Origin of the sequence: Rhizobacter sp. Root1221 (assembly GCF_001425785.1) — a bacterium.
Classification (GTDB): domain Bacteria; phylum Pseudomonadota; class Gammaproteobacteria; order Burkholderiales; family Burkholderiaceae_C; genus Rhizobacter.
In genome coordinates, this window is sequence record NZ_LMDI01000003.1 from 1 (window position 1) to 55,322 (window position 55,322).

At 64.6% G+C, this 55,322-nt stretch carries 61 protein-coding genes and 1 tRNA gene (1 of these 62 running past the window's edge); 10 read left to right on the top strand and 52 right to left on the bottom strand.

What is annotated here, in order from left to right:
* Positions 1-783: 783 nt before the first annotated feature.
* Positions 784-1,263, bottom strand: a complete 480-nt coding sequence (locus ASC87_RS31520; RefSeq protein ID WP_157603805.1) for a hypothetical protein — start codon at positions 1,261-1,263, stop codon at positions 784-786.
* A gap of 195 nt (positions 1,264-1,458) precedes the next feature.
* On the opposite strand from ASC87_RS31520, the gene ASC87_RS02990 reads away from it, so the two are divergent.
* Positions 1,459-1,866, top strand: a complete 408-nt coding sequence (locus tag ASC87_RS02990; RefSeq protein WP_157603806.1) for a hypothetical protein — start codon at positions 1,459-1,461, stop codon at positions 1,864-1,866.
* A 229-nt stretch (positions 1,867-2,095) separates the two neighbouring features.
* Here ASC87_RS02990 and ASC87_RS31525 read toward each other — a convergent pair whose 3' ends face one another.
* The 8 genes from ASC87_RS31525 to ASC87_RS03020 form a co-directional block, all read right to left on the bottom strand.
* The gene (locus tag ASC87_RS31525; RefSeq protein ID WP_157603807.1) at positions 2,096-2,329 is read right to left on the bottom strand and encodes a hypothetical protein; all 234 of its coding nucleotides are present in this window, start codon (positions 2,327-2,329) and stop codon (positions 2,096-2,098) included.
* A gap of 12 nt (positions 2,330-2,341) precedes the next feature.
* Positions 2,342-3,508: a site-specific integrase gene (locus ASC87_RS02995; RefSeq protein ID WP_082568347.1), complete on the bottom strand. Its 1,167-nt coding sequence runs from the start codon at positions 3,506-3,508 to the stop codon at positions 2,342-2,344.
* Positions 3,477-3,854: a MarR family winged helix-turn-helix transcriptional regulator gene (locus ASC87_RS03000; RefSeq protein ID WP_162255124.1), complete on the bottom strand. Its 378-nt coding sequence runs from the start codon at positions 3,852-3,854 to the stop codon at positions 3,477-3,479. The genes ASC87_RS02995 and ASC87_RS03000 overlap by 32 nt, the downstream gene beginning before the upstream one ends.
* 117 nt (positions 3,855-3,971) lie before the next feature.
* Entirely contained in the window at positions 3,972-4,331 is a 360-nt protein-coding gene (locus ASC87_RS03005; protein ID WP_056656466.1) for a hypothetical protein, read from the bottom strand.
* Between the two features lie 119 nt (positions 4,332-4,450).
* Positions 4,451-4,633, bottom strand: coding sequence for a hypothetical protein (locus ASC87_RS03010; RefSeq protein ID WP_056656469.1), 183 nt, complete (start codon positions 4,631-4,633; stop codon positions 4,451-4,453).
* A gap of 100 nt (positions 4,634-4,733) precedes the next feature.
* Positions 4,734-4,925 (bottom strand): hypothetical protein, encoded by a 192-nt coding sequence (locus ASC87_RS03015; protein WP_056656473.1) that lies wholly within the window; start codon positions 4,923-4,925, stop codon positions 4,734-4,736.
* Complete coding sequence (locus ASC87_RS33490) at positions 4,922-5,056, bottom strand: hypothetical protein (RefSeq protein WP_255358875.1); 135 nt, start codon at positions 5,054-5,056, stop codon at positions 4,922-4,924. The genes ASC87_RS03015 and ASC87_RS33490 overlap by 4 nt, the downstream gene beginning before the upstream one ends.
* Positions 5,057-5,179: 123 nt before the next feature.
* Positions 5,180-5,938, bottom strand: coding sequence for a hypothetical protein (locus tag ASC87_RS03020; protein WP_056656476.1), 759 nt, complete (start codon positions 5,936-5,938; stop codon positions 5,180-5,182).
* A gap of 233 nt (positions 5,939-6,171) precedes the next feature.
* Here ASC87_RS03020 and ASC87_RS03025 point away from each other — a divergent pair, with 233 nt between their 5' ends.
* Positions 6,172-6,876, top strand: a complete 705-nt coding sequence (locus ASC87_RS03025; RefSeq protein ID WP_056656479.1) for a hypothetical protein — start codon at positions 6,172-6,174, stop codon at positions 6,874-6,876.
* Positions 6,877-7,269: 393 nt separating this feature from the next.
* On the top strand, positions 7,270-7,548 hold the full coding sequence (locus ASC87_RS03030; protein WP_157603809.1) for a hypothetical protein: 279 nt from the start codon (positions 7,270-7,272) through the stop codon (positions 7,546-7,548).
* Between the two features lie 878 nt (positions 7,549-8,426).
* Here the strand turns inward: ASC87_RS03030 and terL are convergent.
* A complete protein-coding gene (gene terL, locus ASC87_RS03045) occupies positions 8,427-10,214 on the bottom strand; it encodes a phage terminase large subunit (protein WP_200954286.1) in 1,788 nt (595 codons plus the stop codon).
* 218 nt (positions 10,215-10,432) lie between these two features.
* Here terL and ASC87_RS31530 point away from each other — a divergent pair, with 218 nt between their 5' ends.
* Entirely contained in the window at positions 10,433-10,762 is a 330-nt protein-coding gene (locus tag ASC87_RS31530) for a hypothetical protein (RefSeq protein WP_157603810.1), read from the top strand.
* A gap of 41 nt (positions 10,763-10,803) precedes the next feature.
* Here ASC87_RS31530 and ASC87_RS03050 read toward each other — a convergent pair whose 3' ends face one another.
* From ASC87_RS03050 to ASC87_RS03125, 17 genes are all read right to left on the bottom strand, one after another.
* Complete coding sequence (locus ASC87_RS03050; RefSeq protein WP_056656490.1) at positions 10,804-11,046, bottom strand: hypothetical protein; 243 nt, start codon at positions 11,044-11,046, stop codon at positions 10,804-10,806.
* Positions 11,043-11,327: a hypothetical protein gene (locus ASC87_RS03055; RefSeq protein ID WP_056656493.1), complete on the bottom strand. Its 285-nt coding sequence runs from the start codon at positions 11,325-11,327 to the stop codon at positions 11,043-11,045. The genes ASC87_RS03050 and ASC87_RS03055 overlap by 4 nt, the downstream gene beginning before the upstream one ends.
* Positions 11,324-11,659, bottom strand: coding sequence for a hypothetical protein (locus ASC87_RS03060; RefSeq protein WP_235582032.1), 336 nt, complete (start codon positions 11,657-11,659; stop codon positions 11,324-11,326). The genes ASC87_RS03055 and ASC87_RS03060 overlap by 4 nt, the downstream gene beginning before the upstream one ends.
* Positions 11,656-12,072, bottom strand: coding sequence for a hypothetical protein (locus ASC87_RS03065; protein ID WP_056656498.1), 417 nt, complete (start codon positions 12,070-12,072; stop codon positions 11,656-11,658). Before ASC87_RS03065 ends, ASC87_RS03060 begins: the two co-directional genes overlap by 4 nt.
* A gap of 8 nt (positions 12,073-12,080) precedes the next feature.
* Positions 12,081-12,746, bottom strand: coding sequence for a hypothetical protein (locus ASC87_RS03070; protein WP_056656501.1), 666 nt, complete (start codon positions 12,744-12,746; stop codon positions 12,081-12,083).
* Positions 12,743-13,042: a hypothetical protein gene (locus tag ASC87_RS31535; RefSeq protein ID WP_157603812.1), complete on the bottom strand. Its 300-nt coding sequence runs from the start codon at positions 13,040-13,042 to the stop codon at positions 12,743-12,745. Before ASC87_RS31535 ends, ASC87_RS03070 begins: the two co-directional genes overlap by 4 nt.
* Before the next feature lie 7 nt (positions 13,043-13,049).
* The gene (locus ASC87_RS03075; protein WP_157603813.1) at positions 13,050-15,917 is read right to left on the bottom strand and encodes a phage tail fiber protein; all 2,868 of its coding nucleotides are present in this window, start codon (positions 15,915-15,917) and stop codon (positions 13,050-13,052) included.
* Between the two features lie 56 nt (positions 15,918-15,973).
* Positions 15,974-20,269, bottom strand: coding sequence for a hypothetical protein (locus tag ASC87_RS03080; protein WP_056656507.1), 4,296 nt, complete (start codon positions 20,267-20,269; stop codon positions 15,974-15,976).
* Between the two features lie 6 nt (positions 20,270-20,275).
* Complete coding sequence (locus tag ASC87_RS03085) at positions 20,276-23,233, bottom strand: hypothetical protein (protein ID WP_056656510.1); 2,958 nt, start codon at positions 23,231-23,233, stop codon at positions 20,276-20,278.
* A 3-nt stretch (positions 23,234-23,236) separates the two neighbouring features.
* A complete protein-coding gene (locus ASC87_RS03090; RefSeq protein WP_157603814.1) occupies positions 23,237-23,785 on the bottom strand; it encodes a hypothetical protein in 549 nt (182 codons plus the stop codon).
* Positions 23,751-24,173, bottom strand: coding sequence for a hypothetical protein (locus tag ASC87_RS03095; protein WP_056656517.1), 423 nt, complete (start codon positions 24,171-24,173; stop codon positions 23,751-23,753). Before ASC87_RS03095 ends, ASC87_RS03090 begins: the two co-directional genes overlap by 35 nt.
* Complete coding sequence (locus tag ASC87_RS03100) at positions 24,170-26,545, bottom strand: hypothetical protein (RefSeq protein WP_056656520.1); 2,376 nt, start codon at positions 26,543-26,545, stop codon at positions 24,170-24,172. Before ASC87_RS03100 ends, ASC87_RS03095 begins: the two co-directional genes overlap by 4 nt.
* Positions 26,542-27,135: a hypothetical protein gene (locus ASC87_RS03105; protein ID WP_056656523.1), complete on the bottom strand. Its 594-nt coding sequence runs from the start codon at positions 27,133-27,135 to the stop codon at positions 26,542-26,544. The genes ASC87_RS03100 and ASC87_RS03105 overlap by 4 nt, the downstream gene beginning before the upstream one ends.
* Positions 27,136-27,210: 75 nt before the next feature.
* A complete protein-coding gene (locus ASC87_RS03110) occupies positions 27,211-28,152 on the bottom strand; it encodes a hypothetical protein (protein WP_056656526.1) in 942 nt (313 codons plus the stop codon).
* Between the two features lie 263 nt (positions 28,153-28,415).
* Complete coding sequence (locus tag ASC87_RS03115) at positions 28,416-29,189, bottom strand: hypothetical protein (protein WP_162255125.1); 774 nt, start codon at positions 29,187-29,189, stop codon at positions 28,416-28,418.
* Positions 29,190-29,242: 53 nt separating this feature from the next.
* Positions 29,243-29,464, bottom strand: coding sequence for a hypothetical protein (locus tag ASC87_RS03120; RefSeq protein WP_056656532.1), 222 nt, complete (start codon positions 29,462-29,464; stop codon positions 29,243-29,245).
* Complete coding sequence (locus tag ASC87_RS03125; RefSeq protein WP_056656535.1) at positions 29,461-31,020, bottom strand: portal protein; 1,560 nt, start codon at positions 31,018-31,020, stop codon at positions 29,461-29,463. The genes ASC87_RS03120 and ASC87_RS03125 overlap by 4 nt, the downstream gene beginning before the upstream one ends.
* Positions 31,021-31,384: 364 nt before the next feature.
* Here ASC87_RS03125 and ASC87_RS30525 point away from each other — a divergent pair, with 364 nt between their 5' ends.
* Positions 31,385-32,110: a DUF4145 domain-containing protein gene (locus ASC87_RS30525; protein WP_082568348.1), complete on the top strand. Its 726-nt coding sequence runs from the start codon at positions 31,385-31,387 to the stop codon at positions 32,108-32,110.
* On the opposite strand, the gene ASC87_RS03135 is transcribed toward ASC87_RS30525, so the two are convergent.
* The 25 genes from ASC87_RS03135 to ASC87_RS03255 form a co-directional block, all read right to left on the bottom strand.
* Positions 32,107-32,529 carry a dATP/dGTP diphosphohydrolase domain-containing protein gene (locus ASC87_RS03135; RefSeq protein ID WP_056656540.1) on the bottom strand — a complete coding sequence of 141 codons (423 nt, stop codon included), beginning with the start codon at positions 32,527-32,529 and terminating at the stop codon, positions 32,107-32,109. The two genes, ASC87_RS30525 and ASC87_RS03135, sit on opposite strands and share 4 nt — an antisense overlap.
* Before the next feature lie 163 nt (positions 32,530-32,692).
* Positions 32,693-32,998 (bottom strand): hypothetical protein, encoded by a 306-nt coding sequence (locus tag ASC87_RS03140; RefSeq protein WP_056656543.1) that lies wholly within the window; start codon positions 32,996-32,998, stop codon positions 32,693-32,695.
* On the bottom strand, positions 32,986-33,789 hold the full coding sequence (locus tag ASC87_RS03145) for a hypothetical protein (protein ID WP_056656546.1): 804 nt from the start codon (positions 33,787-33,789) through the stop codon (positions 32,986-32,988). Before ASC87_RS03145 ends, ASC87_RS03140 begins: the two co-directional genes overlap by 13 nt.
* The gene (locus tag ASC87_RS03150) at positions 33,786-34,316 is read right to left on the bottom strand and encodes a hypothetical protein (protein ID WP_056656549.1); all 531 of its coding nucleotides are present in this window, start codon (positions 34,314-34,316) and stop codon (positions 33,786-33,788) included. Before ASC87_RS03150 ends, ASC87_RS03145 begins: the two co-directional genes overlap by 4 nt.
* A complete protein-coding gene (locus ASC87_RS03155) occupies positions 34,313-34,825 on the bottom strand; it encodes a hypothetical protein (protein WP_056656552.1) in 513 nt (170 codons plus the stop codon). The genes ASC87_RS03150 and ASC87_RS03155 overlap by 4 nt, the downstream gene beginning before the upstream one ends.
* On the bottom strand, positions 34,822-35,016 hold the full coding sequence (locus ASC87_RS03160; protein ID WP_200954287.1) for a hypothetical protein: 195 nt from the start codon (positions 35,014-35,016) through the stop codon (positions 34,822-34,824). The genes ASC87_RS03155 and ASC87_RS03160 overlap by 4 nt, the downstream gene beginning before the upstream one ends.
* 13 nt (positions 35,017-35,029) lie before the next feature.
* On the bottom strand, positions 35,030-37,009 hold the full coding sequence (locus ASC87_RS03165; RefSeq protein ID WP_056656558.1) for a DNA polymerase: 1,980 nt from the start codon (positions 37,007-37,009) through the stop codon (positions 35,030-35,032).
* Between the two features lie 50 nt (positions 37,010-37,059).
* Positions 37,060-37,266 (bottom strand): hypothetical protein, encoded by a 207-nt coding sequence (locus tag ASC87_RS03170; RefSeq protein WP_056656561.1) that lies wholly within the window; start codon positions 37,264-37,266, stop codon positions 37,060-37,062.
* Complete coding sequence (locus ASC87_RS03175; protein ID WP_056656564.1) at positions 37,266-37,463, bottom strand: hypothetical protein; 198 nt, start codon at positions 37,461-37,463, stop codon at positions 37,266-37,268. Before ASC87_RS03175 ends, ASC87_RS03170 begins: the two co-directional genes overlap by 1 nt.
* 1 nt (position 37,464) lies before the next feature.
* Entirely contained in the window at positions 37,465-38,955 is a 1,491-nt protein-coding gene (locus ASC87_RS03180) for a toprim domain-containing protein (protein WP_200954289.1), read from the bottom strand.
* A 152-nt stretch (positions 38,956-39,107) separates the two neighbouring features.
* Entirely contained in the window at positions 39,108-39,287 is a 180-nt protein-coding gene (locus ASC87_RS03185; protein ID WP_056656568.1) for a hypothetical protein, read from the bottom strand.
* Positions 39,287-39,484 (bottom strand): hypothetical protein, encoded by a 198-nt coding sequence (locus tag ASC87_RS03190; RefSeq protein ID WP_056656571.1) that lies wholly within the window; start codon positions 39,482-39,484, stop codon positions 39,287-39,289. The genes ASC87_RS03185 and ASC87_RS03190 overlap by 1 nt, the downstream gene beginning before the upstream one ends.
* A 13-nt stretch (positions 39,485-39,497) precedes the next feature.
* A complete protein-coding gene (locus ASC87_RS03195) occupies positions 39,498-39,884 on the bottom strand; it encodes a helix-turn-helix domain-containing protein (RefSeq protein WP_056656574.1) in 387 nt (128 codons plus the stop codon).
* Between the two features lie 112 nt (positions 39,885-39,996).
* Entirely contained in the window at positions 39,997-40,230 is a 234-nt protein-coding gene (locus ASC87_RS03200) for a hypothetical protein (protein ID WP_056656578.1), read from the bottom strand.
* A complete protein-coding gene (locus ASC87_RS03205; RefSeq protein WP_056656581.1) occupies positions 40,227-40,670 on the bottom strand; it encodes an N-acetylmuramoyl-L-alanine amidase in 444 nt (147 codons plus the stop codon). The genes ASC87_RS03200 and ASC87_RS03205 overlap by 4 nt, the downstream gene beginning before the upstream one ends.
* Positions 40,670-41,101 carry a hypothetical protein gene (locus ASC87_RS03210; protein ID WP_056656584.1) on the bottom strand — a complete coding sequence of 144 codons (432 nt, stop codon included), beginning with the start codon at positions 41,099-41,101 and terminating at the stop codon, positions 40,670-40,672. The genes ASC87_RS03205 and ASC87_RS03210 overlap by 1 nt, the downstream gene beginning before the upstream one ends.
* Positions 41,076-41,795 carry a hypothetical protein gene (locus ASC87_RS03215; RefSeq protein ID WP_056656587.1) on the bottom strand — a complete coding sequence of 240 codons (720 nt, stop codon included), beginning with the start codon at positions 41,793-41,795 and terminating at the stop codon, positions 41,076-41,078. The genes ASC87_RS03210 and ASC87_RS03215 overlap by 26 nt, the downstream gene beginning before the upstream one ends.
* The gene (locus tag ASC87_RS03220; protein WP_056656590.1) at positions 41,792-42,055 is read right to left on the bottom strand and encodes a hypothetical protein; all 264 of its coding nucleotides are present in this window, start codon (positions 42,053-42,055) and stop codon (positions 41,792-41,794) included. The genes ASC87_RS03215 and ASC87_RS03220 overlap by 4 nt, the downstream gene beginning before the upstream one ends.
* A gap of 99 nt (positions 42,056-42,154) precedes the next feature.
* Complete coding sequence (locus ASC87_RS03225) at positions 42,155-44,581, bottom strand: DNA-directed RNA polymerase (protein WP_056656595.1); 2,427 nt, start codon at positions 44,579-44,581, stop codon at positions 42,155-42,157.
* A 551-nt stretch (positions 44,582-45,132) separates the two neighbouring features.
* Positions 45,133-45,208 (bottom strand) — tRNA-Lys (locus ASC87_RS03230).
* Between the two features lie 37 nt (positions 45,209-45,245).
* Positions 45,246-46,007 carry a ThiF family adenylyltransferase gene (locus ASC87_RS03235; protein ID WP_056656598.1) on the bottom strand — a complete coding sequence of 254 codons (762 nt, stop codon included), beginning with the start codon at positions 46,005-46,007 and terminating at the stop codon, positions 45,246-45,248.
* An 18-nt stretch (positions 46,008-46,025) separates the two neighbouring features.
* Positions 46,026-46,802, bottom strand: a complete 777-nt coding sequence (gene ybgF / locus ASC87_RS03240) for a tol-pal system protein YbgF (RefSeq protein WP_200954290.1) — start codon at positions 46,800-46,802, stop codon at positions 46,026-46,028.
* Positions 46,803-46,832: 30 nt separating this feature from the next.
* Positions 46,833-47,363 (bottom strand): peptidoglycan-associated lipoprotein Pal, encoded by a 531-nt coding sequence (gene pal / locus ASC87_RS03245; RefSeq protein ID WP_056656601.1) that lies wholly within the window; start codon positions 47,361-47,363, stop codon positions 46,833-46,835.
* A 40-nt stretch (positions 47,364-47,403) separates the two neighbouring features.
* Positions 47,404-48,687 carry a Tol-Pal system beta propeller repeat protein TolB gene (gene tolB / locus ASC87_RS03250; protein WP_056656604.1) on the bottom strand — a complete coding sequence of 428 codons (1,284 nt, stop codon included), beginning with the start codon at positions 48,685-48,687 and terminating at the stop codon, positions 47,404-47,406.
* Positions 48,688-48,709: 22 nt separating this feature from the next.
* Positions 48,710-49,483, bottom strand: a complete 774-nt coding sequence (locus tag ASC87_RS03255) for a glycosyltransferase family 2 protein (protein WP_056656951.1) — start codon at positions 49,481-49,483, stop codon at positions 48,710-48,712.
* 117 nt (positions 49,484-49,600) lie between these two features.
* On the opposite strand from ASC87_RS03255, the gene msbA reads away from it, so the two are divergent.
* From msbA to ASC87_RS03280, 5 genes are all read left to right on the top strand, one after another.
* Positions 49,601-51,337: a lipid A export permease/ATP-binding protein MsbA gene (msbA, locus tag ASC87_RS03260; protein ID WP_056656607.1), complete on the top strand. Its 1,737-nt coding sequence runs from the start codon at positions 49,601-49,603 to the stop codon at positions 51,335-51,337.
* Positions 51,338-51,351: 14 nt separating this feature from the next.
* Positions 51,352-52,242: a glycosyltransferase family 2 protein gene (locus tag ASC87_RS03265; RefSeq protein WP_056656610.1), complete on the top strand. Its 891-nt coding sequence runs from the start codon at positions 51,352-51,354 to the stop codon at positions 52,240-52,242.
* 2 nt (positions 52,243-52,244) lie between these two features.
* A complete protein-coding gene (locus ASC87_RS03270) occupies positions 52,245-53,237 on the top strand; it encodes a glycosyltransferase family 2 protein (RefSeq protein ID WP_056656613.1) in 993 nt (330 codons plus the stop codon).
* A 210-nt stretch (positions 53,238-53,447) separates the two neighbouring features.
* The gene (locus ASC87_RS03275; RefSeq protein WP_157603815.1) at positions 53,448-54,458 is read left to right on the top strand and encodes a hypothetical protein; all 1,011 of its coding nucleotides are present in this window, start codon (positions 53,448-53,450) and stop codon (positions 54,456-54,458) included.
* Positions 54,455-55,322, top strand: the 5' portion of a protein-coding gene (locus tag ASC87_RS03280) for a glycosyltransferase (RefSeq protein WP_056656619.1). It continues 560 nt past the right edge of the window; the window shows 868 of its 1,428 coding nt (coding positions 1-868); its start codon is at positions 54,455-54,457; its stop codon lies beyond the right edge, outside the window. Before ASC87_RS03275 ends, ASC87_RS03280 begins: the two co-directional genes overlap by 4 nt.

Genomic DNA, 55,322 nt, shown 5'->3' on the forward strand with positions numbered 1-55,322 from the left:
CACCGACCTCACGACGCACTGGGCGGGCTGCCACCGCGCAAGTTCCTGCCCAGGCTGACCACCGTCGCAGACTCCAGGAATGGGCTGTCTACTTGACGGGGGAGCTTACGTTCACACCTAACGCTTGACATGAGCGGCGACTGTGGGCGGGCGAAGCCCGCCCGAAGCTGTCCGCTCGATGGATGAGGTAGGCGTCGCGTTCAACGGACGAACCCTATGGCTTGGTCGAGGCAAATAGCCCGCCAACGGTCAGAGGTTCCATGCTCTCTTGCCAGTACAGCTTTCCGCCCCGAGAGACAAAGTCTTCCAACATTCTTGAGATGAACTGAAACGCCAGCTGCACAGCTTGCCATGAGTCCATTCCATAGATGGCACGGGCTGGTTCGAACATGCCCGTAACCCGAACTTCGCATCCCCATTGATGCAAGCCTTTCTGGATTGGCACCCCGACTTCGAGCTCCATATCGAATTCGTTCCCGGTCGCATCTTTCGCTCTTACCGTCCTACGGGCCATGTATTGCATCGCTTGCTCTCAGTCGAACACCCACCATCAACGCACGATCCGGCGCTGGCACGTGCACCGATCCCCAGCTGCCCGTCCGCTGACCGCCGAGGACGGGCAGCCGACACGAGTTCGCCAAACTTTTGTTGACGTCCGCTCGGTGGATGGGTTCGGCAGCCCACTAGACATACCGGAAATCATTACGCTGGAGGACCATTCAAAGACGATCTTCCAGAAATCGCTGATAGCCACCGGACACACGCCTGACCAATAAACTTCCCTCAGTTTGGCATCGCCCTTGTGTCGAGCGCAAGAAACAATCTGACAAGCAGGCGATTCAGAACGCAATATAGGACTAAGCCATTGAGTGCACCGAATCCGGCGCCAAGCCCGACGAAGAAGGCTGTGCCCATTAGAAGAAAGCTCGATGGGAGTATCGGTATTTGGTCGCCAGAAGCTCCCATGGCGGTGAAATCAAAGAGGGGGTAGAAGAGCCAAACGGAGACTAGGAAGTAAAAAATTGCACCCAGAGCAGCCCCCTCCAACAATGCGCACCGAATCGGCACGGCCTTGGGCTGATGGCGCAGCAAAACAACTGTGCCGCGCCAACCGACAAAACCGGAGGCCGCCCCCAGTAGAACGATATCGTCAAACAAGTCGGACCAGGGTTCAGATGCGGAAGCTGCGAGGACTGAGAGCCAAAGTACAAGAAATACGACGGCATCGATGCAGCCGAGCTTTCTAGCAGCAGATGCTTTCATGAACGCTTTAGGAATTCCGGCCGGGGACGGGCTCGACGCCTCTCGCACTCTCGATCCTAGACATGATGGCTTCGCGAACAGGGGTGGCCCGACTCCAGCGATGCCGTAGGTTGCGGACCGGAGGCCCACCGAGCTACACCAAGGCACCCGGCAGACGGGCTGCCGGGGCGTTGCAGATTTGCGAGGAGACGGGCCATGGATAAATCTAGCACTTTGTTTGTCGGGCTGGACGTCCACAAGGACAGCATCGATCTTGCCACCGCCGATGCACCTCGAGACGGGGAGATTCGGCACGTCGGGACGACCGCGGGCGACCTGGCCTCGCTCGACAAGGCCGTGCGCCGCCTGGTCAGCCGGGGCCACCCGCTGCACATCGTCTACGAGGCCGGCCCCTGCGGCTTCGTCATCTGGCGCCGCCTCACCGCACAGGGCCTGCACTGCGAGGTCGTGGCGCCGTCGTCCATCGCACGGCCCTCGGACAGCAGCGTCGGCCGCCGAGCCGATGCGAGCTGCGCCGATCGTGCGCCGGACTTCCGATCCGACGTGGGTGCGGGCATCCCAACGAATGGTCCTGGCCTGCTTCTTCATCGAAGCGCATCTTGAACGTCAATGCTGGCACCGGAGGCACCAGCGGCATCGCCAGTAGGGGCGTCACTTTGGGCGTATTTAATGCAGCGCCTCACAGCGCGACGTGGCACCAAATGTGGCACCAGAAACGAGAAAGCCGGTAGCAACTTAGTGGTCGCTACCGGCTTATCGTCGAGATTTTATGGTGGGCCCTGAGTGACTCGAACACTCGACTCCGCCTTGGCAACCGTCCGAGTTCAGAAAATCACGGAATGATGCGGCCGTGGACCACTGCACCTCGCGGCATGCTGATGGTTTCCAGCGGCAATGCGCGCGGGTTCTTCGGCTCGGGACACCACACCGGTTTGACCCGAAAGGCTGGGTTGACACAGGAATCGGAGCGCATCGCCAGGGCATGCTCCTCCGGAGTCAGCTGGACGGTGGAACAAGCGCCGAGGGTCAGCGAGGCAAGAACGCGGGTGATGTGAGGGACTTTCATGGGGGTCCTGTATCAGTTGGCGGAAACGCTGTCGGCGGGCGGTGCAGCCCCCACAGCTCGACGCAGGGCACCCATGGACGCCTTGACATACACCTGGGTGGTGCTGATGTCGGCGTGCCCCATGAGGACCATGATGGTGAAGGCGCTCTCGCCCTTGTCGGACAGCCGCGAGCCGAACTCGTGTCGCAGCGCGTGGAAGACGAACTCCGTGTCGTCCTGGAGGCCGATGCCACGGCGGGCTTCGTCCCAGAGGGCCGTCACCCGGTCCTGATCGAGGTCCGAGAAAGGTGCCGTGAGGCTCCTGCGGGCCTCCAGAACCGCGTGGGCGACTGGACTGAGGGGAACGGTGCGTGTCTCCCCGTTCTTGGTCTCCCGAAAGGTCACCTCATCGCCCCGCACGTCGCGCCAGTCGAGGTCAAGCAGCTCGGACTGCCGGGCGCCGACCTCCAGGCCCAGGGTGATGAGTGCGCACATTGACTCGGCGCCCTTCTTCTTCGAGCCACGCAGCCAGCCCTGCATCGCACCCACCTCGGCATCGCTCACGCGGCGTTTGCGGTTGCGGCCCTTGGTGGACAGGTGCTTGACGGTATGTGGTGGAAGGTCGCAGACCTCCAGCAGGGCCGACAGCAGTGACAGACGGTGGTTGATGGTCGAGTGCGACAGCGTGGTGCCCTGGCGCTTGCCCGGCGCCTTCAGCCAGACCGCCCGCAGCTCGCGTACGAAGTCCCGCGTGAGGATGCCGCAGGGGCTCTCCATGGTGAGCTTGTCCGTGCTGGCAACGATGGCCTCGAAGGTCTGCCCGATGGTCTTCTTGTCCTTCGACGCGATCCACTGCTCGCGGACCTTCATGCCGAGCTTGAAGGCGTCCTTGAGGGACGGACCTTCGTGCATTACGGCAACCGTCCGAGATGAGGGACCATTGGACAATGCAGCGGCTCGACTGGTGCCTTCCTGCTGCTCCTGCATGGCCTTGGCGATGAGCCTTGGCATCGCTGCCTCGGCCCCCTTCTGGTCGCCCCAAGGGGCGCCCGTGTCCATGCGCTTGCGGTCGCCGTTGATGCGGAAGTCGGCCCAGGTGTTGCCGCGCTTCTCGAAATACCGGACTTTCATGCGGTGGTGGTCTCCAGAACGATGTGGATTGAACGTGTTACTGCGGTGCGGCGAACAAGTGGCCGACATCCGCCGCGACCTTCTCCAGCAGCTTGCGCCCGGTGGGCGTCAGGCGGACGAGCTTGGTGCGGCGGTTCTCGGGGTCCTCGAAGGACTCCACCCAACCCGGGCCGCGCTTGATGGTGGGCTTCTCGCCGTCCCCCAGGCGCGCAATGTTGCGGCTGTTGGAGGACTTCTTGACGCCCGTGTAGCGCTCCAGGTCGAGCTGGTTCAGTTCGCCGTGGATGTAGAGGGACAAGAGCAGGCGCATCTGCTGCGATTCAAAGTCGGTGATTCCTGTGTGTTTGGTCAGCGCCTCAATGAACGCCATCGAGGCGCCAAGAACGCGGATAGGGCTAACTTCACTCTTTGCCATGCTGGTCTCTCTAGGGTTAGCAGATGCGGATGAGTGCAATTGTCCATGATGCGGGATAGATGCCGAAGCGGTGGTGCAAATTGGGGCCATTCACCCTGGCCCCCTACCCCCGCCTCATCACATCGGACGGAAGCGGACGGTGATTCCCGCAACTGAGTCGAGGCATACGCGGCGGTGGACCGTCCTGCCGGACTCCTCAGACAGGTCCAGGTCCTGGACAGTCACGTAGCGTGCCGTCCCATCGGCACCCGGAGTCGGCAAGCAGCGCATGTAGCGCAGCGAACCGTCGCCCTTAAGGAACGCTACGCGGACTTCCGCTCCGGTGAATCCGGCGCCCTCCAGCAGGAGGCGCATGCGGGCCCGATGCGGGCTGTCCGTGAAAGCGCAATGGATCGAATGCTCTGCGGCCACACGCGAGGCATTGATGATGTCGAAAGTAGAAACTGCGAGGTCGGATTTGATTTCGTGGAGTTGCATGTGGCTTTCGTGGGGTTGTTGGTGACGATTGTCGGCTGGTGGGTGGCTCAAAAGGTGAGCCAGCCGGTGGCACGAATGCACACCAGCTGGAGGTTTTTGAGCGACTCGGGGGCTGCCGCTCAGGGCGCTCCAAGGCGGCGCGAACGGGTCTCCCTGAGGGCTTGCCGGTAGCCGTCCTCGCTCATCGCCGAGGCGTGCCGGGTCCGGCGCTGGCTGAAGCGCATGCGGTCGATTGCAGCGCGGTCCAGGGCACGCATGCGGGCCTCTTGGGCATCCTGCGGGGTGGGCTTGTCGGCGGTCACTTGAGGTCCTTAACGGACGACGCGACTGAGGCGGCGAGGAGAACCACGGCCACGGCACATAGCAGCAAGCAGCCGCCGCCAAAAGTTGCAGCGGCGGGGCTCATGACCGTGCCATTTTCAGCAGAGTCAGCAAGGCGAGGCAGTCGTTCGCGAGTTGGGCGCGCGTTGCTTCCGTCTCGACATCGTCCTCCCCCGCCCACTCGACCACTCTGTATTCGTGCTCGTCCAGAGCGAACTCGACGTGCCGAAGGAGCGAAGTGAACTGGGCTTCCGTGAGTTCCAGGCGGATCATTGCGCGCACTCCTTCGCGTGCTGCTGGGCCTCTGCGAGGGCGTACGCGGTGTCGTCGTACGGGTGCAGAACGTCAGGCTCGAACAAGGCCACAGCATCAGCAGCGGCGTTCAGGAACTCGATGAGGGACATGATGGTTCTCCGTGGGGTGGGCCCAAAGGTGGGCGGTGGTGGTCGCGGGATGCGCACCCGGGAAGCTCTGGGCCTCTCGGCTGAGCACCATCGCTTTGCGGGACGGTTGCCGATATGGGACAGTTAGGTCGCACGTTGGGCTTCAAAGCGGCGAGCCTTGGAGCCGTGGACGACGATGACGGGCGATGCCTGGGCCTCTCGCTGGGTGCCGTTGCAAGCTCCACAGCTGGCGCAATCGGTGCGCTTGCCTGCCTCCTCGCTCGCTGGGCACACGAACTCCCGGGCCTGCAGCGGTTCGGTGGCGAGGCGAATGCGGAAGTACCGCATGCCCTTTGCGCGTGCCTCCTGGGCCTCTTCAAGGTTGTCCGCCGAGGCCATCACGAGGGCCCGCAGCGCGTCCCGATGGGCCACCGGCAGTGCCTCATTGCGCCACTGGTGCGTGTAGCCGGTGCGACCGACAGCACGAGACACCAAGGACTGCCACACCCACGCGGGCACCGCTGCCGGGTCACCGTAGGTCCCGAGGCGCACCATGCGCCCGTCACCAAGGGCCGCGATGGATTCGGCATCCTGGGCAACCGGATAGATGCCCCGCTGGTGCCCCTTGAAGACCGAAAGCGGGCCATGCATCAAGGTGACGTAGCAGGCGCCACCGTTCGCGGGCCGCTGCTTGCAGTCACCGCACACGCTCACGTCCTGCCCCGTCTTCGCGGCCTCAGTGGGCGCCACATCGGCCCGGATGATGTAGGTCTGGACCATGTCCCCGGTCTTCGCGTTGCTGGAGCGTCGAGCAAAGCCAGTAGCGATTGCCACGATGGGCGCACCGTCGAGCATGCTGGGCCCTTGGTACAGAACGAAGCCGGTGGGTTGTTTGTTGCTCATGATGGATCGTTGCCGAAACGGGACTTTAGAACGTACGAAGGGTGCGGATGACGGGCACAGAGAGGGCCGAGCCGGTGACGATGCAGGCGAGGAGAATGAGGGTCATTGCAGTTCCTTGGTGGTTCGTTGTCGCGGCGGGTTGCTGCGATGGGTTGAACTGTGCCATGATCTGCGACCGTTGTCAATACGGGATGGTTGTCGATTCGGGTCGAATCATGCGTTAGCCTCTCCGCATGAACGACATCACCACCACCATTGAGCTGGTCTTAAAGTCCGCGCAGGTCATTGGAGTTTGCTATGCAGCCTTGAAGGTTGCAGGCGGTGTCGAAGCATGGCGGAGCGAGTACGTTGGCAAACGTCGCACCGATCTAGCCGAATCCGTGCTCGTCAAGTTCTTCCACGTCCGCGAGGTTCTCCACGAAATCCGACCAACAGAGAAGGCTGCAAGTGATTTTGCAGGCGTCGTGGGTACCCGCCTGGGTGCCATGAGTACCGCCTCGATGCTCATGAAGCGTGTCGACGACAACACCGGATTGCTTTCAGAGTTCTATGCCCTAAAGCCCAGCTTTCTGGCACATTTTCCTGGGTCGGCAGACGACCCCTTCCACCTAGTGCGCCGCGCTGTCGCGAAGATTCGAAGCACTGCCTCCGAAATCGAATTCTGCACGGACCAGAATCAATCCCCGAATCAGGATTGGTCGCCACACAGCTATCTGGCAGGCCTTGAGGCGAAGCTTGTTCGAGGAGGCAAAGAGGACGAAATCACTGAACTGTTCGAGCGCGCGGAACGCTTGCTCACAGGCATGTTGGTGCCACACATTGCGCCTTCTCGGTCGCCTGCGAGGTTCGTCCGCGATGAGTGTGTGAGGGTCTGGGGCGTAGTGCGCCGCTTCAGAGAAAAAACAGGTGCGGTCAAACAGACGGAAGAGCAGGGTTAGCCTGCATTCGGGCCACCACACGGCAGCAGTAGGCAACCCGATGCGCCTCGCTGTGCACCCCGACCACATACCTATCTCTGGTGCCCTGTTCTACGGATCGGTGATCCGCTGGTGTCCGTTATGAATCAAGCACTTGGCGCGTGTGGTGCCACGGTGGTGCCAGTGTGGTGCCCACCCTGTGCCCATGTGGTGGCCCGAGAGGTGCCCGCGCCCGGCGTCATGCGCTTAGGAAAGGCACCCGGCACGGGGGAAGCGCGGCGCCTGTGCTCATCAGATGAGGCCTCGAATTTTTGTGGTGAACTATGCGCACTTCAGCCAGCACGTCACATGGAACCTACGAAACCAAAAAGATCGACCTGGAGCCAGATTCACGACGAAGCGTTTGTGAAGCTCATGTTCGACTACTACCGGAACACGGGCATTTCCGCTGTGTTCTTCGGCGTTGCAAGGTGGGCGTGGACGAGATCCGGTCCTGTCCCCATCTGGTTCACCTACGCCTCTGTGGTGCTCGCGGCAGGCATGGGCTTCTTTCTGGTGGCTATCAACGAAGCGCACTTCCGGACGCGAGAGCGTGAGTTCCGCCTGAACTCGTGGTTCGCCGTCACCCTTGCCGGGGTTCGCATCGGAACTTGGGGCATGGTGCTCGCCTACCTGCTTCGAGGAGTTAAGTAACCTTCAGGGCCCTTTCACCCGCACCCACCAAGCCTGCTTCGAGCGCACTGCCGGGAGTCCTAGGCGCGGATGAACCTCGAACCCTGAGATGAGCATGTTGGGGCCCTTGATCGCTCGTACCGTGGCCCCGTAGAGCGCAGGGATGAGGTCCATGGCACCAGGGGAGTCGCCACCCCGGAGGGTTGCGGCGTATCGGACGTCTGGCACTCCGTCGAGGCGGTAGCCACTTAGGCTCAGGACACCTTCCGAAGGCTTGGTGGATTCCACCTGCTCCTTGGTCAGCTTCTTACCGTCTGCCCGCAGCCGTAGCACCGTCGCCCTCATGGCCGCCAGTCTACCTATCGGTAGCAGAGAAGCCCTCCAGGCGCCCCTTTAGGTACACCTTAAGGGGAGAAGGAGGACTCCCTCGGCGAGGGGTGGGGTTTAGCCCACCACCGAGTCGAGGGAGTCGCGCAAGTCGTTGATCCTGCGAGCGATTTGGTCGACGCACTTCGGGCAAAATGAACCTGCGCACAAACATCCGGAGCGACCAATGGGTAACGTCACGAAGCACGTCGAACTCGAAGACCGAGTTGACAACGGTTATGGATCACTCCTGCTCTGCCCAAGGTGTGGTGGGCCCAATCTGCATCACGGTCCTGTTGACGTTTACGAGTGCCGCGAGGACCGGCCTGGGTTGCATGCCAGCATTGGCGGCGGGAAAGTCGCTGTTGACGAAAACATGAGCGGGAATCCCAGCTCTCGGCGTCATGGACTCACCATCGGCGTCGAGTGTGAGCACTGTGGGGCCGAGAGCCTTCTCGGGCTTGAGCAGCACAAAGGAGAGACCTTCCTCAACTGGCTTTCCATCGGACAAGAAAAGCCGCGCACGTGAGAGCCTAAGCAGCTACACCGCCCAGGAACGAGTCCACGATACCGCAGCTATTCCCGCCCTGCCCGCTGGCCTCGATGAACCGCTCAATCTCGGCCATGCGGAGCGCCTCCCGGTGCTCCTCCTGGACCCTGGTCACATCCTTGTCCATGACCTCCACCCAATACTTCACGGCCATCGCCAAGGCATCCAGGCGGTCGTCCTTGGCGAGCGAGCCCTTGTCCTTGGTGATCCGGGTTAGCTGGTAGAGCAGTTGGTAGCGGGGTGCCAGTTCGTCCGAGTAGTGGTTGTAGTTCTCGTGGTCGTCCTTCACGAGCTTGGAGTCGATGACCAGGCGGTGCTGGTTGAGGACCGGCTCCAGCGTGTCGATGATCCGCAGCTCCTTCTGCTTCGAGCTATTGACCTCCTCGACGTGACACGGGTGGATGCGGGTGAGGAACGGTAGGAGCAGCTTCGTGAACATGCCGTCACCGAAGTTGGACTCCACTACGATGTCGTTCACCCCGAAGCGCTTGGCCTCATGGGCCAGCAGTTCCAGGTTCTCGTCCGTGTAGCCCCCGGTGAGGCCCTTCACGCGGAGCACGAACAGGTAGCCGTTGAGCATCGCGACGATGGCATAGGCCAGCTCGTCGCTGCCCCGCCCTGCCGGGTCGATGGACATGACCACGCCCGTGTAGGGCAGGTAGTGATCCTTGGCGATGAACATGGGGCGGTGCAGGCGGTCCCCTGTCATGCCCACCTGAGGAAGGTCCGAGCGGACCAGCTCCGGGCTATTGGCCCACACGCACTGAATGGGGGCCAGCTTCGGGTCGCAGTCGAGGACCATCATGTCCGCCATCTTCAGCGGGTAGCGGTCCATGTCGGCCAAGCTGGGATTCAACATGAACTGCAGCGCGAAGCCAGAGCGCCCGTAGGACAGCTCACGCTCCACCAGGTCCAGGTCAGGGAACCGGCGAGGCTCCGTTGAAGCGCCCCGTTTGGCGCCCTCGATCCCGTGCTTGTAGGCCAGCGTGGAGTCGGCCTTCAGGTGCTCGACCAGCGAGGGCGCGAGGCGGTCCCCGTAGAGCACCTGCATCTTCTCGTCGGGGTAGCGCGCCGGCCAGATTCGTGTCACGTAGCCACGCTGCTCCAGCGCCCGGTAGATGGTCGCCTCGGTCTGTGGCGTGCCCAGGAAGACCACCTCGCCCGCCCCGAGGCCCAGCTGCGCCAGGTCGTCCTCGGACATCATGATGGCGTCGAACTCCTTCACGGCCTCGGACAGCCGGTCACGCATGGTCTGCGTTAGGGAGTTCTTCGGGACCTCCACGTCGTCAGGGACGATGAGAGAAGCTCGACCGCCAGTGATTTGGCCGGTGATGCCAGCGGCCCGCAGCGACGGTGACTGGTGGGCCATCGAGCCGGACACGTCGAAGGCCAGTGCTGAGTCACGGGTGCCCTTCTTCGGGGCCAGGTGGCGCAGGAACGGAGCCTCCTCGATGAGTCGGCGACAGAACGTGGTGAACTGGGTAGCGCGGTCCTCGTTGGCCGAGACGACCAGGATGCGCTCATTGGGGTTCCTGCAGAGTCGCCACAGGACGAACGCGGCGGTGATCCACGACTTTCCGATGCCTCGGAACGCCTGGATGATGCGACGGCGGGGGCCGTGCTGAAGGAACGATGCGATGTCGTACTGGATGCCCGTTGGCTCTTTCAGCCTCAGGTGCTTCCACAGCACGAACACGAAGTTTCGGAAGTCGTTCAGGATCGGGTTCAGCTGCTGCTGGACCGCTTGAGCGACCGGTGTAAGTTGGGTCAAATGAGACACGCAGGAGTAGCCCTCGCAGGCCCGTGGAGGGCCCAGCGAAGCGGGGTGCAGGGGTAGGCGCTCCAGGCCCCTACAGGGGCTCAGAGCGTTCGTGTGAGCGGTGATGCGCGCGGGTTTGGCGCTATGCTCTCGGCGTCTTGCCTAGTGGTAAGGACGCCGATTCCAAATACACATAGGGGAACGATATGGATCGACCTACCGAAAGGCCGATGAATCAACTTGAGAGCCTTGTCTTCGGTGCTACAGCTCTTATTCACTTAGCTCTTGCAGCCGCCTACGCCGGACATTCACTGGAACTGGTTCGCTCCGGCAGCGTCAACATACCGGCCGCGTTCGTATGGCTTGTCGGAATACTGTCCCTGTACATCGCTGCGGTCCGAATGTTGGTGCGACGCAGAAGGGCATCCACCTTGCTGGCAATCGCTGCGATTGCTCTAGCCTTCGCATCGTTCAAGCTCGGTTGGCCGTACCCGCCTGCGGTAATCGCTGGTTTGGGCAGCGTGTTGGCGGCTCTTGGGTGGGTGCTGATTCGCCCCTGACCATCGTTGCTGCTGCGCCGTACTGTGACGCAGCAGCAGCGTCAATGCGAGGGGCCGTCAGTGCCAGCGAAGGGCAGACCCTCAGTGATGGCAACGCCGAGCTGGCCGAGCGGGTTGTCAGGCATCACTTGGGCCTCGATGCCGTTGTCCTTCAAGAACTTGATGGCGGCGCTGAAGTCGGCCGATGTCGCCTCGCCTGCCTTGATCTTGCGGGCAAGCTCGCGGGCCACGAGGGCATGGAGGTCGTTCAGCTCGTGGCTGCTGGCCTTCTTGCCGGTGCTCACTCACCACCCCCAAGCTTCTTCTTCAGGAGCATCTCGACACCACTGGTGCCCAGCGATGCCAGCCCGGCCGCGAGGCCGTACAACACGATGGGGTCAGCGGACGGGAAAAGGAGGGACGCGGCGCCAGCCGCAGCACCGATGCCGGCGTTGACGAGGGCACGGCCGAACACAATGCGCGGCGTGATCTTCTCGTCGGAGTTCAGCAGCTTGCCCAGGCCGATGGCGGCACCGATGGCCGCCAGGATGGCAATGAAGCTGAGAGGATGGGACTGCGGGGTCATTCGGCTTTCTTGCTGATTGGTTGGATGAGCCATTGGGCGAAGTCAGGGTTGTCTTGCAGGACACCCACGAGGCCCGTAGCCAGGGCGCGGACATACAACTCCTCGTCCTCGTTGCCGAAGGTCGTTCGACCTTGCTGCGCCAGGATGGCGTGCATGGCCTCATGAAGGAGGGTGTCGCGGGTGTCGAAGGAGCCGAGGCCAGACGCAACGTCCAGCAGCCCCTTGTCGTAGTGCGTGAGCCCGTAGGCATCACCGAGAGAGGACAGGCGGCGGAACCGGATGCGCCACTCGCGCCCTCCAATGCGGAGGGACTTGGGGGCGCGCACCATCATCCTTGGATCGGAGGCGGAGGTGGCAGCGGAGGCTCAACGATTTCCACAGGCAGTGCCGGGCTCAGCAACACCGGGGGTGTTGGCTGCAGCGCCTCAGGTTTCAAGTTGATCTCGAAGTTGCCAGGGGAGGAGGAGCCCTCAGCGTCCGGCTCACCGCCCCGGAGGAAGCTGTCCCCGTACATCGCCAGCATTGGGTAGAGAAGGTCGCGTGGATCCTGCGTGAGCGCTGCGAACGGGATGGACTGGTACTCGTGCCACAGCACGTTCTTGCCAGCTTCGCGCGCGTCAGCAGACGCGTAAACGGCCACTGTCACGAGGATCACTTCGGAGACCATCAACATCTCAGCCTTGATGATCTTGTGGTACGTCGCCGGGACGCCTTGTGGTGTCTCGAAAGGTTTGATGATTGCCATGAAGTGGGTTAGGTAAGGCCGCTGGATTCGATGACGAACACGGCGTTGTTCACTCGGAACGCAGTGGAACTCGGGCTGCCGCCGGTCGTCCCTGCGTAGGCGGTGGTCCATGCGTATGTATGCCCGCCCGCTACGCGTTTGATGCCAAGCATGAAGATTCCCCCGGCTGCACCTGGCCCAGGCGCGTGCTGCGCGGCGGCGTAGACAGAACAGGCGGGAGACATGTAGCTGCGCGCGTACGCCGCTGACATATTGGCAACGGCCAGGCTTTCGCCGTACTGGGTGTGAACCTCTGACAACCACAGCGGGTTGCGGGTTGAGTCGAAGGAAACCTCACCCGAGGAGGTAAGTGCGCGCAGGCCAAACGATCCAAGAGAAGGCTCGTTGGTCAGCGCCCCGTAGCACAGCAACACCGCCCCCATTCGCTGCGGCCCGAGAACGTCTATGTACCAAGTGTTGCCTCCGCCGTTGGAGACGTTCTGAATGCACAGCGTGTCGCCGACCGCCATTCGAGCCAGGACCACGGGATAGGTCGCGCTCTGAATCGCGTACCTCGCCATCAAGGTGCTGGGGGAGGACGAGTAGGCGGCAACGCCCAAGAAGTGAAGGCTTTTTCCTTCGGTCGAGTAGAGCAGCGCACCGCCCTCGGTGAATCCCTGAAGACCGAAGGTCATCGCACGAAAAGAATGAGGTTGACCGGAACGCCACCAGAGGCTGCCGGGTAGTTCCATGTGAGGGTTGGAACTCCGGAGGGGTGACTGATGGTCCAACTGTTCCAGGCCGTCGCCACGTTGATCTGGCCCGCGTACGCGACCATCGCAAACAGCGTCCTGCCGGTGAACGCGGGGTAGGTCTTGGTTCCTGATGTGCCTTGGGTGAAGGAGATGAACTCGACGAACACCCCGCCGTAGCGGGATGAGTCGAATGTCAGAGCCCCAGTGCTCGAATAGAGCGTGAGTCCGTGTGCCATTGCTTTCTCATAGATCGAGGTTCCCCAGCTTCACGCGCAGCACGTTTGAGCTGTCGTAGACCTTGATGACGTTGTCGTAGATTTCGGTGCGGGCTCCGCCCGTGGCCGTGCGAAGCGTTCCGATGGTGGCCGTGATGGCCGAGAGGGAGCCGATGGAGGCCCTATTGATGTGCGCCAGGTCAATGGCAGCGTTGGCGATGTAGCTAGAGGCGTTACTGGCGGTCAATGGGTTGCGGGCCGACACGGCGCCCTGTGCTAGCAGCGCTTCAAGGGGAACTTCACTTCCATCGACAAGGTCCACGCGCGGCTTACCGAACCACATGACGCTGCCTTGATCTCCGTAATACTGGTAGGCCCGGGATGCGGTGACCGTTGCACCGTTTGACCACTGGTAGTTCGACCCGGCGATGAGGCGCGCGCCAGTAGTCGTGTCGTAGACACCAGCGCCGTCGTTCGTGTTGCCCGTCGAGTTGTAGGGGAAGACGTAGCCGACCAGGAGATACCAGCGGTCTCCTGCCACGGCGCCTCGCGGGATGACGGCGAAGTACGGATTCGGATTGGGCGTCGTCGTGTTCAGGTTCGACACGTCATCCCAGCGGCAGCCCCAGTACGAGTACGCCGAAGTCGAGGCGTACCGCCACACCGGGATGACGAACCGATAGCACTTGCTCTGGTCGATCTTGATCGTGTTGCCCGGAGCGAGGTGTGCATCCCAGCCACCGCCGTTGACTGCCCCCGCTCCCTGTACGCACCGCCAGAGAATCTCCGACCCGTTCGTCACGTTGTTGGCAGGCAGCAGGGTATTGGACCCACCGTCGCCAGTGGGGTTGAGTCCCCAGCGACTAGGAGAAGCACCAAGGACCCACCAGGACGCATCCATCAGGTTGTTCTTAGCACTTGCCGGAATGTAGTCTTCAGAAAGTGTTGTGCCGGCCCCAAGGATGACGTTGCCGGCAGCGTCCTTAACCGTTAGCCCGCGGGTGTCGAGGCGGTCGGATTTGATGCCACCCTCGACGATGACCGCGCTGTCAATGAGCCGCTCCAGCCGGAAGTCTTGAGCCGCATGGTATCCCTGGGTGCCTCCCCAGTTGAGGAACAGCTCCGGCTTCACGTAGATGACGCCTGCGGGAATCGTGAACTCAACGCGGAACTGCGCCCAAGGCGAGGTGTGCATCAGGCCCTCGCCCGTGGACAGCAGTTCCGTGATCGTCGCGAACGTCGAGGTTGAAGACCCAGCGAGTCGAATGTAGATGTTTCCGTTGGGGAAACCGTTGCCTGCCGACACACCGTAGAGCTGTACACGAAGGACGTATCGCTCACCAGCCGCCACCGGGATCGGCCGCTTACTTCTCAGGCAGCTGCTGCCATAAGGCGGGGTGGTTGTGGACCGAATGCATGTCTCGGACTTGAGGCCGACGGCGGTGGTCCCGAACAGCGGCATCGCGCCATAGACAGTGCCGGCGGGAGTCCAGCACTGCTCCCACGCGCTCGGGTCCTGAAAGTTGGGGTCGTCGTTGAGCACAGACCCGCCTCCACTGACCTTGAGGTGACGCGCCTCAATACCGCCGTCAACGATCATGCGGGCTTCAACCATCCGGTCGCCCCACCTGCTTGGAGGAACAATGAGGGAGTTTTGTCCGTTCACGAGGCCCATGACAAGCAACGGCTGGGGAACCGCGTTCATGTCCGCCATACTCGGCACGAAGGTGAACTTGTCGGCTGCGAACAGCATCTCCGACTGAGTCGGCGTGGCACCACCAGCGGTCGCCGAGAGCCCGATGCCTGCAAAGGCAAACTTGCCGTCCGCCCGAGCTTGGACCTTGAGGCTGTAGTTGGACTCGACGGTGCCCACACGAGACGCAAACGTAGACGCGGTGGTCTCGACTGCGGCCACGCGGGGGCTCAGGTCGTTGTCCACGCTGGCCTTCACGGTCTGGATGGCTGCGGCATTGGCTTCGTCGGCGTCAACGTAGGCGCTCTCCACGCTCGTGATGCGCGCGGCCAAGTCTGCATCAGCGCCCTCCAGCTCGGCCTTCACCTCCTCCACCGCCGTAGCGATGGCGTTGTCTGCATTCGCACGAGCGTTGGCCTCGGCCGTGATGGCCGCAGCGTTATCAAGCGCACTCGCACTGACGGTATCGATGCGAGACCCGAGCGCCTCGTCGGCATCGACACGGGCCGTCATCTCCGTCTGGACCGCAGCATTGGCCCCGTTGAGGGACGCCGTGAGGGTCACGAGCTGCTGTGCCAGTGACTCCAGCGCGGCCTGCCGCTCAGTAGTCTCCGACTGGATTGCAGCGCCACGCTCAGCCGCCTCCGCAAGGAGGGCCGCGTTGCGGGCCTGCGCCTCGGCCACCAGAGCAGCCGCACGGACAGCAGCTTCCTGCGCGACACGCCACGCAGGTGAACCTGCAACCGTCTCGTCGGAGGCAACAAGTCCAATCTCCATGCGCAGCTGTTGCTCCAGCAGGCTCGGCGTGATCTGCCCGGCAAGGAGCTGTTTGATGCCCTCGGTGGTCAGCTCGACCCCTGGCCCGAGGTTCTGCCCGAGGGAGCCCCCCGAAGCCAACGTGAGGTCGTATGCCTCCTGAGCGAGGAAGAACGCCTGCTTCGAGTCCACCTCCAGCGTTTCGCCGGGAAGCGGCACGCCGTTGAGGAAGCGCGTGAGGCGCGCATCAGGACTCGTGCGCCGCACCACACGGATGAGCCGGTTGAGCGCAGCGACCACCATGATGGTCTGGTCGTTGACCCAATCGAAGCCTTCGGTCGGGAGGCCATCAACGTAGACCTTGATGTGGTCCTTGACGATGTAGGGAGGGACGGCAACAGACACGGGCGAGCCGGTACCTACCGCCTCAGTGATGGAGTAGTACATGAAGTGCAGGAAGGGGATGAGAAGAAGGGGCCCCTCCCGGAGCACCGGAAGGGGAATCAGTCAGCCGGACGCGGCTGGGTTGCAGGCAGCGAGCTGGCCCACCAGTTCCCCACGGCCTTCAGGCCATAGAGGTTCGAGGCGGGTATTGCGCCCCACAGGTCACGGAATTCCTTCCGCGTGGTCGTGTCGGTGCCCAGCGCCATGCCACCGAGGGTGGCCGGTGCGTTGAACACCCGGCCAGCGATGGACAGCGAAGGGGTCTTCAGGAACGAACGGCTGTCCGTGTTGGCCGTCATGCCGGGGGAGACCAGAGAGTCCCCGCCGCTGACGATTTGGTAGCCCGTTTCCACAAGCATCGACGCCGTGCCAGCGGCTGACATGCGGAAGCCCGCAGCGGTGGCAATCTTCTCCACCGTCAGGCGCTCCTCCAGCTCGTGCGGGTAGTTCACGGCCGTCTGGGTCATGTACGCGAGGCACTCGCCGATGAAGCCGATGGTCCACACGTGGAGTGCCGTGGCATCCCAGTGGTTGAGCTGCTTCAGGAAGTTCTTCGCGTGAGCCACGAGGAAGAAGGTCTTCAGCTCGCTGAACATCTTGCCCAGCGTGGTGTGCATGAACGGCATCGTCTCGCCAAGGTCGTGGTCCTGAATCGCGTCACGGACCTGACGGCTCATGAACGTCTGGAAGGTCTCGAAACTCTCCGGGTTGGCAGCGTTCCAGTCCTCGTGCCGAATCTGCTTCAGCACGCCCTTCTCCTCCACCGTGTGGGTCTTGAAGTCGGCCAGGAACTGGTCCAGGTCATCGGCGTTCACGCCCTGCCCGACCCAACGTTCCCGCACCTTGTCGTTCATCTTGCGGCGGCCGCGGGCGAAGTCGCTCAGGTTCTGCGCCGTCATCTTCGCGGTCATCTGCTTCGTCGCCGAAGTGAAGCTCGCGTTGCCCGACAACACATCCACCGAGTGGGACACCTTGTTCGATGCCACCTCGAAGCTCGTGAGGGCCCGGCCGGCAAAGCCGTTCTCCAGCTCGCCCTTGCGGGCGTAGCTCGATGCCATCTCCTGGCCGAAGCCGGTGATGGCCATCACGTCCCGCGCCAGCCCGGCGTCCGGGATGTAGCCCTGGCGGACCGCCGTGAGGAAACCCCGGAAGCTCGGCAGCTGGGTGAGCAGCGACCGGGCCCCGAGGAGGGCCACCGCCTTGTTCATCTCGAACGCAGCGGCGATGCCCAGCTGGGGCAGCATCACGGAGCGCGTGTAGCCACGGAAGGCCGCAGCGCCACGGGCGAGGTAGCTGAAGTCAGCCGTGCTCATCGGGCGGCCCGTGACGTTGTTGTACGCATCCTGTAGCAGCTTCATGTCGTCGGCCACACGGGCACCGTCGATTGCGGTGTTGCCCAGGGCCTCGTCACTGGCGGACTTCAGCTCGGCCGCCCAGGCTGCACGGTCAGGAATGCCCTTCTTCGCCAGCCCGGTGTGGCCGGCCATCGAGTTCAGGTACAGGTCCACCAGCACGCGCGAGTCGTTCTCGAACAGGTCGCCCAGCTTCAGGGGACCTTGAGGGGTCACCACGCTGGTCGCCTCGTCCAGGCCGAAGCGAAACTTGAGGTTGGCCGTGCGGCCGGCATCGGCCTCGGAGGTCGTCGCCTCCTTGATCTGGAACATGAGGTCCACGAGGTCGTCGATGTGGTCATCGGGAACCTGCAACAGCTCCAGCTCGCGCCGGAGGGTTCCCATGTCGCGGCCTGCGAGGTGCATGTCCTGCAGAGCCGGTGTGAACTGCAGCGCACGGACAGCGCCCAGGAAGCGCTTCGCCTTGTGCGTGAGGATCGCATCGTCCGACCAGTTCGCCTTCCCTGGCGACTTGCGGAAACGCTCGATGACACCGGCCTTGTCCACGATGGCCTCGCTGATGAGCTTGACCACACTGTCCTCGCCGTGAGTCACCATGGCCTCCGTGATGGCCTTGTGGTGCCACACCCGGTTCACGTAGAAGTCGTTCACATCCACGCCCTCGGTGCCCTTCACCCCAGCCTTCTTGGCCTCCTCCAGCATCGACCTCATGGCCTGAGCTTGGGCGGCCGAGGCTCGGCGGAGAGACGGGGCCAGCTGTGGGTGTTCCACGAGGACATCGCTGTCGCCTCGGGTGACCCGGGACACCAGTTCGAAGAACTCGTTGCGGAACCCGCCCTGCTTCCAGAACGGGACCTGTGCAGCCTTCACCGCTTCCCGGAACGCCTCGCGACCCTCGAAGTGGAACCGGCCGCCGATGGTCCGCTGCATCTGGTCCTTCCACTCCGAGGCAGTCATTCCCTGTGCGTCGAACGAGTCGTTTTGCAGGGGGTCCTTCATCAGCTTGTAGGTCAGCTCGCGGATGCGCTTGACGGGCGAGCCGTTCAGCACGGCGTAGTAGTCGAAGCGGATCGGCACTTCCTTGTCGGTGCCGGGGATGCGGCGGGTCGCCAGAGCAGTTCGGCCAGAGGCCGTACTCTCGATGACCGTGCCACGTGCCTGTGCAGCGCCCGCGTGGGAGCCCGCGTGGAAACCTTCAGGGGCCACCCCAGTGCTGGCCCACTCGTCCGCCTCCATGTGGTTGACCGCACGCAGCTCACCCATCTCGTCCTGCACCACCAGCTTGCCGGTGGGCGAGACTCGAAGAACCTTGCCCTCGTTCACGTCCATGGTCTTGGCGTCGGTCCAGCGGACCACCTTCCCCACGAACGACTCCGCCGTCACGGCAGGAGCTTCCGGCTCGGCCTTGGGGGCCACCGCCTCCGGCGCTTCGGCAGCGCGCATCGCGTCCCCCAGAGGATCCTCCTCGCCGGCCATGCGGGCCAACTCGCGGGAGCGAATCATGGCCTCCTCGTCGCGGGACCTGGCCGCCTCGCGGTCAGCCTCCGCCTTCGCCCAGGCCGACTCGCGGTCAGTCTTGCGGGCGTCACTGGATTGCTTCGCCAGGGTCTTCAGGTCGGCCGCCTTGCGGGGCCCGTCCATGGCTTTGCGCAGCGCCGCTTCCAGGGGTCCCTGAAGGCGCACGTCGTCGGCCAAGTCCCACAGCTGAGTGCCACCCTCGAAGGATGTCTGGTCCATGCCGAAGGCGTCCTGCAGCTCACGGGCCTTGGCCTTGCGAGTTTCGGTCTCGGCATGGCGCTTCGAGCGCTCCAGCTTTCGCTGTGTGCGCGCCGCCAGGATGGCCTCACGCGAAGCGTGTGCCTCACCGGCATTAGCCAGCTTGGTGGTGGACAGCATGTTCTGGGCACGGAGCTTGAACATGTCGTCCTCGAACTGCTCCTTCGGCTGCACGGGGTACAGGTCGTCGATGACCTGCTGCCCCTCGGCACGGAGCTGCTCGGTGTACCGGGTCATCCACTGCTCAGGCGGCTCGAAGGGGCCGTGGGCTTCGTGGAGACGTGCCTCCAGTTGGTCCGAGTCGATCCGGCCAGCCTCGAACTCGCGCAGAGCGGTGTGCGCCGTGTGGACCTCGCGGATGAGCTTGCCGTCCTCAGGGGTCAGTTGCTCGCCACGCTCGACCTTCGCCAGGGCGCGGATGGTGCTGTGCTCACGCTCGGCCACTGTCGCCACGCGACGGGCTTGCTTGGCGCCGGCCAGGGCGAACGGGGCGGTGAATGCCGCGCCCATCAGGCCGGCTTCTGCAATGGCCCAGCTGTCGTCCTCGAAGGAGACCTTCTGGCGCAGCGCCTCGTAGGCCGAGTTCTCGACAGCACCGAAGGCCACGCCCGCCACCACTGAGGGAGCTTTGGTGGCAGCGGTAGCCTCGCCGGCCGCGAACGCGGTGGCGGCCTCTGCACGGCCCAGCTGGGTGGCCCCTTGAGCTGCCCGCATGGCCTGTGCCGAACGCAGCGCCGTGGCGCCCTTGGCGACCCAGCCTCCGGCCATCGCCATGAGCAGTTGGTCTGGCAACACCGCGTTGAGTGCGAAGCGTCCCACGTTGCCCTGCCAGCCCATGTCGCCCAGGCGGGTCAGGTCCGACTGCTTCTGCAGCAGGAGGTCCCGGATGTAGACCTTGTGGGCCGCCGAGTGTGCCCCGTAGAGATGCGGCTTGAACTCATCCCAGATGCCGTCCTCGGTCTCCTTCACGTCGGGCGCGGTGAAGGCGTTGTACTTCTCATCGGGGGTCATGTTCGACCCGGCGATGTTGGCGAGGAGACCCTCCACCAGCCCGTCCTGGCGCCAGATGGAGCGGACGTAGTCACCAGTGCCGGAGGTCTCCTCGCGCTTCAGGCGCTGCTCGGAGAGCTGCCAGTCGGTTTGAGGAACCGGCGCATTGGCGGTCGGGTTGATGGCGCCCACGCCGAACGACGTGGTGCCAGGGAGGTTGGTGGTGAGGTCTGCCATTGGAGGTTACTGGGAGGTCAAGGCCACCGCCTGCAGCTTGGAGCTGGGCAGCGTGCCGTACTTCTGGACCGACGCCTCCCAGTGGGAGAGTCCGGCCAGCATGGATGCCCGCAGGTTGTTGCGGCGGGTGTCTTCCTTGCGCTCTCCCGAGCGGTCGGTGAAGAAGACCTTGGTTTCCTTCTGGAAGGTCTCTTGGTCGCCGGCAGCGAGGGCTGCCCAGGCTTGCTTGAACTTGGCCGGGTCACCGACCTGGTAGGCCACGTCGATCATCACGGCCCGTTGAGCCGGGGTCATCTTTGCCCACAGGCCCGGGGCAGCGGCTTCGGCCACCGTCTGGGTCTGCTTCTCGTAGCGAGGTAGGGCCACCATCAGCAGCCGCTTAGCCTGCTCGGGGGTGAGCTGGACGCTGCCGTCGCGGATGCCCTCGATGCGTTCCTCGGGAACGCCGGCACGCTTCAAGTCCGAGACGACGTTCTTCTCGTTCGCCTTCAGGTTGTAGCCCATGCCAATGTTCTTGCCGGCACCATGCGCCGGGTCATCGTAGGCGCGGAGGGCAACACTCTCGCCCATGGTGACCAGCGAGGCGGCATATCCCATGTGGCCCTGCAGCATCGGGCTGGTCATCAGCTCCAGCGAAGTTCGAGCCGTGAGGTTGTGGTCTGGGGTCATGCCTTGTCGCTCGATGGGTTGAAGACGGTCGAACGACGGAGTGCCGAGCGACATTCGAGGGACGGTTTGGAGGCGCTCCAGCAGTTGCTTCTGGGAGGCGGCCTTGTAGGCGGAAACCTCAGCCGGCTTGAACGCCCCGAGGGCTTCAGCTTTCGCCAGCAGTTCCATCGAGAGGGGCGGCAGAGAACCGGACTTGAGACCCTCGCGGGCTTTGCCCAGCGCCACCAGTTCGTCCTTCGAGAGGACCTTGCGGGTGCGCTCGTTGTCGAGCAGGGTGCGGAGGTCCACGTTGTGGAGGGCCTGCTGCGAGGAGCCGTTGAAAGCGACCACGCTGTAGAGTCCTTCCGTGCCCTGTGGGATGTACTGCACGCTCCAGTTCGCATCGCTTCGCGAGCCCGTCTTCAGGGCCTCGGCGACACGCTTCGAGTGCGCAGAGAGCGCCTCTTGAGCCCCCTGCCCGCCGAGCCCTGCAGGGACCTTCACCGGGTTGCTCGTGGTGGTGTCCACGACCCAGTTCTTCTTGGTCCACGCCTGCAGGTGTGTCTGGGCGTCCTCGTCGGAGGCGAAGGGGTTTCGGGTGCGCCACTCGCGAATCTCGATGGCCGCATCAGACTGGACAGCGCCGAGCGACTCGGGCCGGCCGTTGCCACCCAGCCATCGCGGCCACCAGCTGGAGCCCTCGATGTTCTTCACGACATCGTTCTTCAGCACCTTCTGAAACTCAGGCGTCTTCACGAAGTCCTCTGCGGCCTTCCGTGCTGCCGGGTCGATGGCCTTGTATGCCTGGACGTAGGCGGCCTTCTCGTCGGTTCCGTTGCCGGTCGCAGAGACGTAGCCTTCGAGCACCTTGCGGGTGTCCTCATCGAAGTAGTCGTTCCGGTACTCGGGACTCACCGACATCGCCTTGTAGAGAACGGCAGCGGCTTTGAAGGACGTGCTCGCGTTCTCGCCCGGGTGGTTGGTGACCAGGGTCTTGATGTAGCGCTGCAGCTGCCCGAACGGGACCGTGGATTGCGCCTTGGACTGGAGGTGCATGATGCGGCCTGCTATGTCCGAGACACCCGCCACGTTGCCCTCGCGGTTGGAGATCTTCAGCCCCTCGATGAGTTCGCCCATCCGGGCGTCCATGATCTGGTTCTGGACCTCAGGCTTGTGCTGCCATAGCTCGCCCGTGTCGAAGGCGCCCATGAGCTGCCCAGTTGCAGCCTTGCGGCGCAGCGAGTCCTGGGCCCGAGCCCAGAGCGAGGCAGCCTGGCCGGGCGACTGAACCGCCCCGAACTGGGTCATGTCCGACACGATGCGCTCCATGGTCACCTTCTCCGGCACCGTGTCGATGTCCGACTCGTAGGTCATGAGGAACTCGGCCTGCGACTTCTCGGACTTCTGCATCAGCTCCTTGTCGCGGGTCTGGCGTGCGTGCTGCTTCGCGGTGTCGATGGCCTGTGCCAGCTGCGGGTTGCGCGCACGGAGGGTCATCCCCTCTGAGTCCTTCTGCTCGAACACATCGAACAGCTCCGGTGCGCCACCCATCTGGTTGCTGGCATGGTGGAGCTGCATAAACATCAGCTGAGCGGCTTCCTTGTGGGTCTTTCCGTTCGCCAGGACGTTGCCCCGGAACTTCGGGTAGTTCGCCCACATTTGGTCAGGGGTCTGGTTCGGAGTGAACATGTCGGCCGCCTGCTGCGTGAGGTTGGCGTTCACCGACTCCTCGCGCTTGACCATGCGGTCGCGCTCCAGCTCGCCGTTGACCTGAGCTTCCAGCTCGCTGAAATGGGACCCGATGAGCGCAACCGCTCGGGGGTCGGTGATGCCCTTCAGTGCCTCCTGGCGCTTCTGCATGAGCCATCCGGGAGGGACGCCTTCGGCGGTGTTGCGGAGGTTGTTGAACTCCACCGCCAGGTCGCGCTTGTTGGCGACCCCCACGCGGTGCGCCAGAGCCTCGCGGTTCGCCTGGAGGAAGGTGTCAGCGTAGGCCGGGGGAACGTTCGAGGGAAGCACCGGATCACCCGTCAAGGCGTCCCGGGGCACCTCCACGTGCTGCGCTGCAGCTGTCCCTTCGAGGGCCACCTTGCGGTTCGTCTCCTCGGCCTCGGCCAAGGCTTGCTGTTGCTGGACAGCGCCGTACTGCTGCAGGGCCGGATTGAGGGACGCGAGGCCCCGCATGAGGCTCTCGGCTTCCCCGCCGCTCGGCATGGCAGACATGTAGTTGCCCGGCTGTGCCTGGACGGTGTGACGCACCGGGCCGGACTGGTCCCGCATCTGCGGGCGCTGGGAGACGCGGAACTGTTCGGTCATGGATTACTTCCTGGGTTGCTGTGCCGACCTCATGCGGGTCTGGTTGGCTTGCTGAGTCGAGTACGCAGAGATACCGGCGCTCACGATCTGCAAGCCGGTTCCCACCTTCGATGGCATCTGGATGGAGTTCAGCCGACTGGTCGCCTGCTCGGCTAACGAGAACGACCGGAAGCTGTTCTCGCGCATCCCGGTCTGGGAGTTGTTCGCCAGGGTGGCGAGCTGCTCGCCGGTGTTGATGGAGCCGATGGTTCGGGCTCGGTCAACCGAGTTGCCGCCTCCGTACTCGCCAGCCACGACATCGAACAAGGCTGACTCCTTGGCCGCCTGCTTCGCGTGCGCGTTGGTCTCAGCCGCGTCAGCTGCGAACTGCTGGTCACGTTGCCGCGCCAGGTCGGCCTGCTGGAGGTCCTCTTCACGCTTCAGGCCATCCTTGGTGATGTTCGCTGTGCGCCGGGTAGTCTCATGGGCATGAGCAGCGGACGCAGCCGCAATGACCAGCAATGCAATGGTTGTTGGTTCACACATGGGGTAGGTAGAAAAGGTCGAAGCCATCGCGTGGCGACGGCAGGATGCGGAACCCCAGGGCCAGCACGAACGCGCGGTTGCGGTGGCTGTCCTTGGGGATGTAGTTGAAGACCAGCCGTCCAGCAGAGGTCTGCTTGAGCTGCTTCACGAGGTGCTTAGCGCGTCGCCACACGGTTGCTTGATGGCGTTGGACGATGGGCGAACAGAGGAGCCAGGGGGACACCTCTTGCTCGAAGGCCGTCACTCCGAAAAGGGCCACGAGAGTGCCCTGCTCGTCACGGTAGGCCACGCCTTCGCCCGTTAGGATCGCTACCGCGAGCCCTTCCCGCCACCCAGGGGAAACCTCCTTCGAGTCCTCCTCCCGGAGCTGCAACTCGAACGCATCCTCGGGCCGCGCTTTGGAGGCACGGATCAACGCGATGCCTTCATCGTCACGTCCCCCACCCACTCGGCGTAGGGGAACTTGCAGGGAAACCAACTGTCGCTCTCGATGGTGACGGCTGTGCCCGCAGCCTTGGCTTGGACCGGAATGCTGAAGTCACCGCTGCTGAGGGCCAACTCCGATGCCCCCTGCCCCGGTTGCCCAACGGTGCGCCCGCTGAAGGGGTAGGTGTAGGTCTGCCGCAGGGCGGGTGTCACTTTTGCATTGAACCAGCCGGTTCCGACATAGCGCACCATGACCCTGGCGAGTTTCACAGCCGCGTGCATCACAGGGACGCCCTGCTGGTCTCTCATGAAGACCTCCGTGAACGTGTAGCGCATGTTGAACTTTCGCCCGACGTAGACCGTGGCACCCTGGTGGTTGCCTTGCACGTCCACGAGGGTCCGCTTGTTGACCGAGTCAATGAGGTACGCCGTGGGAGTCAGCTCAACGGGTTCTGCGCCGGAGACGCATTTGACGACCGTCAGTCCGCCCTGGGCGATGTAGGGAACCGCCAGCCGCGTGGCTGAGCCGGTGAACTCGGCTGGGGCGAGCGTTCGATGATCGAGGCGCAGGGCGAAGTCGGCTTGGCTGTCCGTCGCCTGCTCCTCGAAGTCCAATGTCTCGATGACGTAGCGGCCACCGGGCATCGGGTCGCCCGTTACCACGACGTGCTTCATCAGGTAGAGCTTGCGGGACTCCCAATGAGCCGACAGGATTCGTGAAGTGCCCGGGTCGTTGAAGACAACGCGGCACCACGCCTTCTGCGTCATCTGGTCCGCGTCGTTCGTGGCGTACTGGAAGATGAACAGGTCCTGTGTAGTCCCATAGGGAACCACGACAGCGGCCTTCAACGTTGTCGAAGCGGTCACCGAGCGCGGGCTGGCCGGGACGTACTTCGGGCAGTGCTCGGTGAGGTCCTCGGCCGTATTCGTCACGGTGTCCTCCGAGACCTTGTAGAGGTTCACCTGAGAGTTGCTCCCGAGCCGGGCCATGAACATCACTCGGTTGCCGAGGCTCAAGGGGCGTACCGTCGAGTCGCACTCGAACGTCGTCGATGGCTGGAGCTGGGCGGTGGACGGAGAGAGGATGTCCCCAGCCGATAGCACGAACTGGCGCTTGCCATTGGCCCAGACCAGCAGCGTCTTGTTGTACGCCACAGCCCACTCCAGGCTTTCCACTTCCTCGGACGTTGAGCCCAGGTCAATGGGGTCGGTGTCGAGCACCTGAGTGGCGGTCGTCGAAAAGAAGTTGAAGTAGGCTCCCGCCCGAGAAAGGATCACTGAGTCCCCGGCCAGGAAGCCAAGTCGGTTCCGGAAGAAGAAGGTGCCGTTGATGCTCGTACCAACGAACGACGGGTCGGGATTGCTGCTCTCGTCGCCGGACTCGCGCTTGCCCCAATCGTTGCGCCGCTCGAACACCCAGGTGCCGTCCCCCTTGGGGTACAGCTGATGGGGCATGGTGCCCCCGTCGAGGGTCGTCCGGATGCCGGGCTTGGGGGCCTCGATCCACCGGGCCTGTTGAGCGTCCCAACGCACGTAGTAAGAGTCCTCGGTGGAGTCCGCCGTGCCGTTCACCGAAATGACGTAGCCGGACTCGAAGTGCCCTGGCAGTTGCGCGAAGGTGTCTACGCCCAGGTGCAGCGCAGAGAGGCACTGATTTCCCCAGGTGTCCGACACCACCATCTGCATGGGGACCCCGACCGGCAGGGCCACCTTCACGATGTTGGAGTTCGCAAGCACGTAGGCGTTGAAGGTGGGGTCAGCCGCGTTGATCTGCGCCGCAAGCGCGTTGGCGATGACCGCGTTCGTCGGCGAGTCGCCGGAGTACACGGACACCGACTTCATGTTGACCGTGACGTTGAAGTAGTGCTTCGGCACCGAGGTCTTCACGTAGACGTACCCGACGTTGGTGGGGTTTGATGAGGTCGTCGCCTCCAGCATGGACACCTCCTTGCGGCGGTTCACGACGAAGGTGTAGTCGGCCACTGACACGCAACGGAAGTCCCGTTCGGCGTCCACCACGCTGAGGTATGACTTCCCCGAGGGGAACTCGACCATCTGGGACGCGCCCGTCTTCATCGAGTACAGCATCAGGTCGCCGTTCACCAGCAGCAGCTTGTAAAGCTCGCCGGCCTGCTTGAACGTGTGGACTGTGCCTACCCCATTGGCGCCCTGCACAGACATGGACTCGTGGGTGGAGTCCAGGGTGAACTCGTGGCGCGTGCCGTGGCGCTTGTAGAGGCCGTCCACCAGGGTCGCCAGTGCGTTGTCCTGCTCGGCACACTGGGTGGCATGGCGCATGGCCGGAATCTGTTGCGACACCCCGCCGAACAGGCCGGGGAACGAGCGGGTCAGAAGGCTCATTGCATCTCTCGGCCGTAGACCACGCTGCCCACGGACCAGGAGTCGCGCAGCATGTTGTGATCACCGACCTCCGCCTCGTGGTCGTTCAGGGCCAGAAAGGCGGCCTGCTCGTCGTCCGCCGAGTAGCGGTAGGTGGAGTCGCTCACGGAGCTGCGGCCCTGCATCGTGCGGGCAGCGCGGATGTTGATGTAGTGGCGGGCCGGCTGCGGCAGCTCGTCCCACCCGAGGAGGAACACCACGGTGGCCGTGAGGTCCTGCGTGAAGGCGTAGCTGTGAGCCTTGCTGTCATACAGCCGCAGGCCGCGCTGCACCGGGTCCACGTTGGTGTGCTTGGCGTCCACGTCCACACGGAGGGCGTTCGGGGCCAACGCGACGGCGCCAGCTTCGTCCCGAGTGAGTGGGAACTCGTACTCGGTGTTGAACTTCCAGCCGAGCGACTGCACCACCCGGGAAGTCTCCGAGAGGATTCCCTTGGCGCGGTCTAGAGGGTAGATGCCGGACTGCACGAGCGAGGTCACAGGGGCCTCGTCGCATGCCTCCAGCATGATGTTGACAGCCTCCAGCTCGGAGGTCAGGGTCGTAGCGGTCATGCGATGGGGTCCCGTTGCGGGCGAAAAAATAGGCCCCCTGCTGGGGGTTCCAGAGGGGGCCTTGGGGTTGGCCTATCAGGCCGTGGTCTTCAGCTCGACCGAGCACTCCGGGCGGAGGATGCCGTGACCCATCAGGTACTTGCTGATGATCAGCGTGCCCTGACGGCGCATGTCGTAGCCCATCTCGTTCTGGAGGTCCAGGAGCTTGAGCGTGCCGACTGCGTCAGCCGTCTTGATGAGGGCAGCGGTCTTCGAGAAGTCGCCCTGGTAGGCGGCCGGACCGGTGTTCACAACGGCATTCGGGAGGTTGTTGGTCTTCACCAGCTCGATGCCGGCGACCTCGTACACCTTGCCCTTGTTCTTCTCGCCGTTGGAGCCGTTCACGTCCTTGTCCACCAGGTTGTCCACCTGTGCCAGGAGCCAGTACTGGGCCGGCTTCATGAACGAGTACTTCCGCTTCGACTCGGGGATGTCCTTTTCATCGAACACCTGCGCGGCAGCGTAGTGGCCGGCGATGAGGTCGGTCGCGCTCGTCTTGTAGAGCGTGGTTGCCGAGGTCAGCGAGGTGCCACCGAACGCGCCGGTCACCGTTGCCGAGGCGCGGGCCGCGAGCACGCCGACGCGCAGCACGTTCTTGTCCCAGTTGTTCGCCAGGGCGTGGCCGCACTCGGTCGAGTAGATCGAGCGGTAGTCGTAGTGGTTCTTCGCTTCATCGATGTTCGGGATGAACACGTCCGACAGCAGGAGGTCATCGATGGTGATGACGCGCTCGGCCACGTTGCTCGACTGGCCGACGATTTCGGCACCGGGCGTGTGGTAGCCAGCGTTCACCTTCCAGGTGGCCGGGAAGCTCGCGCTCTTGCCGCTCGGGATGGTGCGGACGAAGTGCTTGTCCAGCACCTTGGTCTCGGTGTTGAACGCCGTCAGGACTTCGCCGCCGAAGACCTTCAGGAACATCTCATCGGTCATGCCAGCGCCGTTGACTTGACCGACACGGATGGGGGATGCGTTTGCCATTTTGTTTTTTCTGGAGAGGGTGTGAGAGACGGCCTTGCGTCCATGGAGGACCGGCCTGCGGGGCTCACTTGCTGCTCTCGAAGCGGCGTTCGTCGCGCATCAGGGTGTCCTCCTCGGAGGGCCTGCGGGCTTTCGTTGCGTGCGTGGAGAGAGAAAGGGGAACGAACGGGAACACCCGGGCTGACGCGCCGGGAGACGTTGCGAACTGCGGTATCCGGTCAGACCTTCAGGGGTCGTTCCTGCCCATGCAGCTCGCGGTTGGATCAGAAGTTGTCCATGAGGCCGATGCGGCGCTCGACCATGGCGCGGTACGCCGGGTCTTTCCTGTAGCGGGGGTCGCTCATCGCCTCGGTCACCTGAGCGCGGCTGGCGAACCCAGCCTCGGAGGCAGGAGTGCCACCTTGCTGGCCCGCCAGGAGCACCGGGTCGCGGCCCATGGAGCCCTCGTAGCGAGCCTTCAGGCCCATGATGGCCTGCGACATCTGCTCAGGTGTGCCCACCACGGACGTGTTGAATGCATCCTGCTCGGCCGGCGACATGTTCGTGGCGGCCCACTGGACCATCTTCGAGTACGAATCCTGGCCGCCAACGAGGGCGAAGCCTTGCGCCGCGTGCTGGTCCACCAGGGCTTGCTGGCCCGCGATGTACGCGTTGACCACTTCCTTGGGGATGCCGGCCGCTTCGAGGGCTGCGTAGCTGCCATCGGACAGCGCACCGCTGGAGTCGAACTCGGTCTGCAGGGTCGCCATGTCCAGCTTGGCGGACTTGACGGCGTCCTCTGCGGCCTTCTGCTCGGGTGTCTGGCCTTCGGGTGGCGTCTCGGCAGGCTTGCCCACCTTGGACTCCAGCTCGGCGTGAGCCTTCAGGAGCGCCTCGGTGTTCAGTTGGCCCTTGGCTGCGTCCCAGAACTTCTCGGGGACGTGCTCGGGGCGCGCCGTGACGACCGGCTGCTGCTCACCAGCAGGGGCGCCTTGAGGGGCACCACCGTTCGCTGCGGCTTGGGCAGCGGCAGCATTGGCATCCACAAGGGCGACCATCTGGGCGTCATGCTCGGAGAGCTGGGGCGCCTGTGTTTGCTGCTCGCCGGGCATCAGTAGTCCGTGCGGAGCGCCGGGCTGGCACCCTTCTGGAGGGACGGGACCACCTGGGGCTTGAAGCCCGCCTTCTCGGCAAGGGCGACCTCGACAGCGAAGTCGGAGGCCGTCACCGGCACAGCTTGGCCGTTGACCTTGGCTTGCAGTTCAGCGACGAGGGCCATCAGTTCGGCCACGGTGGGTTCTTTGGCCTCGGTGGCCGTTGCTTGCTTGCTCATTGGGTTCCTTGAGGAGCCATACCCGCCTTGGCAAGTTGGCCCATTTGGTTGATGGCGTTGGGGCCGAGCTGCTGCATCATTGCCAGCTGCTGCTTCTGCTGCTGTTCAGCGGCGACCACTTCCTTCGGCTTGATGAGGCCGTCAGCCTTCACCCCGCGTGCGGTCGTGAGGCGCTTCAGGAGGTCATCGAAGGACACGTAGGTCTCCAGGGCTTGGGGCCCGCCGAGGTCCACGATGTCCTTCACGAGGGCACGGAGGTTGTCCAGCTCGGCGCCACGGCCGAGGGCATCCAAGCCAGTCACGATGACCGGACGGAGCGCCTTCTTCGGCAACGCAGGCAGCTTGCCGGCCTTCTCCAGCTCCAGCATCTTGCGGCGCAGGAAGGGACGCTGGAACTCCTGCGACAGGGTCGAGTAGTTGCCACCGAGGAGCGAGTCCAGCTCCTGCGCCATGTAGCGGATTTCCTCCGCAGTCACGCGCTCTGCGTTGCGCTGGATGGCCTGGTTCAGAGCGAAGGCGTAGGCCAGCTCCTCCTTCAGGTCGTTGATCATCTCGCGCGCCGTGCGGAAGTCCTGGGTTTTCTCCGATTGGAGGGCGTGGACATCGTCCGGCTTACCGTCAATCACGTCCCCTGTCTCCGAGCGTGTCAGGGCGGAAGCCTTGGTTACGCCGTTCGGGTTGCGCAGGTAGACGACCTTGGCGGCCACAGCAGTGCCCTTCACGAGCGCGGCAGTGAGCGCCTCCAGGCTGATGAAGTAGCCGAGGTAGTCTTCGACCAGTCCACGTCCGTAGCTCTCGCCACTGACCGGGGTCCAGCGCAGCGGCATCCAGGGACTGGCATCCAGCGGATAGGAGCCATCGGACTCGGGGACATTGATCCCTTCGACCTCTTGCCAGACCCGCCAGTGGTTGCCGTTACGGAAGACGCCCGTGTAGACGGTGACGGTCTTGTCCGGGTGGCCGTGCTGCCCTGCCCGCTCCAGTAGGCGTGCCTTGACGGCTCCACGAATGGATTCCGGGAGGGTCATCGGGGACACGCGGTCTTCCGCGATGGTGCGAAGGACGTTGCCCGAGTCATCACGCTGGCACACGTAGGAGTGCAGCGGGTAGCACTTCACGCCCCCTTCCGGGAGCATGTACGTCAGGACGTTGCCGGCGACCAGGAGATGCTTCACGCCCTCGCCGACCGGGGTCCGCGTGGGCGTCTCCTCGATGTCGGACTGGATGATGGCCTCGTAGTCGGCCAGGGCACGCTCGACATCGGCACGCACCTGAGGGCCGCCAAGCTGCGCCAGGATGTTGTCCCCCACCTGGAGGCGGAAGAACGACTGGCGTGCCGGGAGGATGGCGAGGAGTAGCTTCGAGGCCAGCGAGTTGACGCACCGGGCGCCATAGTTCGAGTAGCCGGAACGCAGCTTTCCACCGGACGTACGCCCTTCAGGGGGCAGCAACGTGGGAACGGTGTACTTCGACGCGTCCCTTGCCCGGAGCAGGTAGGGGCTTCGGTCCGTGGACAGTCGCTCGTATTCCTGCTTCAGGGAGACCGGCAGTTGCATCAGCCAGTCTTGGGGATGGCTAGTCCGGATGGCGTGGCCGGGGACTTCGCGGGCGCCTTGATGCGCAGCTGGGACATGTTGGTTGCGGCTCGCTTGTCGTTGGGGATGGCGAGCGGCTTGGGTGCTTCAGCCGGCGGCGGGGGGGCCACCGTGTTCTGCACCGGAGCTTTCGGGGATGAGCACATGGAGGCCTTGGAGAATCAGTGAGAGCCCTTTCGGGTTTAGCGAGGGGTGGGGGCTAGAGCCGCGCGCGCCAGCCTCTTGCAAGGCAACTTGTTGAGTCGCTTGACGATTTCGTGCATTCCTTCGCGCGCGCCACGTGAGCAGTAGAGGCAAACTCCGAAGAAATTTCCGGGAGAGAACAATGGGCTACACGGAGCACTCATTCGGGCAAGACGCGAAACGCATCGGCAAGAAGATTCAGGTGCAGTGCATAACCTGTAAGGGAGACACAAATCATCTAATCGAAGCCTCGTTTACAAGTACGTCCACTTTTGTGGATAGCGAGGAGCAGTACACGTTCTCCGCGTACCTGACGCACCAAATACTTGTTTGCGCTGGTTGTAACGTTGTCACGTTCCGGCAGGCGTACTCTGACGATTCGATGGGCAATGACTCAGAAGTTCAGCTGTTCCCCAAGCGAGGTGCAGATACGCTCGCCGCACCGGCCTTCGAGAACGTGCCCAGCAATCTCCGCAGGTTGTACGTCGAGGTCATCGATTGCTACAACAACGACTCAGCCACACTCTGCGCCGCAGGACTTCGTGCTCTTGTGGAAGGCGTCTGTACCGAACTCGGCGTAAACGACGGTTTGGTGCCGCTCCAGAACGGGAACACCGTAAGAAAGAGCAACCTAGAAGGCAAGATCTTTGGTCTGCAGGAGCGGGGACTGCTTACGCCGACCAATGCACAGTATTTGCACGACCATCGGTCAATGGGAAACGAAGCAGTCCACCTCCTTGCGAGACCATCAAAGGAGGAGCTTCGTTTGGCAATTGAAATAGTTCAACACGTCTTTCAGTCGCTATACGAGATTCCAAATATGGCATCGAGGCTATCTGTCGCACGAGCGGCCCCGAAGCACCCCTAAGCAGCCGATGCGCCGACATCCCGGCACGCCATCTCCAGCTGAAACAGCACATCGGTGGCGATGTGGGCCAATTCCAAGAGTCCCGTCTCGTGATCCCGGGCCAGGTGCGACTCGACCGCACGACCCTGGACCTTGGCCTTCGCCGCATTCAGCATGTGCCGCAGCTGAGCGGCCCGGTAGCGTACCTGGAAGGGCTCCACGCCCTGCCACGAGCCGCGCTCGTAGGGCACCGGCTGCTTCTTCGTGACGGCCCACTGCAGGACTTCCACCACCGCCTCCAGGGCGTTCGGCATGTCATCGAACAGCAGCGTGATGTCCAGCTTTCCGGTGTCGTCCTTGCGCCCGGGGCCAGGCTTCGTCAGGTCCACCCGACTCGGCACCACGCCGGTCGGGAAGTCATGGTCGAGATGGCCGATCATGCGGTCTCCTTCGTCACGTGTTGAGGGCAGCCGGCTGCCCAGCGGACCACCGTCACGGGCCGCTCGGGGCGCGAGAGGTGGTTGCAGGCGACGCCGTCTTTCCAGGTGTGGTGTTTGCAGTTGAGGCAGTCGTTGCCTCGCTGCTGCGGTTTCATCTCATCCATCACGGCTTCGGGAAGACGCCCCAGCGGTCGAACGGATGGACACCTCGACAGTTGGCGTGCAGACCTTCCGCCCCCTCCACGATGAACTGCGTCACCGCGCGGAGGTCCGTGCTATTCGGGCGGTGTTCATTCGCCCAGTCGGTCGCCTTGCCCACCCGCGCACGGATGCGGCCCAGCTCGTTGCTGTAGCTGGTCGCCGCAGCATGCTGGCGAGTGAACGCTTGCTGCAGCGCAACGAACGCTTGCTCGACGGTGGCCCGTTCTTCGCGGAGCACCCAACGGGCGATGCGTTTCAGGATTTCCATAGGATCACTTCCTTTTTCTTGAAGTCGTAGTCGGATGCGCGGCAGATGCGAGCCACTCGGGCCTGCACGAGCGCGTCTTCTTCGGTGTGGCCTTTGGCCTCGAACGCGACCACCACGCGGCGCCAGCGCTCATCGACGCTATCCCACGAGGGGTAGTCGAGAACCTTCACGGCCCGTGCCTCTCCGCATCCGGGGAGGCCCTTGTAGCCATCGGTCGTGTCGCCGACGAGGGTCTGGTAGAAGTGCCAGTAGTTCGCCTGGTCCTCACACACGAGCCACGGCGCCTTGTCCTTCTTCGGATTCCACAGCCAGCCCGGGATGGTCTTCATGTCCTTATCTTCGGACACGATGACCTTCTGGCTGGTCGCCGGAATCTGGGGGTGCTCCGCGAGAAAGTTCTTCGGGAGCCCCTTCATCGTGGACAGGATGCCCATGATGTCGTCCGCCTCCAGCGTGTCCCGCCGGTAGCTCGGGTAGTTGGCTTCGAGGTAGTCCTTGACGGCCTTGAGGTGCACCGGGCGTTGGCTGTAGTCGCGGTGGCCCTTGTAGCTGGGCAGCACCTTGAGGCGCCAGTTCTCCTCGGTGGGGCACGACAGGCACACGATGACGTGGTCCGCCTTCACCGCCTGGGTCAGCTTGGAGACCTCCGCGTCGATGCGAAGCGGGAGGGTCTCGAAGTCGTCGGCCGCCACACACGGCGCCTCCATCCCGGGAAACCGGTAGGTGCGCTGGTGCGTGGCAGCCAGCTGGAACGCGACGATGTCAGCGTCCAGCAGCAGCGTGATGCTCACAGGGGCGGAGGGAGGAAGCTCTCGAACTGCGGCGGGATCACCAACGGGAAGCCAGCGAACTTCTCCTGCAGCCGTTCATAGCGGCGCATCGAACGGTCGAACTCCTTCTGGTCCTCGCAGTGGTCGAGGGTGAAGGTACGGTTCGACCAGTCCTTGTCGAACGCAGGAGTCCACTCCAGACCAGCGCCGTCATTCCAGACCTGGCAGATGCCGAAGTCGTGCGCCTTGGCTCGGTCCACCGGGTCAAGCCCTGGGCAAAGCATGATGACCTGCACCGGCAGCTCGAAGCCCGGCACATCCCAGATGTAGGAGACCTCAGTCTGCTCCATGTACTCGGCAGCGCCCATCATCGGAACGAGCTGCAAGGTGCCGGGTTGGAAACACCCCGTGTGCGGCACGAAGATGTCGATGTCCTTCGGCGTGCGGTCCAGAAGGAGGTCACGCAGGAAGCCACCTGCGAGGATGGCGTTGGGGAACACGGCCTGCACCGTCTTGAGGGCGTCGAGGCCCACTTGGAGAGTCGTCATTTCAGTTGCTCGGTGACGTAGCGTTGGAGGGCGCGGTGGCGCTCGGCGAGGTCGTGGTACTGCCCGTAGTTCTCGACAACCGTTTCGGCAGCGTCTTGAGGGGCAACGGGTCCGCCATCAGCTCCGGGGGAGGTGGTGGGATCAGGGGTTTCGCCATCTGCGGCGGCGTCGTGGAGCACGCGCCACTCGACAGGCAGAGGGCAAGCATCAGCAGGGATGCGAACGGGAACTTCACGGATGATTTCCTTCGTGACGGTGCGGATGCGTTGGGCTTGCGCGCGGTAGCCCTCAGCGATGGCAGCGGTGGCCTGGACGCTTCCCTCGAAGTCCTTGAGCTGGAGCTTCGAGGCGGCAAGGTCGGTGGTCAGCTGCGTGACCGTGGCCTTCGATTCCTTCAGGTCGCGCCGTGCGGCCTCGGCGTCCACCCCCGACTCGCGGATCAGGTAGACGGCCGAGGCGACGGCGAGGGCAGCGACGAGGTACGGAATGGCGCGGAGCCAACCCGTCACAGGTCGGCCCCTTCAAGCCAGAGGATGCCCTTGGCGGTGGCACGCCACACGCGGCCGAAACCTTCGGGGGTCTCAGTGCTCACCAGGCCGAGCGATGCGGCAGCCGACAGTTCCGTTGCGAACTTCCGGGCGAAGTCGCCTTGAATGGAGAGGCGGTCGTAATGAGCGAGCGACACGACGTTCGCCACCATCTCCTCCATCTCGTCAGTGAGTTTCGGACCAGTTGTTGCCAACGTCGAATGCCCCGTCGAGGGGACATCGGAAGTTGAAAAAGGAACCAGCGTCCCGGATAGATTGGACAGCCATGCGGCCAACCATTTCAGCTTTGTCATCATCGACCTCGATTTGCCACTCGTCGTGTACGTTCGCCACGAACTCGTAGTGCGTTCCGGGAATGAGCCCGGCCTCTTGGAGGGATTCGTCAAGGAGGCACAGAGCCTTCTTCATCTGGATCGCGCCAGCCGACTGGAGGAGCGTGTTGAGCGCGGAGTGCATCGAGCGGACTGGAAGCAGCCGCCCGTCAATTCCCTTGAGGAACCCGCGTTCCTTGGCCCGGGCCTGAACGTGCTGGACCAACTTGCCCATCGCGGGCAGGTTCGCCAGGAAGGCTTTGCGCAGAGCAGCGCCCTTCTTCTTGGCCTGGGCGCCCTTCTTGCGAAGGACGATCCATCCGAGGTTCTCGTCGCCCGAGCCGTAGATGAACGCGTAGAACCAGGTCTTCGCCACATCCCTGCCGGTCTCGGTGCCGAACACGTACTCCTTGACCGGCAGGCCGAGGGCCATGCAGTTCACCGAGTGCATGTCCGTGCCCTTGGACTTGTCCCCCTCCAGCACGGTCTTGATGTAGGCGCCGCCGTCGTAGATCGCCATGTACCCGGCGAGGTCACGCAGCTCCAACGCATCGGCGTCCGCACCGACCAGCTTCTTGCCCACCGGGACGATCCAGCACTCGCGACACTCGTTGCCATACTCGCTCTTGCCAGAGGGGACCTGAGCCATGTTCGGCTTGGAGTGCGTCATGCGGCCCGTGACGGCGCCGTTCGTGTTGACCCGGCCGTGGACGCGCCCATCTTTCCTGACGTGCTTGAGCCACGCCTCGTTGCCCTCGGCAATCTGCGCGATTCGCTTCACCACCATGAAGTACTCCTTCAGGGGCTTCGCTTCCGCGTAGGGCAGCGCCGAGATGACCTCGTCGTCCACCTTGGGCTTGCCGTCGCTCGTGAACTCGACGGGCTCCCAGCCGTACATCACCTTCAGCCAATGCGAGATGTGGTCACGCGAGGACAGGTTGAAGTCGGTGAGCTTCAGCTTCTGGAACGGGGCGCCGGCCACGTAGCCCATGCCCTTGTTGTCGCGGGCTGGGGTGAACGGCTTCTCGAACCGCAGGAACATCGGCTTGAACACCGCATGCACCTCGGCCTCGAGTTCCAGCTTCCGCTTCACCAAGGTGGTGTAGAGCTGGACCGCCTTCTTCTCATCGAGCAGGAAGCCGTGGGCCTCTTGGCGGACGATGATGTGCTGGACCTGGGTCTCGATGAGCACCGAGGTCTCGCTCGGTTCCTTCGACAGGATGCGGTCGTACAGCTTGTCCGTGACCACCACGTCCTGGACGCAGTAGTCCTCCATGGACTGGTTCCAGCGCTCCCAGCGGCGGGCGTAGGCAGTCTTGCGGGCGTCCTTCTCGGGCACCCCCTCGGCCATCAGACGCTCGACCAGCAGGGGGTCACCCGCGTAGTCACCCTTGTGCTCACCAAGGCGGTGCCCCCAAGCTTCGAGGCTGACGCTGCCGATGAGCTGGCCCGGAAAGGACGCGCCGGACTTCTTCTTCCGGCGGTCCAGGTCAACCTGCTTGAGGTGCGGCCACACCAAGCGGGAGAGAACCATCGTGTCGCGCTGTCGCCACCACGGAATGTCAAGTCCGTGGAGTTTCTTCAGGACCAGGCAGTCGTACCCCGTGCCGTTGTGGGCAACAACCAGCGTGCTGGGATCAGCGAGGATCGCAAGGCCCTCGGCAATCGGGCGACCTCCTGGCTGGTTGTTGAACCGGTGGATGATCCCGGTGGTACGGTCCTTGATGACCAGAACGTGGATGACGCTGACTTCGTCCAGCAGTCCATCCGTTTCAAGGTCGAAGGTGACGGCGTGCGTGAGAAGCAGCCGCACCGCCTTGGCGATGGGTGTCAACAATGGAACTCTCCCGCCTCCGATGACGGGGCTCTAGTAGTTGATGTGGGTCAGGTGGGGGACGGGACCTTGGCGACCATCTGCGGGTCGCGGAAGGTCTCCTCCTCGCCGTAGCTGCCCCAGGGCTTTTTGAAGACGACCTTCATGCCCTTCGGCGTGAACCGCGTGATGCGCCCGACGGTCATCGTTCGGTAGCCGGTGACAGCGATGGCGACCGAGTCACCGACCGCCAGCTCTTGGCCTGCAACGTCCTTCATCACAGCGCCTTGACTGCAGCGCGGAACTGCGGCTGCAGAGAGAACAGTGAGCGCCACTCCTGCGGCACCCGCGACTCGCAGCCATGCTTCACGGCACGGCGCACCGCACGGTTCGGCCAGGTCACCGGGATGGCCGGGTAGTGGCTGGCGATGAAGCCGGGAATGCCGCGCTGGGCTTGGAACGAATTGCGATCCATGTCAGAACTCCTCGTGATGTTTGGTTGCCGAACCGGAACGGTCCGAGAAAAGGGGCGGTTCGAGCGCACTAAGGTCTGCCTTGAACAGCAGGCCCGTTGCTGGGTCGTAGTCGAGCGGGATGGTCTTGCCAGTGGCTTGACCGGTGTTGCGGTCCTTGAGGACTCGGAAGGTCGTGATGCGGTCGGCCGCTTCCTCGCCTTGGGTGTTGCGCTCCAAGCCGAACATGAAGTGCGCCCACATCCCGATGGCGTTGGAGCCACGGAACTGCGCCTGCTTCACCCGGCCGCCCTCCTCGTGTGACGGCCCGTCCTTGGGGCGCGTCAGGTGGGAGATGAAGTGCAGCATGACCTTCAGCTCCAAGGCCAGCGCGGCCAGCTCTGCCATGAGCTTGTCGAGTGCCTTGCGCTCGTCCTCCTCCTGAGCCACGAGGGCGGTGAGGTGGTCGAGGTAGATGCACTTGCAGCCCAGGCCAACGGCCATGTACCGAATCTTCCCCTTCACGACTTCCCAGTCCGTGGACCCGAAGCTGTCGTAGAAGTGGATGCGGCCGGTGTCGCGCAGCTTCCCGATTGCCTCGCGGCGCTCCTCACGGGTCGCCTTGCCGGGCACATGCAGGACCTTGCCGTCCACCTTGCCAGCGATGCGGCGCAGCGTCTCGACCGGGGGCTGCTCCAGGTAGAGCACACCCACGGCCAGGCCGAGCTTCATCACGTCGAAGGCGATGGACTGCGTGAACCAGTCGGTCTTCCCGATGCCGGTGCCCGCACCGAAGGCGTAGCACTCGCCCTCGCGACGACCGTAGGTCAGCTCCGTGAGGACATCGAGCCACCACGACAGGCCCACTTCAGGGTCCACCTCGGCGGCCTCGGCCAGGTCGTCAATGGACCGGATGCCGTCAGGGCGGTACACCTTGGCGGCCCAGATGGCGTCGATGACCTCGGACCCCCTGCCCGCCTTGAGCATGTCGTTGGGGTCCTTCAGGGGCAGCGAGGCCACCTTGCACTTCCCCGGAGCGAACAGCGGGGCGACATCATCGCGGGCCTCACGGCCAGGCTCGTCGTTGTCGAACATCAGGACCACTTCATCGAACTTGCCGAGCCACTCGATGTTGGCGCGGATGGCCTTCTCGGCCGAGCCGGTGCCCGAGGGGATGCTCACCACAGGCCACTTGTTGCCCTGCAGCTGCGAGACCGACATGGCGTCAATCTCGCCCTCGGTGATGACCACCTTCTTGCCTCCGTCGCGCCACAGGTGTTGGCCGAACAGCTCGAAGGCGAAGCCCTTGGCGTCACCAACCCAGGCAAAGTTCTTCTCCGCATCCCGGGTGTGCTGCGCGACCAGTTCGCCGTCCTTGTAGTACGGGGCGATGTGGACCTTCTTACCATTGCGAACGCCGATTCGGTAGCCGAAGTGCTGGCAGGTTTCCTCGCTGATGCCGCGAGCCCGCAGCGCCTCGACCTCGCCCGTCAAGGGCGTGAAGTCTTGAGCCACAGTGGGCCTCCTTTTCGTGGGAACAGAGCCGTCAGCAGGCTCGTAGTGGTCGCAGCCGAAGCAGAAACCGTGGCCGTCCGTATAGCGAGCGAGGTTGTCCCTCGACCCGCACGCGGGGCATGGCTCCTTGTGCGTGAAGTGGGACTCGTCGGTCACTTCTTGAGGCAGATGAAGCGGAGTTCCTTCGCGCTACCTGCCACGAGCGGTTCGGCTGCCTTGCCAGCGGCCTTACACGCCGCCTCGGAGGTGAATCCCGGGACCGCCTGGACGGTGACGCTGTCACCTTTGGCGAACATGCCGGCGTAGATGTATAGGACGAGGATGAACTCCATCAGAGGACCCCGTCCTTCTTCAGCTTCTCGGCCGTGCGGAAGGACACCTTCGCGTCCGTACCTCGCTCCAGGACGAGGCCGGCGTTGCGCTCGATGGCGCGGCCGACACGGCGGCACACGCGGCTTTCCGGGTTGGTGATGGCGGCCGTGTAGAACGCAGCGGCCATGGTCGTGAAGCGAGCTTGCTTTTCGTTCATGTGGGTCTCCTGTTCAGTCGGCGTTGACGAGTTCGCGGTCGTTGACCCACACGTCATCGATGTTCTTGCCTCGGATGAAGCGGACCAGGGAGGCGTCACGGTTCTTGCCGATGACGCGGGCGGACTTGAGCTTGCGAACCCAATGCGGGAGGCCGATGCCGTAGCCGCGCTTGATCTGCACCAGGTCGTGGACCCCGATGGGGCGGCGCTCGCGGTACTCGCCGTACTGCTTGCCCATCTCGTCGTACTTCAGGACCGTGTCGATTTCCATGCCTTCGTTGCGAAGGTCTTCGATGACCGACGAGAGGCGGGAAATGCTGTAGACCCCGTGGGCCGAGAGCGGGGTGATGGACTTGCCCGCTTCGAGGTGAGCACGGACGCGATTGACTTGGGTGGTCATGTGGGAAATTCCTTGATGAGGGAACGTTGGACGTGAGTAGCCAGCCCGCCCCGTGAGGGGCAGGACGTGGGTCGCCTAAGAAGGACTTGGGAGGTTTAGCGAGGGGTGGGGTTTAGCCCACGAGCGCCTTGATGCGCTTCGCCGTAGCCTGGGCACGGAGAGATTCCGCAGCGGCCTTGTCGGACGCATCGAGCAACAGCTGGGCGCCCTCCTCCTGGGTCTCGGAACGCTGCGCTTCGCGGTCGGCATGCGCCTCCAGGCGCTTCACGGTCTTCGTGAGGGGCGCCGTGATGGACTCGACGGTGGGAGCTATGAAGGAGCGGACGAACGACAGGATGATGTTCACGGCTTGAGGGTTCCGGTTGCGAGCCAATGCTTCACGTCGAAGCTAGGGCACGCCTTGTTGACATGGGAGAAGTCACGATGGCCCTGGATGACCGCCAACGGGTGGTCCTCCTCCAGCTTCGTGAGCAGTTGGTTCAGGCCGTCCATCTGGGCCGGCGTGAAGTTGGGTTCGGGCTTGAGCTTGGCGTCCACGCCACCAACCAGGCAGATGCCCAGAGAGCAGTGGTTCCAGTCCTCGACATGGGCGCCCGGCTGGTTGTCGGGGCGGCCCTTCTCGACCGTGCCATCACGGCGGATCACGTAGTGATAGCCGATGCAGCGGAAGCCACGGTCGCGGTGCATGCGGTCGAGTTCCTTGGCGCCGATGTCTCGGTTGCCAGGAGTTGCCGAGCAGTGGACCGCGATGAACTTCACCTCGGTCAGTGGTTTCGGTCCGGCCATCAGCTGGCCTCGTTCTTCTTCATGGGGGTCTCGGTGAGCCACGCAGGCGGGATGAACTTGTCGGCGTACTTGAAGCCGTTCTTCTCGCACCACATGGCGTAGGTCGTTGGGGAGGTCTTGCTGATGCGTGCTCGGCTGTTGCTGAACACGAACCGGATGTCGAGGTGCGGATGCTGCTTCTGGATCAGCAGGTGCTTCTGGCGGTCATCGGTGAGGAACCGACCTTTCGTCTCGATGACGATGCCGCTGGGGAGAACCCAGTCCGGCGTGTACTTGGCCCTCTTCTCAGGCTTCACGTACTCGATCTTGGACGCCTCGTAGGCAGCATCCACACCGGCAGCGGCGAGCTGGCGAGCAACCTGCTCCTCCAGCCCGCTGCGATAGCCGTGTGCGATGCCGAGGGACTTAGAAGTCCTCGTGGTTCGGGCCATCCGAACCCGTGTCGCTGCCACCCGAGCGGTCTTCGAAGCCACCCGAGGTGGCCTCGCTGTCGCCCTCGTAGCCGTCCTCGCGGGCACCGAAGCCGTAGCTGCCGGCACTGCGGTCACCACCGCCGCTGCTGCGCAGTTCGATGATCTGCACGGCCTTCAGGCGCAGCGAGAGGCCGACCCCGATGGGCATGCTGAACGGACGCAGTTCGCCAGCCACGCACGCCGTTGTGCCGCCCCAGATTTCCGGCGGGTTCTTCAACAGGGCGCCCTTCGCGTCGAAGATGTCCGGCTTCATGGTGACCACCTTGCCGTCCTTCGAGGACTTGAAGCTGGCGGGCATCTTGAAGTTGAACTCGAACTCGTCGGTCTCGTTGCCGTCATCGTCGTAGGCCGGCTTGAAGGGCTTGTCGGCTTCCTTCATCTCAGCCAGGGCCTTCTTCGCCTTGGCCTTCTCGGGCCCGGTCTTGGCGTCCGAGACCTTCTGCTCCAGCTCGGCCTGGGCGATGGGCCAGTACTTCTTCAGCTCGGCCTCGAACTGCTTGATGAGTTTGGCGCTGGCCTCGGCGTCCAGGCGAACCTTGCCCTGGTACTCGCCCTCAGCCTTGAACTTGGTGTCAGGGGCGTTGAGCTTCGGGTACACGAGGGTGCCCGGGTCGGTCATCACCTTGGCGAAGGTCTTCTTGTTCGTCGTCACTTGCGGAATTCCTGTTCGATGTACTGGGAGAGAGCACGAAGCTCGATGGAGTAATGGTCCTCGGCGTGCCGGCGAACCCGGCGGGCCTTGTCGAGCATCTCGCTCGGGTCCAGTTGCAGGCTGCTGCAGACCTCGTGGAAGAGGACGGCGATGCCCATGACCTGCATTGCGGCCGGGCTGTCCTGCGCCCCGCTGAGGGCAGCGTAGGCAGTCTGGATCGTGGAATGGGCGGGGACCATGTTGAGTTGGTCGCGGTTCATCAGCGCATTGGTTCCTTTCTGGTTTGCGTCTGGTTGGTTTAGCGAGGGGTGGGGTTTAGGCACCACCTCGCATCAGCAACCGTCCCGTTTACGGGATCATTAGGCGAAGAAATACTCGGACTGCCTCACTTGAGCCAGCTCCAGGGTGCCCATCGGGGGCAGCTCGGGGAGTTCCTGTCGCAACTCCTCGGGCAGCTGCTCGGCCAGTTGGTCCCTGAACTGTTCGAGGACCGGGTCGCTGTATTGGGCGACGAACGCCTCCCGTAGGTTGTCCCGGAGCTGAGCCGCGAGGCCTGCGTGCACCCCGTAGCTGTCGTGGATCATGGCGAAGTCCTTCATACCGTCCTCGGCACAGAACAGCACCGTGCGCATCAGGTGAGCCGCGTCCAGGCTGTGGACGAAGTTCGGGCTGATGCCCAGGGACTGCTTGCGCGTGTTCAGCTTGTCGCCATCCTTGACGATGTGGAAGCGGAGGCGGCGCCCCAGCACGACGAAGTCCATCTCCTCGCCCACGTCCTGCCGGTAGTCCTGCACCGCCAGGAAGCCGGCCGGGGTCACCCAGCGCACCGGCAGATCGTTGGACGCAGCCACCTTGGCCGCCTCGCGGAGCCAGTCCATCGCCCGTCGAGCGGCCACCACCACGTTGCCGATGGCCTCGTAGTTGCACGCGGCGAGGTAGCTGGCGTCGATGGACCGGTGCTGCGCTTCGCTCTCCTTCAGCTCGCCGAACAGCTGGTCGCGCATGCCACGGCGGGTGACCCCGTAAGGGACCGTCATGGTGTTGCGCTTGGCGTGCTTGCGGGACATCTTCCCGACCCAGCGCTGGGCTACCTCATGGTTCTCCGACTCGGGGTCTGCCGCGTCCCGGTCGATGATGACCTGGGCAGCCCGTGCTACCTCGCTGTAGATGTCGGCTGGCTTGTGGTTGGGCATCAGGCCGGTCGCAGCGCCACCAACCTCGTCGCGCAGCATCGCGCTGAAGTTCTGGAGCCCGTTGCAACTGCCATCGAAGGCGACCGCAATGTGGCTCTCGAACTCCCCTTCTGCTCCGCCTGCATCGACGTGCGACTGGAGCCGCGCCCACTCGTGGCAGAAGGCCAGGAAAACGAACGGGCTGTCGGCCTCCATCCAGAATGTTGCTGATCCGGGACGATTGGCCGAATCGAGGATGTCATCGGCATGCGCCTCCACCCAATCGATGCGTTCCTGGAAGCTGACCTTGTCCACGCCGAAGCTGTTGGCCCCGTGGATGGCGAGCCAGTAGGCACCCTCCTCTCCCAGTGGGTGCCCCTTCGTGAACCGCAGGAGGCCCTTGGCGAGGTCATCGCCCTGTGGCGTGAGTGACGGGCCCACCGGGTACATCCGTCCGCGCCAGTCGAGGTTGTAGACGTAATGGAAGCGGTTGCCCTTCTCCATCATCAACTCGGCCATCCAGAGCTTGTCCACTACCTGGCGGCGCTTGGATTCGGTCTTGGCGTTCAGCTCCCAGACCTTCGCAGCCTCCACCTTCCACGCGTGCAACACCTCACGGTTGGGCTCCTCACCCTCGGCCCAGGACCGGGACGGCAGTTCGACCTTCTCGCGGCTGGGCAGACCGGCGTCCGCACGGTTGTTTTCCCAGAGCATGCGGGCCACCGCGAAGGTGTCCGGGTTGATGGACCACTCGGTCGCCTGGAGCGCGTTCACGCTCGCGTAGACCCATGGCATGTCCCACTCCTTCAGTTCCGTCAGGTAGCCCTTGTTGCGAGTCTTCACGAGCGGCTGGCGCAGGCGGTGCGACAGGAAGCCGCCGTTGAACGGGTTCGTCCAGTCGCGGGGCGGGCACACCATCGGCATGCGGACCGGGTTGAGCAGCTCGCAGCGCGCGTGCGACTCCTCCAACCACATCCGGCAGGACTCGGTGGGGCGGACCACAGTCTGCGTCTTCCCCTTGCCGATGGCGACCGTTTCGACAGCCACGAGGCCCGTGCTCTCTGCGAACATCATCAGCAGCAGCGAGCCCACCCGGGTGCGAACACCATCGTCCCACTGCACCACCTTCACGTCGGCCAGCTCGCCACCCTTTCGGATGAACAGGGCCTTGTTCCGGTCAGCGGACATACCGGCCATGCGCTTGACCATCTTCGCGCCGAGCTTCGGGTTGGCCTTGAGGATGGCGTCGATGTTCAGGTGGCCCTCCAGGGACATTGCCAGGGACAGCGCAACGCGACCCATCGGGGGACGGTCCGCGAGCTGCCCAAGGGCGCCCTGTGCGGTCAGCCACGCGCACGCTGCCACGTCGAGCTGGTTGATGAAGTGGTACAGGCTCGCGCTGCGTGCAGCGAGGCCCTGACCCGTCTTCTCCAGCCACGCGGCCAGAGCTTCCTCCATTGGCTTGAGGGCAGCCTTCATGAGCTGCTGGCCGGCAGGCACAGCGGTGTCGCCGCCATCCTCCAACGCCTTGCGGTAGCGGGCGATGCCCATTTCAACGGACAGGTTCTCCAGCTCGTGCTGGGCTTCGATGCGAGCGGTCAAGGACAGGTTCATGTTGCTCTCTTGTGGTGTTGCTGGAAGGACCCCTTGAGGTGCTGCCTTAAGGGGAGAAGGAGGGGCCACCTCCCCGAGGGGTGGGGTTTAGGCCCCGCTTTGGTTGCCGATACGGGACGATTGGCGCGGACTACTGCCCACTCAGCGCACTGCGCCAGGGGGCCTGTTGGACTTGGTGCCACGGTGGTGCCACCAAGGGTGTCCAGGTCAAATCATCGAGGGGTGGGGTTTAGTCACACATCAATCCCATAAATCGGATTGTTGCACATACGGGACGTTTAGTCAGCACTGGTGCCAGGGAATTTCGCGTGGAAGTTGGCACCACTTCTGGCACCACATGGCACCGGAGGCACCAGCGGCATCGCCAATAGGGGCGTCACTTTGGGCGTGTTTAATGCAGCGCTTCACAGCGCGAACTGGCACCAAAGGTGGCACCAGAAACGAGAAAGCCGGTAGCAACTTAGTGGTCGCTACCGGCTTATCGTCGAGATTTTATGGTGGGCCCTGAGTGACTCGAACACTCGACAACTTTGAAGCAGCACCCGTGAAGGTGGTGGGTTGTGCGGGGCTCGAACCCACGACCTACGGATTAARAGTCCGCTGCTCTACCAACTGAGCTAACAACCCGCAAGCCCACGATTATACGGTGGTAGTTTCTTGTTGGTCAAGCCTTGTTGGCAAGCCAGCATTGTACCGCTTCTGATGCTGCAACCAAACCGAAAGTTGCAGTGACCGTCACGGCCGAACCGTAGCCATGGCAGTTGAGGTTGCTGTCGATGTCCGCGCCTTCGGTGGCACACACCTCGGGCAGCGTGACCTGCTCGCGCGAGAACACGCAGCGCACGCCCATCGACCCGGTGCGTGCCGCGCCATGCTGCTTGCGCAGACGCTGGCGCATCGAGGCGAGAAGCGGGTCGTGCGTGGTGGCGGCCAGGTCATCCACCTCGACGGCCTGCGGCTTGCGCTTGCCGCCGGCCGCGCCCACGGTGACAAACGGCGTGCGCGTGTCGCGCGCCCAGGCCGCCATGGCCACCTTCGCGTGCACCTGGTCGCAGGCGTCGACCAGCACATCGATGTCGCGGGTCAGCAGCGCGGGCCAGTTGTCGGGTGACACGAAGTCGTCGACGAGGTGGATGTGGCAGCCCGGGTGGATGTCGGCGAAACGCGCGCGCAGGGCCTCGCCCTTCGACTGCCCCACGGTGGCGCCCACGGCCTGCACCTGGCGGTTGATGTTCGACTCGGCCACGTGGTCCATGTCGATCAGCACGAGTTCGGCCACCCCGCTCCGGGCAAGCGCCTCGGCCGCCCAGGACCCCACGCCACCCAGCCCCACGACGCACACGCGCAACGCGCGCAGCCGCGTGTAGCCGGCCTCGCCGTAGAGGCGGCGCAGGCCGCCGAAACGGCGCTCGAGGTCGGCGTCCATGCGCGGGTTCGGCTCAGCTCAGCGCAGCGACGCCAGCCGTTCCTTGGCCGCCACGGCGGCTTCGGACTTCGGGTACGTCTTGAGCAGTTCCTCGAGCGTGCGGCGGGCGGCCTTGGTGTCCTTCAGGTCGCTCTGCGAGTTGGCCACCGACAGCAGCGCTTCCGGCGCACGCGGGTGGTCGGGCGCGCGGGACACGAACGAGCGGAACGCCGTGATGGATTCCTTGAAGTCGCGCTTGCCGTACTGCGCATTGCCGAGCCAGAACAGCGCCGACGGCGCGTAACCGCTCGCCGGATAGCGGCGCTGGAACGACGACAGCAAGTCGGCGGCCTCGGCGAAGCTGCCCTTGCGCAACACGTTCATGGCCTCCTCGTAGAGGCGGGTCTCCTCCGGCTCGGCCAGGAATTCCCGGCCGTCGACGGAGACGGTCTGCGGTTCGAGCTTGCGGATGCGGTCATCGACCCCTTGGCGGATGTCCTTCTGGACACGCTGCAGGTCGGAGACGTCGCGGGCGAGCTGTTCGCTCTGCCCGCGCAGCCGCGCGTTGTCGGCGCGTGCTTCTTCCAGCTGGCGGTTCAGGTCGAGCAGGCTGCGTTGCAGGTGCGCGATCTGCTCGGCGGTGGCCTTCGAATCGGCATCCGCCTTGTCCTTGAGCTGGGCCACCACGGTGCGCAAGTCGATGATGGCCTTGCGCGCCTCGGTGTCGTCAAAGAGCGCCGCTTGCGCGGGCGCGGAAATCAGTGCACCGAACGCCAGGGCCACGGCCACGGCCCCGTGTCGAATGAAAGAGGTCATGGCCCTGTCCTTCGTTCCAGTGCGTGTGGATCAGCGGCTGACCAGTTCGGCGCGGCGGTTCTTCGCGTAGGCGGCTTCGTCGCTGCCTTGCACGGCCGGACGCTCCTTGCCGAAGCTGACGGCTTCGACCTGCGATTCCGTGGCGCCGAGCAGCGTCAGGGACTTCAGGACGGCTTGCGCACGCTTCTGGCCGAGGGCGAGGTTGTACTCGCTGCCGCCGCGTTCGTCGGTGTGGCCTTCGACCGTGACCTTCTTCGCCTTGTTGGCGGTGAGCGTCTTGGCCTGGGCTTCGATGACCGAGCGGTACTCGTCCTTCACGACGTAGCTGTCGTAGTCGAAGTACACGATGCGGCCCGAGGCGTTGTCGGCGTTGTTGCCCTTGGTCAGGTCAACGCTGGCGACGGGGGAGTCGGTCACCGGCTTGCTGTTGGCGTTGTTGGTGACGGGCGAGCGTGTCTCGACCTGGGCGTTCTTGCTGTCGTCGAGCTTGACGTCCGACGCGCAGCCGGCGATGAAGAGGGAGGCAATGGCGACGAGGCCGGCAAGTTTCGAGTTGATCATGATGTAGATATCTCCAGGGACAGGGAAAAGAGACGGCAGGTCAGCGGCCGAACGGGCCCCACACGGGTTCGCGGTAGTCGCCCGTGGTGGAAGCCAGCTTGGATTTGACCTTGCCGTCAAGGGTGGTGGTCATCAGCACGTCGCGCCCTTGCGAGCGGGTGGCGTACAGGATCAACCGCCCGTTCGGCGCGAAGCTCGGACTTTCGTCGTCGCTCGAATCGGTCAACGCCCGGGCCGAGCCCGGATCGGGGTTGGTCAGGTCGGCCAGGTACACCCGGAACGCACCGCCTTGCCTCGAAATGTAGGCGAGGTAGCGGCCGTCCGGGCTGATGGCCGGGCTGATGTTGTAGTTGCCGGTGAAGCTCACGCGGGTGGCCGGCCCACCGGACACGGGGGTGCGGTAGATCTGCGGGCCACCCCCGCGGTCGCTCACGAACAGCAGGTTCTTGCCGTCGGGCGTGAACACAGCCTCGGTGTCGATGGAGGGGCTGTTGGTGATGCGGCGCGGGTTCTCGCCGTTGCTGCCGATGATGTACAGCTGGGAGCCGCCGTCGCGGGTCAGCGTCACGGCCAGCGAGCCGCCGTCGGGCGACCAGGCCGGCGCGCTGTTGGACCCGCGGAACGCCGCGATCTCGCGCCGCGCCCCCGTGGCCACCACCTGGGCGTACACGACCGCCTTCTGGCGTTCCTGGAACGACACGAAGGCGAGCTCCTTGCCGAGGGGCGACCAGGCCGGCGAGATGATGGGGTCGTTGGAGCCGATCAGCAGCTGGGCGTTTTCACCGTCTGAATCGGCGACCCGCAGCACGTGGTTGCGGCCCTTGCGATCGACGAAGGCGATTCGGGTGGCAAACACCCCTTTCTCGCCGGTGACGAGTTCATAGATGTAGTCGGCCAGGCGGTGCGCGCCCACGCGCAGATCGGCTGGGGCCACGACGAATGCCTGCCCGCCCAGTTCCTTGTTGCGGACCACGTCCCACAGCTTGGCGCGCAGGTCGAAGCGGCCGTCGGCGAGGCGCATGACGGATCCGCCCACCAGCAGGTCGGCCGTCTTGGAGCGCCACTCGGCCATGTTGGGCTGGGACGTTTCATCGAGCACGGCCACGGTGTCGATGCCGCGAAAGACCCCGATGCGCTCCAGGTCGGCCCGGATGATGGCCGACACGGGATGGGGCACCTTGTCCTCGTCCCGGAATCTCGGGATCGCGATGGGGATCTGGGTGGCGCCGACGCCCGAGATTTCGACGCGGAACTGGGCCTGGGCGGAGCCCACGGCCAAGCCCAGTGCGGTGGCGGCGGAGAAAGTGCGGCGGTTCATCAACATGAAGGTTCCAGACCTCTCTTTGTCAGCTTGGTTCAATGGAATGCCCGAGCTGGCCGCTCAGGATTCCCATTTTCAGATAGCGGTAGTACGTGCCCTCGGCGATGTACATCGCCAGCACGAAGCCGAGTTTCCCGTCGAGGAAACCACGGCGCATCACATAGCTGCGCAGGAATGCCCACACGCCGTGGGACAGCGCCGCCCCCAGGCCGCCGCGCTTGCCGCCGCGCACCTTGTCGATGGCACGGCCCCGACTGTACCGGTTCATCTTGTCGATGGCGTCATCGAGGGACGGCATCGTCTCATGAAGCAGGTGCCCCTGCAGCCGGGCCGTGGGGCCATCGACCACGACGCGCTCGTGCACCTGGTCGTCGGTGAACCGCCCGCTGTCGCGGCGGAACAGCCGCAGCACCCGGTCGGGGTACCAGTCGCCATGGTGCATCCACTGGCCACAGAAGCGGGAAAGGCGGCTCAGCTCGAAGCCAAGGGCCGCCCCGCCCTGCCCCGCCACCACGGCCTGGATGCGCGCGGCCAGCTCGGGCGAAACGCGTTCGTCGGCGTCGAGGCTCAACACCCAGTCGCCGGTGGCCAGCGCCAGGGCCTTGTTCTTTTGCGGGCCGAAGCCCGGCCAGCCGTCGCTGCGCACCACCCGCGCGCCCAACGATTCAGCCAGTTCGCGGGTGTTGTCGGTGCTGCCCGAGTCCACCACGACCCACTCGTCGGCGAACGCCACACTCTTCAGGCAGTCGACGATGTTCGCGCCTTCGTTGTGCGTGATCAGGGTGACCGAGAGGGAAATACGGGGCATGTACGGCGGTTGGGACCGGTGCGGTGAACCCGTGATTGTAGGCAAGCCGGACGGCGCCGTCGTTTCTCCGGCCGGCGGGACCGCAAGGCGTTGGATAATCCCCCCCGCATGAACACGCCAGAACTCACCCTCAAGACCCGCATCGCCCGCCTGGCGCCGTACTTCGCGAACAGCCGCCGCGGGTTCATCCTGATGATCATCGGGTCGCTCGTGGGGGCAGCCACCGAACCCCTGGTGCCGGCGTTGATGAAACCCCTCTTCGACAACGGGTTCAGCGGGGCCACGTTCCCGCTGTGGATGGTGCCGGTGGCCATCATCGGCACGTTCGCGTTGCGCGGTGTTGCCGGCCTGGTGGCCCAGTACGGCCTCTCCTGGGCCGCGAACCGCGGCACGCAGGAGATGCGTGAAGTGATGTTCCGCCGCATGCTGAAGGCCGAACCCTCGCTGTTCGGCAAGAACACCGCCAGCAGCCTGACCAACATGCTGACCTACGAGGTGCAGACCGGCTCCACGCTGCTGGTGGGTTCGCTGATGACGCTGGTGCGCGACTCCTTCACCGTGCTTGCCCTCTTCGCGTACCTGATCTACGTGAACTGGGCGCTGACCCTGTTCGTCGCGGTGCTGTTCCCGCTCACCGCGGTGGTGATGCGCAAGCTGAGCAAGCGCCTGCACCGCCTCACCATCGAAGGCCGCAAGGCCACCGACCAGCTCGCCTACGTGGTCGAGGAGAACGTGCTCGCCTGGCGCATCGTGCGGCTGCATGGTGCCGAGAACGTGCAGGCGTCGCGTTTCGACGGAGTCAGTGACGTGTTGCGCCGCCTGTCGCTGAAATCGGCGATGGCCGGCGCCACGATGACCCCCATCACGCAGATGATCGCGGCCTGTTCGCTGTCGGCCGTGGTCGTGGCCGCCTTGTGGCAAGGGGGCAGCCAGGGCACCTTCGTGTCGTTCATCACCTGCATGCTGATGCTGCTGGCGCCCATCAAGCACCTGTCTGACGTGGCTGCACCCATCACGCGCGGCCTGGCCTCGCTGGAACGCGGCGTGGCGCTGATCAACGAGGTGCCCATGGAACACGGCGGCACGCACGACCCGGGCCGCGCCCTCGGCAAGGTCGAACTGCGCGACGTGACCCTGCAGTACAAGACGGACCAGCAGCCTGCCCTGGCTGGCCTGACCTTCACCATCGAGGCCGGCGAAACGGTGGCGCTGGTGGGGCCGTCCGGCGCCGGCAAGTCCACCCTCGTCAACCTGCTGCCCCGGTTCCTCGAACCCACGAGCGGCACCGTGCTGCTCGACGACCAGCCGCTGCAAGAATGGCGGGTCGACGCGCTGCGCCGGCAGTTCGCCCTCGTGAGCCAGGACGTCGTGCTCTTCAACGACACCATGGCCGCCAACGTGGCACTCGGCACCGCGACCAACGTGCCGGTGGACCGGGCCGCGGTCAAGGAAGCGCTTCGCGCCGCCAACCTCCTGGACTTCGCCGAAGGCCTGCCGCAGGGCCTCGACACGCTCGTGGGCCACAACGGCAGCCAGTTGTCCGGCGGCCAGCGCCAGCGTCTCGCCATTGCCCGGGCCATCTACAAGAATGCCCCCATCCTGATCCTCGACGAGGCCACGTCGGCCCTCGACTCCGAGTCGGAACGGCTCGTGCAGGAGGCCCTGGAGGCCCTCATGAAGGGCCGCACCAGCATCGTCATCGCGCACCGCCTGTCCACCATCAAATCGGCCGACCGCGTGCTCGTGCTGGAAGAAGGCCGCGTGATCGAACAAGGCACCCACGCCGAGCTGCTCGCGCAGGGTGGCCTGTTCGCACACCTCCACTCGCTGCAGTTCCGCCACTGACCGCGAACGACCGAATGACCTCACGCGCCACCGCGGACATCACGCCGGTCCTCGTGACCTACAACAGCGCCGGGATCCTCGGGTGGTCCCTGCCCTCGCTCTCGCGTTTCGACGACGTGGTCATCGTCGACAACCAGAGCCATGACGCCACCGCGGACATCGCCCGGTCGCTGCTGCCGCAGGCCCGCGTCATCCGGGCCGGCGGCAACCTCGGCTTCGGCCGCGCCAACAACCTCGGCATCGCCCAGGTGCGCACGCGGTATGCGCTGCTCATCAACCCCGACGCCCAGTTGCAGGACGGGGCCATCGAAGCACTGCACGCCGCCGCACGGCGCTACCCCGAAGCGGCCATCCTGGCGCCGGTGCTGTACGACGAGCCCGGCGTGGTGGGCGACTTCTTCCGCGGTCCGTTCCACGTGCGCCAGCACGGCCCCAGGGTGACGCCCGAGGGCGACCTCTGCGCCGAATTCGTCACCGGCGCCGCCATGCTGCTGAACCTCGACGCCATGCGCGGCATCGGGTTCTTCGACCCATGGTTCTTCCTGTACTTCGAGGACGACGACCTCTGCATGCGCGTGCGGCGGGCCGGCCGGCCCATCCTGGTGGTGCATGACGCCGCCATGCTCCACCGCACGCGGCAATCGAGCACGCCATCGGCCCGCACCACGCTGCGCCGCGTCTACTGCATGACGCTGTCGAAGTTCTACATCACGCGGAAGTACTTCGGCACGGCCGCCTGCATCGGCCTCGTGCTGCGCGTGGGCCTCGGCAGCCTCCTGACGCTGCCACTGCAGCTCCTCGCGCCGCGCAAGGAACGGCTGCTGCGCCACGTGGCCCGCATCGGCGCGGCGCTGGGCGCCTGGCGGCACCTGTCGCGCGCCCATTGCTTCGAACCGGCGGACTGACGATGACCACCCGCCCCGATTCCGGACCGGGCCCCGCCCCGCTCGCAAGCGTGCTGTTCCTGGCGTTCAACCAGGAGACCACCGTGCGTGGCGCGGTGGCGTCCATCCTTGCCCAGGCCGGCCCGCCCATCGACATCATCCTGTCCGACGACGCGTCCACCGACGGTACCTTCGAGGCGATGGCCGAGGCCGCCCGCGGGTACACCGGCCCGCACCACGTCACGCTGCGCCGCAACCCCGCCAACGTGGGCATCGGTGAACACCTGAACCGCCTCGTCGCCGCGAGCCGGGGCGAGCTGCTGTTCGTGGCCGCCGGCGACGACGAATCGGAACCGCGCCGCGTCGAGACGGTGCTTCGGGCGTGGCAGGCCGGCGGGTGCCGGGCCGACCTCGTCGCCTCGCACCTGACCGACATGGACGTCGGCGGCGGCCTGCACGGCCCGCTGGCCGTGGACGACCTCTCGCGCTGGCGCACGGCGGACGACTGGGTGGCACGACGGCCCCACGTCATCGGTGCCGGCCACGCCTGGACCCGGCGTGTCTTCGACCACTTCGGCCCCTTCGAACCCGACACGGCCTACGAAGACCAGGTCATGGCCTTTCGGGCCCTGGCGAGCGGCGGGGGCATCACGGTCGAGGAGCCGCTGGTGCGGTATCGGCGTGGGGGGGTCTCCGCGAAGGAACAGGCGCCGTCCAATGCACAGCGCGCACGCCGGTTGGCCGTGCAGAATCGCCGCCACTTGGCGGAGATCCGCCAGTTGATGAAGGACGCCGCACGCACCGCCTGGGCGCCACGCGTCACCAGGCCGCTCCAGGCGGAATGGCGCAAGCAGGCGTACATCGAGGCGTTGCTGTCGGCGGGCAGCGCGAGGGCCCTCGTCAGCACGTTCATGAGCGGGTCCGGGGTGCCGCCCGCGTGGCGTTTGCGCAAGTTCTGGGCAGCGCTCCGGCTCGGTGCCTGGCGCCACGGTGCGGAAGCCCGCACCGGGCGCTGAGAGACCGAGACCGGCCGGAGGTGGCTTGCCCACAAGTGATAATCCACCCCCATTGCCCCTGGTTTCCACCTTTTCGCCCATGCGCAGCACCGCCTGTCCTGACGAGTTCAACGCGAACCCGGCCCTGCCTGGAGGAGGCTCGCGTTGAAGGCGGCCTGGTGGCCCGCGGACACGCACGCACCCAGCGCGCGGCAGCGGTGTTCCCGGATCGTGGCGCACCTTCGTGGGCTCGGCAGCCCGGTGTGCCTGTACACCCCCGGTGACGCCGCCCCGGATGTGCTCGTGCTGTCCGGGCGCTGCGACCCCGACTCGTTGGACCACGCGCTCGACCTGCGCGCCCGCATGGGCAGCGTGCTCGTGCTGGACCTCTGCCACAACCACTTCTACGTCGAGGACGATCCGGATGGCCGGCTTCAACGGCAGGCCGATGCCGTGCGTCACGCGGCCGCCAGCGTCGACCTCGTGATCGCGGTGTCGCGGGCCCTCGCCGAAATCGTGCTGGACCAGGCCCCCGGGGTGCGGGCGATCGAGGTGGTGGCCGATGCGGTCGAACCGCCGAACATCCCGTCGCGCCCGGCATGGCTCACCGAGTGGCGTGCACACCACCACCTCCGCGCGCTGACCCGCTGGCTCGCGGGTCACCCGGAAGTCACCCACGCGAGCCGGATGGTCTGGTTCGGGGATGACGACGGGCCGGGGCTCGACCTGGGCCTCGCTGGCCTGCGCCGCATCCGTCCCGACCTCGAGTTGGCGGCCCGCCAGCACGGCCCCTTGAGCCTGACAGTGATCAGCCACAGCGCGACCCGGTTCGCCGAGGTGACCACCGGCTGGACCGTGCCCACGCGGCATGTGCCCTGGCACTCCACCACGTTCAGCCAGGCCCTGATGGCGCACGGCACGGCACTGGTCCCCAACAACCTCGACCCGTTGACCGTGGGCAATCCCGCCAACCGCGTGCTGACCGCGTTCGTGCATGGCCTGGCCGTGGTCGGCGACAGCATCCCGAGCTACGCCGAGTTCCGGGACTGCGCGGTGCTCGACGACTGGGAGACCGGGCTCGGTGCCTACCGGCTCGACACGGCCGGCCGCGAAGCCGACGTGGCCCAGGGCCGCGCCATCGCCACCGGCCGCTTCGGCCTCGAGGCCGTGGCCCGTCGCTGGCTGGACGTGCTGTCCGCCGTCGGCACTTCCTCCCCCTCTCGCCCCTCGCCCGCCGCATGAAACACTTCTTCGACTGGTTTGCCGCCGAAGGCCTTGCCCAGGCCCACTGGCTGATCCTCGGCAAGGGGCCATCGTTCAGCCAGTTCCGCACACGCCCGGACGTCGCGAACTACCGCCTGTTGAGCCTCAACCACGTGGTGCGCGAAGGCCCCGTGGCCATCGCGCACATGATCGACATCGACGTGGCGTTCGACTGCGCCGACGCCATCGAGGCGAACGCCGGCGTGCTGGTGATGCCCTGGTACCCGCACGTCAAGAACCTCGTCGGCACGAAGACGCTGGCGCAGTGGACGGCGGAGACGCCGTCGCTGCAACGCCTGGCCGATGCCGGGCGGCTGCTCTGGTACGACCTGTCCACCAGCAAGCAGCGCCATGGCCCCGGCCCGCTCGTGCGCGCCGCGGCGTTCAGCAGCGAAGCCGCGCTGAACCTGCTGGCCACGGCGGGCGTCAAGGTGGTCCGTTCGCTGGGCATCGACGGCGGCACGTCGTACGACGGCCGCTTCGCCGACCTGAAGGACACCACGCGGCTGAACAACGGCCAGCCGAGCTACAACGTCCAGTTCCAAGGTTTTGCACGCACCATCATGTCCACCCGCATCGACTACGCCCCGCTCGACCTGCAAAGCCCCATCCGTGTCTACGTCGGCAGCGAAGAGGCCCAGATGCTGTCGGTGAAGGTGCTCGAACACTCCATCCGCCGGCACGCCAGCATGTCGGTCGAGGTGTTTCCGTTGCACCGGGCGGACATCACGTTCGCACAGCCGAAGGACCCCAGGAACTGGCCGCGCACGCCGTTTTCGTTCCAGCGGTTCACCATCCCGCAGCTGGCCGGCCACCAGGGCCGCGCCATCTACCTCGACTCGG

Bases quoted from the DNA above. Each gene is read 5' to 3' on its own strand.
- ASC87_RS31520 (WP_157603805.1), bottom strand. From the start codon at position 1,263: ATGAAAGCATCTGCTGCTAGAAAGCTCGGCTGCATCGATGCCGTCGTA.
- ASC87_RS02990 (WP_157603806.1), top strand. From the start codon at position 1,459: ATGGATAAATCTAGCACTTTGTTTGTCGGGCTGGACGTCCACAAGGAC.
- ASC87_RS31525 (WP_157603807.1), bottom strand. From the start codon at position 2,329: ATGAAAGTCCCTCACATCACCCGCGTTCTTGCCTCGCTGACCCTCGGC.
- ASC87_RS02995 (WP_082568347.1), bottom strand. From the start codon at position 3,508: ATGTCGGCCACTTGTTCGCCGCACCGCAGTAACACGTTCAATCCACAT.
- ASC87_RS03000 (WP_162255124.1), bottom strand. From the start codon at position 3,854: ATGGCAAAGAGTGAAGTTAGCCCTATCCGCGTTCTTGGCGCCTCGATG.
- ASC87_RS03005 (WP_056656466.1), bottom strand. From the start codon at position 4,331: ATGCAACTCCACGAAATCAAATCCGACCTCGCAGTTTCTACTTTCGAC.
- ASC87_RS03015 (WP_056656473.1), bottom strand. From the start codon at position 4,925: ATGATCCGCCTGGAACTCACGGAAGCCCAGTTCACTTCGCTCCTTCGG.
- ASC87_RS33490 (WP_255358875.1), bottom strand. From the start codon at position 5,056: ATGTCCCTCATCGAGTTCCTGAACGCCGCTGCTGATGCTGTGGCCTTG.
- ASC87_RS03020 (WP_056656476.1), bottom strand. From the start codon at position 5,938: ATGAGCAACAAACAACCCACCGGCTTCGTTCTGTACCAAGGGCCCAGC.
- ASC87_RS03025 (WP_056656479.1), top strand. From the start codon at position 6,172: ATGAACGACATCACCACCACCATTGAGCTGGTCTTAAAGTCCGCGCAG.
- ASC87_RS03030 (WP_157603809.1), top strand. From the start codon at position 7,270: ATGTTCGACTACTACCGGAACACGGGCATTTCCGCTGTGTTCTTCGGC.
- ASC87_RS31530 (WP_157603810.1), top strand. From the start codon at position 10,433: ATGAATCAACTTGAGAGCCTTGTCTTCGGTGCTACAGCTCTTATTCAC.
- ASC87_RS03055 (WP_056656493.1), bottom strand. From the start codon at position 11,327: ATGACCCCGCAGTCCCATCCTCTCAGCTTCATTGCCATCCTGGCGGCC.
- ASC87_RS03060 (WP_235582032.1), bottom strand. From the start codon at position 11,659: ATGATGGTGCGCGCCCCCAAGTCCCTCCGCATTGGAGGGCGCGAGTGG.
- ASC87_RS03065 (WP_056656498.1), bottom strand. From the start codon at position 12,072: ATGGCAATCATCAAACCTTTCGAGACACCACAAGGCGTCCCGGCGACG.
- ASC87_RS03070 (WP_056656501.1), bottom strand. From the start codon at position 12,746: ATGACCTTCGGTCTTCAGGGATTCACCGAGGGCGGTGCGCTGCTCTAC.
- ASC87_RS31535 (WP_157603812.1), bottom strand. From the start codon at position 13,042: ATGGCACACGGACTCACGCTCTATTCGAGCACTGGGGCTCTGACATTC.
- ASC87_RS03075 (WP_157603813.1), bottom strand. From the start codon at position 15,917: ATGTACTACTCCATCACTGAGGCGGTAGGTACCGGCTCGCCCGTGTCT.
- ASC87_RS03080 (WP_056656507.1), bottom strand. From the start codon at position 20,269: ATGGCAGACCTCACCACCAACCTCCCTGGCACCACGTCGTTCGGCGTG.
- ASC87_RS03085 (WP_056656510.1), bottom strand. From the start codon at position 23,233: ATGACCGAACAGTTCCGCGTCTCCCAGCGCCCGCAGATGCGGGACCAG.
- ASC87_RS03090 (WP_157603814.1), bottom strand. From the start codon at position 23,785: ATGGCTTCGACCTTTTCTACCTACCCCATGTGTGAACCAACAACCATT.
- ASC87_RS03100 (WP_056656520.1), bottom strand. From the start codon at position 26,545: ATGAGCCTTCTGACCCGCTCGTTCCCCGGCCTGTTCGGCGGGGTGTCG.
- ASC87_RS03105 (WP_056656523.1), bottom strand. From the start codon at position 27,135: ATGACCGCTACGACCCTGACCTCCGAGCTGGAGGCTGTCAACATCATG.
- ASC87_RS03110 (WP_056656526.1), bottom strand. From the start codon at position 28,152: ATGGCAAACGCATCCCCCATCCGTGTCGGTCAAGTCAACGGCGCTGGC.
- ASC87_RS03115 (WP_162255125.1), bottom strand. From the start codon at position 29,189: ATGGTCGCCCTTGTGGATGCCAATGCTGCCGCTGCCCAAGCCGCAGCG.
- ASC87_RS03120 (WP_056656532.1), bottom strand. From the start codon at position 29,464: ATGAGCAAGCAAGCAACGGCCACCGAGGCCAAAGAACCCACCGTGGCC.
- ASC87_RS03125 (WP_056656535.1), bottom strand. From the start codon at position 31,020: ATGCAACTGCCGGTCTCCCTGAAGCAGGAATACGAGCGACTGTCCACG.
- ASC87_RS30525 (WP_082568348.1), top strand. From the start codon at position 31,385: ATGGGCTACACGGAGCACTCATTCGGGCAAGACGCGAAACGCATCGGC.
- ASC87_RS03135 (WP_056656540.1), bottom strand. From the start codon at position 32,529: ATGATCGGCCATCTCGACCATGACTTCCCGACCGGCGTGGTGCCGAGT.
- ASC87_RS03140 (WP_056656543.1), bottom strand. From the start codon at position 32,998: ATGGAAATCCTGAAACGCATCGCCCGTTGGGTGCTCCGCGAAGAACGG.
- ASC87_RS03150 (WP_056656549.1), bottom strand. From the start codon at position 34,316: ATGACGACTCTCCAAGTGGGCCTCGACGCCCTCAAGACGGTGCAGGCC.
- ASC87_RS03160 (WP_200954287.1), bottom strand. From the start codon at position 35,016: ATGGTGGCGAACGTCGTGTCGCTCGCTCATTACGACCGCCTCTCCATT.
- ASC87_RS03170 (WP_056656561.1), bottom strand. From the start codon at position 37,266: ATGAAGGACGTTGCAGGCCAAGAGCTGGCGGTCGGTGACTCGGTCGCC.
- ASC87_RS03175 (WP_056656564.1), bottom strand. From the start codon at position 37,463: ATGGATCGCAATTCGTTCCAAGCCCAGCGCGGCATTCCCGGCTTCATC.
- ASC87_RS03185 (WP_056656568.1), bottom strand. From the start codon at position 39,287: ATGGAGTTCATCCTCGTCCTATACATCTACGCCGGCATGTTCGCCAAA.
- ASC87_RS03190 (WP_056656571.1), bottom strand. From the start codon at position 39,484: ATGAACGAAAAGCAAGCTCGCTTCACGACCATGGCCGCTGCGTTCTAC.
- ASC87_RS03195 (WP_056656574.1), bottom strand. From the start codon at position 39,884: ATGACCACCCAAGTCAATCGCGTCCGTGCTCACCTCGAAGCGGGCAAG.
- ASC87_RS03205 (WP_056656581.1), bottom strand. From the start codon at position 40,670: ATGGCCGGACCGAAACCACTGACCGAGGTGAAGTTCATCGCGGTCCAC.
- ASC87_RS03210 (WP_056656584.1), bottom strand. From the start codon at position 41,101: ATGGCCCGAACCACGAGGACTTCTAAGTCCCTCGGCATCGCACACGGC.
- ASC87_RS03220 (WP_056656590.1), bottom strand. From the start codon at position 42,055: ATGAACCGCGACCAACTCAACATGGTCCCCGCCCATTCCACGATCCAG.
- ASC87_RS03225 (WP_056656595.1), bottom strand. From the start codon at position 44,581: ATGAACCTGTCCTTGACCGCTCGCATCGAAGCCCAGCACGAGCTGGAG.
- ASC87_RS03235 (WP_056656598.1), bottom strand. From the start codon at position 46,007: ATGGACGCCGACCTCGAGCGCCGTTTCGGCGGCCTGCGCCGCCTCTAC.
- ybgF (WP_200954290.1), bottom strand. From the start codon at position 46,802: ATGACCTCTTTCATTCGACACGGGGCCGTGGCCGTGGCCCTGGCGTTC.
- pal (WP_056656601.1), bottom strand. From the start codon at position 47,363: ATGATCAACTCGAAACTTGCCGGCCTCGTCGCCATTGCCTCCCTCTTC.
- tolB (WP_056656604.1), bottom strand. From the start codon at position 48,687: ATGTTGATGAACCGCCGCACTTTCTCCGCCGCCACCGCACTGGGCTTG.
- msbA (WP_056656607.1), top strand. From the start codon at position 49,601: ATGAACACGCCAGAACTCACCCTCAAGACCCGCATCGCCCGCCTGGCG.
- ASC87_RS03265 (WP_056656610.1), top strand. From the start codon at position 51,352: ATGACCTCACGCGCCACCGCGGACATCACGCCGGTCCTCGTGACCTAC.
- ASC87_RS03270 (WP_056656613.1), top strand. From the start codon at position 52,245: ATGACCACCCGCCCCGATTCCGGACCGGGCCCCGCCCCGCTCGCAAGC.